At 62.5% G+C, this 57,671-nt stretch carries 55 protein-coding genes (1 of these 55 running past the window's edge); 37 read left to right on the top strand and 18 right to left on the bottom strand.

What is annotated here, in order from left to right:
- Positions 1-83, bottom strand: partial view of an META domain-containing protein gene (locus MTX36_RS08500; RefSeq protein ID WP_243619287.1) — the 5' end (the start) only. 739 nt of this gene lie to the left of the window's left edge; 83 of the gene's 822 nt are visible here — the first part of the coding sequence; the start codon lies at positions 81-83; its stop codon lies off the left edge, out of view.
- Between the two features lie 36 nt (positions 84-119).
- Positions 120-719, bottom strand: a complete 600-nt coding sequence (locus MTX36_RS08495) for a TetR/AcrR family transcriptional regulator (RefSeq protein ID WP_243619285.1) — start codon at positions 717-719, stop codon at positions 120-122.
- Positions 720-827: 108 nt separating this feature from the next.
- Between MTX36_RS08495 and MTX36_RS08490 the strand changes: the two genes are divergently transcribed.
- Positions 828-1,394: an NAD(P)H-dependent oxidoreductase gene (locus tag MTX36_RS08490; protein ID WP_243619284.1), complete on the top strand. Its 567-nt coding sequence runs from the start codon at positions 828-830 to the stop codon at positions 1,392-1,394.
- A gap of 61 nt (positions 1,395-1,455) precedes the next feature.
- Here MTX36_RS08490 and MTX36_RS08485 read toward each other — a convergent pair whose 3' ends face one another.
- A complete protein-coding gene (locus tag MTX36_RS08485; protein WP_243619283.1) occupies positions 1,456-2,295 on the bottom strand; it encodes a siderophore-interacting protein in 840 nt (279 codons plus the stop codon).
- 303 nt (positions 2,296-2,598) lie between these two features.
- Here MTX36_RS08485 and MTX36_RS08480 point away from each other — a divergent pair, with 303 nt between their 5' ends.
- From MTX36_RS08480 to MTX36_RS08460, 5 genes are all read left to right on the top strand, one after another.
- Entirely contained in the window at positions 2,599-2,829 is a 231-nt protein-coding gene (locus MTX36_RS08480) for a redoxin NrdH (RefSeq protein ID WP_094274915.1), read from the top strand.
- Between the two features lie 95 nt (positions 2,830-2,924).
- The gene (gene nrdI / locus MTX36_RS08475; protein WP_169632852.1) at positions 2,925-3,404 is read left to right on the top strand and encodes a class Ib ribonucleoside-diphosphate reductase assembly flavoprotein NrdI; all 480 of its coding nucleotides are present in this window, start codon (positions 2,925-2,927) and stop codon (positions 3,402-3,404) included.
- Positions 3,362-5,545 carry a class 1b ribonucleoside-diphosphate reductase subunit alpha gene (gene nrdE, locus MTX36_RS08470; RefSeq protein WP_374230451.1) on the top strand — a complete coding sequence of 728 codons (2,184 nt, stop codon included), beginning with the start codon at positions 3,362-3,364 and terminating at the stop codon, positions 5,543-5,545. The genes nrdI and nrdE overlap by 43 nt, the downstream gene beginning before the upstream one ends.
- Positions 5,546-5,581: 36 nt before the next feature.
- Positions 5,582-6,547 carry a class 1b ribonucleoside-diphosphate reductase subunit beta gene (gene nrdF / locus MTX36_RS08465; protein ID WP_169632853.1) on the top strand — a complete coding sequence of 322 codons (966 nt, stop codon included), beginning with the start codon at positions 5,582-5,584 and terminating at the stop codon, positions 6,545-6,547.
- A gap of 529 nt (positions 6,548-7,076) precedes the next feature.
- Positions 7,077-7,691 carry a hypothetical protein gene (locus MTX36_RS08460; protein ID WP_243619282.1) on the top strand — a complete coding sequence of 205 codons (615 nt, stop codon included), beginning with the start codon at positions 7,077-7,079 and terminating at the stop codon, positions 7,689-7,691.
- A gap of 74 nt (positions 7,692-7,765) precedes the next feature.
- Here the strand turns inward: MTX36_RS08460 and MTX36_RS08455 are convergent, their stop codons facing one another.
- From MTX36_RS08455 to MTX36_RS08445, 3 genes are read right to left on the bottom strand one after another with little or no spacing between them, the layout of a single operon-like run.
- The gene (locus tag MTX36_RS08455) at positions 7,766-8,239 is read right to left on the bottom strand and encodes an NUDIX domain-containing protein (RefSeq protein WP_243619281.1); all 474 of its coding nucleotides are present in this window, start codon (positions 8,237-8,239) and stop codon (positions 7,766-7,768) included.
- A gap of 4 nt (positions 8,240-8,243) precedes the next feature.
- Positions 8,244-9,350 carry an iron-siderophore ABC transporter substrate-binding protein gene (locus MTX36_RS08450; protein ID WP_243619280.1) on the bottom strand — a complete coding sequence of 369 codons (1,107 nt, stop codon included), beginning with the start codon at positions 9,348-9,350 and terminating at the stop codon, positions 8,244-8,246.
- A gap of 37 nt (positions 9,351-9,387) precedes the next feature.
- The gene (locus MTX36_RS08445; protein ID WP_243619278.1) at positions 9,388-10,383 is read right to left on the bottom strand and encodes an ABC transporter substrate-binding protein; all 996 of its coding nucleotides are present in this window, start codon (positions 10,381-10,383) and stop codon (positions 9,388-9,390) included.
- 34 nt (positions 10,384-10,417) lie between these two features.
- Between MTX36_RS08445 and MTX36_RS08440 the strand changes: the two genes are divergently transcribed.
- The 6 genes from MTX36_RS08440 to MTX36_RS08415 all read left to right on the top strand — a co-directional run bounded on the left by MTX36_RS08440 (position 10,418) and on the right by MTX36_RS08415 (position 18,054).
- Positions 10,418-10,693, top strand: coding sequence for a hypothetical protein (locus MTX36_RS08440; protein ID WP_243619277.1), 276 nt, complete (start codon positions 10,418-10,420; stop codon positions 10,691-10,693).
- Between the two features lie 41 nt (positions 10,694-10,734).
- Entirely contained in the window at positions 10,735-12,468 is a 1,734-nt protein-coding gene (ctaD, locus tag MTX36_RS08435; RefSeq protein WP_243619275.1) for a cytochrome c oxidase subunit I, read from the top strand.
- Positions 12,469-12,594: 126 nt separating this feature from the next.
- Entirely contained in the window at positions 12,595-13,815 is a 1,221-nt protein-coding gene (gene serB, locus MTX36_RS08430) for a phosphoserine phosphatase SerB (RefSeq protein WP_094272203.1), read from the top strand.
- The gene (locus MTX36_RS08425; RefSeq protein ID WP_374230450.1) at positions 13,812-14,600 is read left to right on the top strand and encodes an aminoacyl-tRNA hydrolase; all 789 of its coding nucleotides are present in this window, start codon (positions 13,812-13,814) and stop codon (positions 14,598-14,600) included. The genes serB and MTX36_RS08425 overlap by 4 nt, the downstream gene beginning before the upstream one ends.
- Positions 14,601-14,752: 152 nt before the next feature.
- Entirely contained in the window at positions 14,753-15,349 is a 597-nt protein-coding gene (locus MTX36_RS08420) for a YitT family protein (protein WP_243619450.1), read from the top strand.
- A gap of 86 nt (positions 15,350-15,435) precedes the next feature.
- Positions 15,436-18,054, top strand: a complete 2,619-nt coding sequence (locus MTX36_RS08415) for a helix-turn-helix transcriptional regulator (RefSeq protein WP_243619274.1) — start codon at positions 15,436-15,438, stop codon at positions 18,052-18,054.
- Between the two features lie 78 nt (positions 18,055-18,132).
- Here the strand turns inward: MTX36_RS08415 and MTX36_RS08410 are convergent, their stop codons facing one another.
- Positions 18,133-19,530 (bottom strand): NAD(P)/FAD-dependent oxidoreductase, encoded by a 1,398-nt coding sequence (locus MTX36_RS08410; protein WP_243619273.1) that lies wholly within the window; start codon positions 19,528-19,530, stop codon positions 18,133-18,135.
- A gap of 131 nt (positions 19,531-19,661) precedes the next feature.
- Positions 19,662-21,782: a glycogen debranching protein GlgX gene (glgX, locus tag MTX36_RS08405; protein WP_243619272.1), complete on the bottom strand. Its 2,121-nt coding sequence runs from the start codon at positions 21,780-21,782 to the stop codon at positions 19,662-19,664.
- Positions 21,783-21,833: 51 nt separating this feature from the next.
- Here glgX and MTX36_RS08400 point away from each other — a divergent pair, with 51 nt between their 5' ends.
- Genes MTX36_RS08400 through MTX36_RS08380 form a run of 5 tightly spaced genes read left to right on the top strand, consistent with a single transcriptional unit; the run spans position 21,834 to position 26,558 of the window.
- On the top strand, positions 21,834-22,655 hold the full coding sequence (locus MTX36_RS08400) for an ABC transporter ATP-binding protein (protein ID WP_243619271.1): 822 nt from the start codon (positions 21,834-21,836) through the stop codon (positions 22,653-22,655).
- Between the two features lie 54 nt (positions 22,656-22,709).
- On the top strand, positions 22,710-23,528 hold the full coding sequence (locus MTX36_RS08395; RefSeq protein WP_243619270.1) for an NUDIX domain-containing protein: 819 nt from the start codon (positions 22,710-22,712) through the stop codon (positions 23,526-23,528).
- Between the two features lie 22 nt (positions 23,529-23,550).
- Positions 23,551-24,330 carry an enoyl-CoA hydratase/isomerase family protein gene (locus MTX36_RS08390; RefSeq protein WP_094272210.1) on the top strand — a complete coding sequence of 260 codons (780 nt, stop codon included), beginning with the start codon at positions 23,551-23,553 and terminating at the stop codon, positions 24,328-24,330.
- Positions 24,331-24,382: 52 nt separating this feature from the next.
- Complete coding sequence (locus MTX36_RS08385; RefSeq protein WP_094272211.1) at positions 24,383-25,399, top strand: class I SAM-dependent methyltransferase; 1,017 nt, start codon at positions 24,383-24,385, stop codon at positions 25,397-25,399.
- Between the two features lies 1 nt (position 25,400).
- Positions 25,401-26,558, top strand: coding sequence for a class I SAM-dependent methyltransferase (locus MTX36_RS08380; protein WP_243619269.1), 1,158 nt, complete (start codon positions 25,401-25,403; stop codon positions 26,556-26,558).
- 1 nt (position 26,559) lies between these two features.
- On the opposite strand, the gene MTX36_RS08375 is transcribed toward MTX36_RS08380, so the two are convergent.
- Positions 26,560-27,864, bottom strand: a complete 1,305-nt coding sequence (locus MTX36_RS08375; protein ID WP_243619268.1) for a PQQ-binding-like beta-propeller repeat protein — start codon at positions 27,862-27,864, stop codon at positions 26,560-26,562.
- A 116-nt stretch (positions 27,865-27,980) separates the two neighbouring features.
- Between MTX36_RS08375 and MTX36_RS08370 the strand changes: the two genes are divergently transcribed.
- Together MTX36_RS08370 and MTX36_RS08365 are read left to right on the top strand one after the other, a co-directional pair.
- Positions 27,981-28,730, top strand: coding sequence for an acyltransferase (locus tag MTX36_RS08370; protein ID WP_094272214.1), 750 nt, complete (start codon positions 27,981-27,983; stop codon positions 28,728-28,730).
- A gap of 9 nt (positions 28,731-28,739) precedes the next feature.
- A complete protein-coding gene (locus MTX36_RS08365) occupies positions 28,740-29,375 on the top strand; it encodes a maleylpyruvate isomerase family mycothiol-dependent enzyme (RefSeq protein WP_243619267.1) in 636 nt (211 codons plus the stop codon).
- 102 nt (positions 29,376-29,477) lie between these two features.
- On the opposite strand, the gene MTX36_RS08360 is transcribed toward MTX36_RS08365, so the two are convergent.
- From MTX36_RS08360 to MTX36_RS08350, 3 genes are read right to left on the bottom strand one after another with little or no spacing between them, the layout of a single operon-like run.
- The gene (locus MTX36_RS08360; RefSeq protein WP_243619266.1) at positions 29,478-30,722 is read right to left on the bottom strand and encodes a glycosyltransferase family 4 protein; all 1,245 of its coding nucleotides are present in this window, start codon (positions 30,720-30,722) and stop codon (positions 29,478-29,480) included.
- The gene (locus tag MTX36_RS08355; RefSeq protein ID WP_243619449.1) at positions 30,719-32,278 is read right to left on the bottom strand and encodes a glycoside hydrolase family 57 protein; all 1,560 of its coding nucleotides are present in this window, start codon (positions 32,276-32,278) and stop codon (positions 30,719-30,721) included. The genes MTX36_RS08360 and MTX36_RS08355 overlap by 4 nt, the downstream gene beginning before the upstream one ends.
- A gap of 29 nt (positions 32,279-32,307) precedes the next feature.
- Positions 32,308-33,102: a bifunctional 2-polyprenyl-6-hydroxyphenol methylase/3-demethylubiquinol 3-O-methyltransferase UbiG gene (locus MTX36_RS08350; protein ID WP_243619265.1), complete on the bottom strand. Its 795-nt coding sequence runs from the start codon at positions 33,100-33,102 to the stop codon at positions 32,308-32,310.
- A 250-nt stretch (positions 33,103-33,352) separates the two neighbouring features.
- Here MTX36_RS08350 and MTX36_RS08345 point away from each other — a divergent pair, with 250 nt between their 5' ends.
- The 9 genes from MTX36_RS08345 to MTX36_RS08305 all read left to right on the top strand — a co-directional run bounded on the left by MTX36_RS08345 (position 33,353) and on the right by MTX36_RS08305 (position 43,070).
- Positions 33,353-34,153: an electron transfer flavoprotein subunit beta/FixA family protein gene (locus MTX36_RS08345; RefSeq protein WP_094272218.1), complete on the top strand. Its 801-nt coding sequence runs from the start codon at positions 33,353-33,355 to the stop codon at positions 34,151-34,153.
- 48 nt (positions 34,154-34,201) lie between these two features.
- Positions 34,202-35,158 (top strand): electron transfer flavoprotein subunit alpha/FixB family protein, encoded by a 957-nt coding sequence (locus tag MTX36_RS08340; RefSeq protein ID WP_243619264.1) that lies wholly within the window; start codon positions 34,202-34,204, stop codon positions 35,156-35,158.
- A 134-nt stretch (positions 35,159-35,292) separates the two neighbouring features.
- The gene (locus MTX36_RS08335; RefSeq protein WP_243619263.1) at positions 35,293-36,123 is read left to right on the top strand and encodes a GNAT family N-acetyltransferase; all 831 of its coding nucleotides are present in this window, start codon (positions 35,293-35,295) and stop codon (positions 36,121-36,123) included.
- A 62-nt stretch (positions 36,124-36,185) separates the two neighbouring features.
- Positions 36,186-36,992, top strand: a complete 807-nt coding sequence (locus tag MTX36_RS08330) for a 1-acyl-sn-glycerol-3-phosphate acyltransferase (protein WP_243619262.1) — start codon at positions 36,186-36,188, stop codon at positions 36,990-36,992.
- Between the two features lie 49 nt (positions 36,993-37,041).
- The gene (locus MTX36_RS08325; RefSeq protein WP_243619261.1) at positions 37,042-38,271 is read left to right on the top strand and encodes a cysteine desulfurase family protein; all 1,230 of its coding nucleotides are present in this window, start codon (positions 37,042-37,044) and stop codon (positions 38,269-38,271) included.
- Positions 38,271-39,368: a tRNA 2-thiouridine(34) synthase MnmA gene (gene mnmA / locus MTX36_RS08320; RefSeq protein WP_243619260.1), complete on the top strand. Its 1,098-nt coding sequence runs from the start codon at positions 38,271-38,273 to the stop codon at positions 39,366-39,368. The genes MTX36_RS08325 and mnmA overlap by 1 nt, the downstream gene beginning before the upstream one ends.
- Positions 39,365-40,387, top strand: a complete 1,023-nt coding sequence (locus MTX36_RS08315; RefSeq protein WP_243619259.1) for a methionine synthase — start codon at positions 39,365-39,367, stop codon at positions 40,385-40,387. Before mnmA ends, MTX36_RS08315 begins: the two co-directional genes overlap by 4 nt.
- Before the next feature lie 41 nt (positions 40,388-40,428).
- Positions 40,429-42,528, top strand: coding sequence for an NAD-dependent DNA ligase LigA (ligA, locus tag MTX36_RS08310; RefSeq protein ID WP_243619257.1), 2,100 nt, complete (start codon positions 40,429-40,431; stop codon positions 42,526-42,528).
- A 53-nt stretch (positions 42,529-42,581) separates the two neighbouring features.
- Positions 42,582-43,070 carry a GNAT family N-acetyltransferase gene (locus tag MTX36_RS08305; RefSeq protein ID WP_243619256.1) on the top strand — a complete coding sequence of 163 codons (489 nt, stop codon included), beginning with the start codon at positions 42,582-42,584 and terminating at the stop codon, positions 43,068-43,070.
- A 14-nt stretch (positions 43,071-43,084) separates the two neighbouring features.
- Here MTX36_RS08305 and MTX36_RS08300 read toward each other — a convergent pair whose 3' ends face one another.
- Positions 43,085-43,735: an ACT domain-containing protein gene (locus MTX36_RS08300; RefSeq protein ID WP_243619254.1), complete on the bottom strand. Its 651-nt coding sequence runs from the start codon at positions 43,733-43,735 to the stop codon at positions 43,085-43,087.
- A gap of 255 nt (positions 43,736-43,990) precedes the next feature.
- Between MTX36_RS08300 and gatC the strand changes: the two genes are divergently transcribed.
- Positions 43,991-44,290: an Asp-tRNA(Asn)/Glu-tRNA(Gln) amidotransferase subunit GatC gene (gatC, locus tag MTX36_RS08295; protein ID WP_243619253.1), complete on the top strand. Its 300-nt coding sequence runs from the start codon at positions 43,991-43,993 to the stop codon at positions 44,288-44,290.
- The gene (gatA, locus tag MTX36_RS08290; RefSeq protein ID WP_243619252.1) at positions 44,287-45,765 is read left to right on the top strand and encodes an Asp-tRNA(Asn)/Glu-tRNA(Gln) amidotransferase subunit GatA; all 1,479 of its coding nucleotides are present in this window, start codon (positions 44,287-44,289) and stop codon (positions 45,763-45,765) included. Before gatC ends, gatA begins: the two co-directional genes overlap by 4 nt.
- A gap of 55 nt (positions 45,766-45,820) precedes the next feature.
- Here gatA and MTX36_RS08285 read toward each other — a convergent pair whose 3' ends face one another.
- Positions 45,821-47,128, bottom strand: coding sequence for an alpha/beta-hydrolase family protein (locus tag MTX36_RS08285; protein WP_243619250.1), 1,308 nt, complete (start codon positions 47,126-47,128; stop codon positions 45,821-45,823).
- The gene (locus MTX36_RS08280; RefSeq protein WP_243619249.1) at positions 47,125-47,754 is read right to left on the bottom strand and encodes a hypothetical protein; all 630 of its coding nucleotides are present in this window, start codon (positions 47,752-47,754) and stop codon (positions 47,125-47,127) included. The genes MTX36_RS08285 and MTX36_RS08280 overlap by 4 nt, the downstream gene beginning before the upstream one ends.
- A gap of 230 nt (positions 47,755-47,984) precedes the next feature.
- On the opposite strand from MTX36_RS08280, the gene MTX36_RS08275 reads away from it, so the two are divergent.
- The 4 genes from MTX36_RS08275 (at position 47,985) to gatB (ending at position 52,437) form a co-directional block, all read left to right on the top strand.
- Positions 47,985-49,118, top strand: a complete 1,134-nt coding sequence (locus tag MTX36_RS08275; protein WP_243619248.1) for a sensor histidine kinase — start codon at positions 47,985-47,987, stop codon at positions 49,116-49,118.
- Between the two features lie 9 nt (positions 49,119-49,127).
- Positions 49,128-49,790 carry a response regulator transcription factor gene (locus tag MTX36_RS08270; protein WP_243619247.1) on the top strand — a complete coding sequence of 221 codons (663 nt, stop codon included), beginning with the start codon at positions 49,128-49,130 and terminating at the stop codon, positions 49,788-49,790.
- A gap of 78 nt (positions 49,791-49,868) precedes the next feature.
- Entirely contained in the window at positions 49,869-50,900 is a 1,032-nt protein-coding gene (locus MTX36_RS08265) for an ATP-dependent 6-phosphofructokinase (RefSeq protein ID WP_094272231.1), read from the top strand.
- A 25-nt stretch (positions 50,901-50,925) separates the two neighbouring features.
- Positions 50,926-52,437 (top strand): Asp-tRNA(Asn)/Glu-tRNA(Gln) amidotransferase subunit GatB, encoded by a 1,512-nt coding sequence (gatB, locus tag MTX36_RS08260; RefSeq protein WP_243619246.1) that lies wholly within the window; start codon positions 50,926-50,928, stop codon positions 52,435-52,437.
- Positions 52,438-52,557: 120 nt separating this feature from the next.
- Here gatB and MTX36_RS08255 read toward each other — a convergent pair whose 3' ends face one another.
- The gene (locus MTX36_RS08255; RefSeq protein ID WP_243619245.1) at positions 52,558-53,691 is read right to left on the bottom strand and encodes a sorbosone dehydrogenase family protein; all 1,134 of its coding nucleotides are present in this window, start codon (positions 53,689-53,691) and stop codon (positions 52,558-52,560) included.
- Between the two features lie 89 nt (positions 53,692-53,780).
- On the opposite strand from MTX36_RS08255, the gene MTX36_RS08250 reads away from it, so the two are divergent.
- Positions 53,781-54,617, top strand: coding sequence for a DoxX family protein (locus MTX36_RS08250; protein ID WP_243619244.1), 837 nt, complete (start codon positions 53,781-53,783; stop codon positions 54,615-54,617).
- Positions 54,618-54,691: 74 nt separating this feature from the next.
- Here the strand turns inward: MTX36_RS08250 and MTX36_RS08245 are convergent, their stop codons facing one another.
- Entirely contained in the window at positions 54,692-56,227 is a 1,536-nt protein-coding gene (locus tag MTX36_RS08245; RefSeq protein ID WP_243619243.1) for an amino acid permease, read from the bottom strand.
- Between the two features lie 395 nt (positions 56,228-56,622).
- Here MTX36_RS08245 and MTX36_RS08240 point away from each other — a divergent pair, with 395 nt between their 5' ends.
- A complete protein-coding gene (locus MTX36_RS08240; RefSeq protein ID WP_243619242.1) occupies positions 56,623-57,096 on the top strand; it encodes a hypothetical protein in 474 nt (157 codons plus the stop codon).
- A gap of 35 nt (positions 57,097-57,131) precedes the next feature.
- The gene (locus MTX36_RS08235; protein ID WP_243619241.1) at positions 57,132-57,440 is read left to right on the top strand and encodes a hypothetical protein; all 309 of its coding nucleotides are present in this window, start codon (positions 57,132-57,134) and stop codon (positions 57,438-57,440) included.
- An 88-nt stretch (positions 57,441-57,528) separates the two neighbouring features.
- Here the strand turns inward: MTX36_RS08235 and MTX36_RS08230 are convergent, their stop codons facing one another.
- Complete coding sequence (locus tag MTX36_RS08230; RefSeq protein WP_374230455.1) at positions 57,529-57,648, bottom strand: IS3 family transposase; 120 nt, start codon at positions 57,646-57,648, stop codon at positions 57,529-57,531.
- Positions 57,649-57,671 lie beyond the last annotated feature (23 nt).

The following is a 57,671-nucleotide window of genomic DNA, read 5'->3' as shown; positions in this document are numbered from 1 at the left end:
CCACCAGGCGAGTCGGAATTGCTGGAACAGCCGCTCACGGCTGCGATGGCGAGGAGGCCGATGACGGCGGCTGCGATGCGCATTTGCTCAGACTAGGTGGTGAATTGGGCTCGATGGCATCAACATCGAGTAACGCGCCGGACAAGATGTTCCCAGCCTTCGGTAAGCCGTGCCGGTGTCATTCCGAGGTCCCGAACCTGGTGCAAGACGAGTGACGCTTCGAGTGGCGCGAGGAGCGCGGAGGCAAGTAGTTCCAGATCGCCGTCGACACCAGCTTCTCGAAGCAGGCTGATCACATGCATGATGCCGAGGCTGCGGGCCGGTCCGCCGAAGCGGAATTCCGGCGCATTCTCAGCGGCTCGAAGCACGTCGCCTTGTACTTCCATCATTGCGATCCGAGCGCGCCCGAAGGCGACCAGTCGGTCTATCGGCGGCGCTCCGGGGCCTAGCGGCGGTGGTCCGAACATGAACTGCTGCTGGAGTTCTCGTTCCGTATGGTCGAGGAGGGCCTGCATCAGTCCGGATCGACTGCCGAAGCGTCGAAATACTGTGCCCTTGCCCACACCCGCACGGCAGGCGACGGCGTCCATGGTGAGTGCGTCGACACCTCGTTCGGCAACAAGTGTGGCTGCGGCGTCGAGCAGAAGTGCCCGGTTACGTGCAGCGTCGCCGCGCTCGACCGGTTGCATGCCGATTCGAGGGAGAGGGGTTGGGGTCACTTGATGAAGGTTACAGGGCGCAGGAATACAAGTGGACCGTGGTCCGTTTAAGCTGATATAACTTTCAATCAGATTCACCCACCGCACCAATCTCGAAGGAAGCACCTCATGTCTCAGAGCAATGTTCTCGTTCTCGTCGGAAGCCTGCGCGCCGGATCCGTCAACCGCCAGCTCGCTGAAACGGCAGTAGCCGCTGCGCCCGAGGGTGCGGCCCTGAGGATTCTCGAAGGCCTTGCCGAGGTGCCGTTCTACAACGAAGACCTCGACGTCGAGGGTGCATCTATCCCGGCCGTCGACGCACTGCGTAACGCCGCCGGTGACGCGGACGGATTCCTTCTCGTCACGCCTGAGTACAACGGCACCATTCCCGCTGTCCTCAAGAACGCCATCGACTGGATCTCGCGTCCGTACGGTGTCGGCGCAGTCACGGGTAAGCCGGTTGCGGTCATCAGCGCATCCCCCAGCGGCAACGGTGCGAAGTGGGCGCACGACGACACGGTCAAGGCTGTCGGCGTTGCCGGCGGCAAGGTCATCGAAGACACCGCTCTGAGTATTGCCAGCACCTTCGACAAGTTCGGCACCGAGCACCCGCGTGAGAACGCCGAGGTTGTTGCTCAGGTCTCCAAGGTTGTCGCAGACCTGGTGGACGCCACCAAGGCGCGCGTCGACGCCTGATCTTTTTGTTCTCCACTCGGGGGCCGTGCCGGAAGGTACGGCCCCCGAGTGCTGTGCTGGATCACAAACCCTCGCGTTCCATGGCCGCGTCGACGGCATCTCTTACGGCCTCGAAGTCCTTGCCTGCCAACATCGCTTCGCCCATTGCCTCATCGATGCGATCCGACACTGCCGCGTACAGGCGTTCCCAATTCTCTTTGTCGCGGCGCCAGTAGCCCATGACATGCATGTCGGTCGCCGGGATTTTCAGAGTGTGCCGAAGGTAGTTGCGTAGGCGGCGCGCGTCAGCTGCCTCGACGGCGCACCAGATGTATCCGGTGCCGTCCGGTCGGGGATTTTCGGTCAGGGCGGCGGCCAGGGCCTCGAGGGTTGAGTCTGTGTCGCTGATCCATCGGTAGTCGACGACGGCGTCTGTTGTGATGGTCTGCTGTTCGCTCGCATCAGGTATCTGCGCGATGACGCGGACGGAGAGTCCGGCGGGCGCTGTCTCGAGAATTCGGCCGAGCGCGGGTAGTGCGGCGTGGTCGGCGACGAGTACGAGTCGCTCTGCGTTCTCGGGCGGACGGAACCATCCGCTGGCCGGCCCGAGTTCGACGGTGTCGCCGGGAGCGGCCGACTCGGCCCAGTGCGCTGCCCCACCGTGGCCGTGGAGAACGAAGTCGATATCGACTTCGCCCGACGAGTGTGTCCATCGACGCACTGTGTAACTACGGGCATGTGGTGGATCGAGGGGGAATCTGACGAGGACTCGTTCGTCGGGCAAACCGCTCGATTCGAAGGTCTTCAAGCCTGATCCGCCGAAGGTTATTCGGCGCATCAGTGGGGTTACCTGCAGCGTTCGTAGGACGGTCGCCTGGTGGTGCTGAGATTCGTCGATCGGGAGTGATTCCACCCCTCTCATGGTAGGGGTGAGACGGCGTTGTGAGGCGTGGTCGGACCCCGGGTATGAATGTGACGGGTGACACGCCGACGCGCGGGAAAAGTGCTTGGAAATATCGGCTCTGATCTGGGTCGACCTGGGAATTCCATCTTTGTGACTCACAACATGTCGCGTTATGTGTTTCTGTCGGCCACTAGGTGTAGTGTCTTGAGCACTGAGAGACCACAACGCGGAACGCTTGAAGCGAGACTCCGGCAATCGGTCTAATCGGTGCTGAACATCACTACATCGGCCTTTGTTGGCTACGCGAAAGAGGGACTCTCAATGAGCATCACCGTCTACACCAAGCCCGCTTGCGTTCAGTGCAATGCCACCTACCGTGCGCTCGACAAGGCCGGTATCGAATACGACATCATCGACATCACCGAGGATGCCGAAGCCCGTGACTACGTCATGGCGCTCGGATACCTCCAGGCACCCGTCGTGGTTGCCGGTGAAGATCACTGGTCGGGCTTCCGCCCTGATCGCATCAAGACCCTGGCCGTCGCTGCTTGAAGTGCATCCGCGCCAGCCGTCGACGAGACAGTCGAGACTGCCGGTGCGTCCGAGTAAGTCCTTCCAGGCACCGTAATGGGAAATGGTGACAACCGATGACTTCGCTGGTCTACTTTTCCAGCGTGTCGGAGAACACCCACCGATTCGTTCAACGTCTCGGACTGCCTGCGACACGTATACCTATCCATGACCGTGACGGCTCATTTCGTGTTGACGAGCCCTATGTACTGATCCTGCCCACCTACGGTGGCGGGGTTACAGTGACAGGCCGCGACACCAGTTATGTGCCCAAGCCGGTCATTCGTTTTTTGAACAATCCACACAACAGGTCGTTGATCAGAGCGGTGATCGCGGCGGGAAACACCAATTTCGGTGAATCCTTTTGCTATGCAGGAAACATCATTTCCCAGAAATGCCACGTTCCTTTTCTGTACCGGTTCGAACTCATGGGCACTGCCGAGGACGTCGAACGGGTACGAGAAGGATTGGGGGAGTTCTGGAATCATCTCGAAGCAGAGAAGGAGAACGGGCAGTGGCGCCAACCATCACTGACACGATCGCGGCTGGAAGCGTAGAGCGTGATGTACGCGGCGGTGATTCCACCAACGGTCTCGACTACCACGCACTCAACGCCATGCTCAACCTGTACGGCACGAACGGCGAGATCCAGTTCGAGATGGATGTCGCGGCAGCTCGTCAGTACTTCCTGCAGCACGTCAACCAGAACACCGTGTTCTTCCACAATCTCGACGAGAAGCTCGACTACCTCGTCGAGGAGAACTACTACGACGCCGAGGTTCTCGACCAGTACTCACGTACGTTCGTGAAGTTCCTGATCGACCACGCGTACTCCAAGAAGTTCCGTTTCCCGACGTTCCTGGGCGCGTTCAAGTACTACACGTCCTACACGCTCAAGACATTTGACGGTAAGCGTTACCTCGAGCGTTTCGAAGATCGTGTGTGCATGGTGGCACTGACGTTGGCTGCCGGTAACGAAGATCTGGCTGTCGAGCTCGTCAACGAGATCATCGCCGGACGCTTCCAGCCCGCCACCCCCACGTTCCTCAACTCCGGCAAGAAGCAGCGTGGCGAGCCCGTGTCCTGCTTCCTGCTGCGCATCGAAGACAACATGGAGTCCATCGGACGTTCCATCAACTCGGCCCTGCAGCTGTCCAAGCGCGGCGGCGGAGTTGCCTTGCTGCTCACCAACATTCGTGAGCACGGCGCCCCCATCAAGAAGATCGAGAACCAGAGCTCGGGTGTCATCCCGATCATGAAGCTCCTCGAAGACTCATTCTCCTACGCCAACCAGCTCGGAGCCCGTCAGGGTGCCGGTGCCGTGTACCTGCACGCGCACCACCCCGACATTTACCGTTTCCTCGACACCAAGCGTGAAAACGCCGACGAGAAGATCCGCATCAAGACGCTCTCCCTCGGCGTCGTCATCCCGGACATCACGTTCGAGCTGGCGAAGAAGAACGAAGACATGTACCTGTTCTCGCCGTACGACGTCGAGCGCATCTACGGTGTCCCGTTCTCCGACATCAACGTCTCCGAGAAGTACTACGAGATGGTCGACGACAAGCGAATTCGCAAGTCCAAGATCAAGGCTCGCGAATTCTTCCAGACCGTCGCCGAGCTGCAGTTCGAATCGGGTTACCCGTACATCATGTTCGAGGACACGGTGAACAAGGCCAACCCCATCGCCGGCAAGATCACGCACTCCAACCTGTGCTCCGAGATCCTGCAGGTCTCCACCCCGTCCGAGTTCAACGAGGATCTGACCTACAGCCACGTCGGCAAGGACATCTCCTGCAACCTGGGCTCGCTGAACATCGCGAAGACCATGGACTCACCGGACTTCGCCAAGACCATCGAGGTCGCGATCCGCGGTTTGACCGCCGTATCGGATCAGACGCACATCTACTCCGTGCCGTCGATCGAGCAGGGCAACAACGATTCCCATGCCATCGGCCTTGGCCAGATGAACCTGCACGGGTACCTCGCACGTGAGCGAATCTTCTACGGCAGCGAAGAAGGCATCGACTTCACGAACATCTACTTCTACACGGTGCTGTTCCACGCCCTGCAGGCATCCAACCGGATTGCCATCGAGCGCGGCTCCTACTTCAAGGGCTTCCCCGAATCGCAGTACGCGTCGGGCGAATTCTTCGACAAGTACACCGACCAGGTGTGGGAGCCGGCAACCGACAAGGTTCGCGGACTCTTCGCCGGCGCCGAACTTCACATCCCCACGCAGGACGACTGGCGCGAGCTGAAGGCGTCGGTGCAGAAGCACGGCATCTACAACCAGAACCTGCAGGCCGTACCGCCCACCGGCTCGATCTCGTACATCAACTACTCCACCAGCTCCATTCACCCGGTGGCGTCGAAGATCGAGATCCGCAAGGAAGGCAAGATCGGTCGCGTCTACTACCCGGCGCCCTACCTGACCAACGACAACCTGGAGTACTACCAGGATGCCTACGAAATCGGGTACGAGAAGATCATCGACACCTATGCTGCCGCAACGCAGCACGTCGACCAGGGCCTGTCCCTGACCCTGTTCTTCAAGGACACCGCCACCACCCGCGACATCAACAAGGCGCAGATCTACGCATGGCGTAAGGGCATCAAGACGCTCTACTACATCCGCCTGCGTCAGATGGCACTCGAAGGCACCGAGGTCGAGGGCTGCGTTTCCTGCATGCTGTAGGTCGCTCCGCCCCCAACCGAACGAAGTGAGGAACTAATGGTCAAGCTGGTCAGTCGCGTTTCCGCGATCAACTGGAATCGCGTCCAGGACGAGAAGGATGCCGAGGTGTGGGATCGCCTCGTCAGCAACTTCTGGCTGCCCGAAAAGGTGCCGGTCTCCAACGACATCCCGTCCTGGGGAACTCTGACCGCTCCCGAGAAGCAGCTCACGATGCGTGTTTTCACGGGTCTGACACTGCTCGACACCATTCAGGGAACCGTCGGCGCCGTCAGCCTCATCCCCGACGCCATCACCCCCCACGAAGAAGCGGTGTACACCAACATCGCCTTCATGGAATCGGTGCACGCCAAGAGCTACAGCTCGATCTTCTCGACGCTGTGCTCCACCCCGGACATCGACGACGCATTCCGCTGGTCGGAAGAGAACCCCAACCTGCAGCGCAAGGCGCAGATCGTTCTCGACTACTACAACGGTGAGTCGCCGCTCAAGCGCAAGGTCGCGTCGACGCTGCTCGAGAGCTTCCTCTTCTACTCCGGTTTCTACCTGCCGATGTACTGGTCCTCACGGGCCAAGCTCACCAACACGGCTGACCTCATTCGCCTCATCATCCGCGACGAGGCCGTGCACGGTTACTACATCGGCTACAAGTACCAGAAGGGTCTCGAGCAGCTCTCCGAGGCCGAGCGCGAAGAGCTCAAGAACTACACGTTCGAGCTGCTTTTCGAGCTGTACGAGAACGAGGTCGAGTACACCCAGGACCTCTACGACGAGGTGGGTCTGACCGAAGACGTCAAGAAGTTCCTGCGTTACAACGCCAACAAGGCCCTCAACAACCTCGGTTACGAAGGCCTCTTCCCGAAGGACGAGACGGACGTCAATCCGGCTATCCTCTCGGCACTTTCACCCAACGCCGACGAGAATCACGACTTCTTCTCCGGCTCGGGAAGCTCCTACGTCATCGGCAAGGCAATAAACACCGAAGACGACGACTGGGATTTCTAGAGCGAAATCCCTTAGAAAAGACTCTGGGGTGAGCACGCCAATGCTCACCCCAGCGAGGATCGCTTACGCAACCCGTGTAGCAACGCCAGCGTAACGGTCCTCTCAACCGCATCGCAACCTCAGATTCTGAGGTCGATGCAACATCCTGGGAAATCTTCCTTGGATGGGAGACCAGCCTCACCCGGATGGGTGCAGGCGATACCGTGAAAGGCTGGCCAAAGTGCCTTCCATCACCGATCACTACGGGATCTCTGGTCCCGTTCCGTTTGTAGATGTTGATGTATCCATCGACAACCGACTCTTTGTCGATCCCCGTGCAATCCGCCTGCAAGGAGACTCAAACCCGTTCGCGCGCGAAGCGAATCGGTGTACCGAGACGTTCTTTTCCCAGGTTTCTCGGTGTGTCTTATCGCCGAGCACTGCGGATCACAGTTTCGGCCGACGTCTGTTGCAACAGTTCGAGGAGCCCTGGGAGACTCGCCTCGGTCTTGCTGTGAGTAGCTTCAGTGGGCACGGCGGAGCTGATGACGTGGGAATGCGCATGTGGGACACACTTGCAAATAACGTGGAGGCGTTGCTACGCGTCGGGTTGCTCCGCGAGGTCGAAGATTTGCCGCTGTTCGTCGAAGGCATTGATCGAGATATTATGTCCGACATCACAACTCGTATCATCTTCGCTCCACTCGCGGCATTCACGGCGGATGTCGTGGCGTCATATCCGCACTTCAAAGCTCATGGGCATCAGACTAAGACGTATCTGCGTCAGGTCTGGGATCCGTCGCAAGCGGACTGGGCGAGGGAGTCACTTCACCTTCCAGTCGTGGACGGCAAGCCGCTACTTTTGGTACCGAAGGAATGGGTATCGACCCATCTGTTGATGTCTGCGGGTCGATACTACGAAACGAGTGTCCTGACATACGCCCAGCTTGAACAGGCCGTGTACTCCCGTAGCGGAAAACTGCTCACCACGCCGAAGCGGTTGCTGAAGAAGCAACCGGGGCTTGGTAGGGGGCGTATGACTAACTTGAGTGTGACTCGACGTGCAGTTGGCAACGATGATGACTTGTTGGCGTCATTCAAGTCATTCGTCGATTTGCGATGGTTGCAGAGGCGGCGAGAGTTCGCTAGTGCGGTTGTCGCCTAGCGGCGAGTCCAACGACGAAGCCCGATTCCTGCTCACGCGGGAATCGGGCTTCGGTCGTTGAAGGGGAGTGGGGGCTAGCGCGAGAACCAGGCTTCTGCGTTGTCCTGCAACGCTTTTTCGAGACGCAGGCGTGAGGTATCAGTCAGGTCCGACGGAAGGTCGTCCGGCGCAAACCAGGCGACCTCGAGGTTCTCGTCGTCCGCGACATGGGCGTCGCCGCCTGTCCATCGGGCGAGGAAACAGACGTCCAGGTACTGCGTCACGTCGCCGTTCGGATACGTAATGGGCTCTGTGACATCAACACTCGTGATGCGGATCAACTCCGCGTCGACACCCGTTTCTTCCTTGGCTTCGCGCACAGCGGCCGACGCCGGCTCCTCGCCCGGCTCCAGAACACCCGAGACGACGGCCCACTGGCCGTTGTCGGCCCGGCGGGTAAGCAGGACCCGTCCGGCATCGTCGCGAATCACGACGCTCACTCCGGACAGCCAGAGCGGCGCGTGACCGACCTTCTCGCGCAAGGCGACTATGAACTCCGGAACCGGCACGAAATCAGCTCGCGTATCCGTTGAGGGTGCGTTGCAGATCAGCGAGCATTGCGTACGCGGCAGTGATTCCGTTGCCACTCCAAATTGGGTCCTCGGCGACGAATACGCGGTTGCCGGAGGCCGCGCCGAGTTCTCGCCACTGATCACTCTTCATGACCTCGGTGCCATATTCGAGCCCGCTGGGACCGTGGAACATTACGTAGATCAGGTCACCGTCGGCTGAACTGAGATCATCGGTCGGAACCACGGCAGTTGTTGTGTCCGTGAGCCGTTGGGCCGGTGGGCGTTGGGCACCGATGTCGCTGAGAACCTGACCCGCAAATGTCGCCGGTCCTTCGATCTCGAGATCTCGAGCGCCGAAACGGACTACCGATGCCTGGGTTTGCGCCGCATTCAGTGCCTCACCCAGTTGCCGGGCGTCCTGTTGATACCGATCCAACTGCGCTGTCGCGGCGGCAGAGCGCCCGAGGGCTTGGCCGGACAAAGCAAATTGCGCTTTCCAATACACCGGATCGGACCCGGCAAAAACCGTCGGCGCAACCGCATTGAGCTGTGAATACAGATCGGCGGACGAGGGCGACGATCCGAGGATTACGTCCGGGGCGGCTGCCTTGATCGCATTGACGTCGGGAGCACTGACGGGGCCGACGCTCGGAATCTCGGAGATACCGAAACCGAGGTACGACGGCTGCGGAGAATCAACGCCGGTAGTGGCGCCCACCACACGTTCCCACAATCCCAATGCGCACACTGCGTCCATCGAGGCGCTGTCGAGCACCACGATCCGCTGCGGATCCGAAGGCACTTCGGCCACGCCGGCTGTATGAACGACGTGGCGTTTCACGGCCGGACCGGCGCCGGCGTCGGGCGCTGTCGCCGCGGGGCACGCCGTCGCGGTATCGCGCTCGATTCCCAGGACCGCTGCTCCGACGATCGACGTCGTCGTGCGGACGATGGTGCTGGCAGCGTCGTCGGTGGAATCCGAGGAACAACCAGCGAGAACGAGCAGTGCGGCTGCGATACCGAGAACCGATGTACGGCGGACGGCAGTACGGACGGCAGTGCGGGGGAGAGTCGTGCGGGAGAGGGACGTGCGGGAGAGAACAGACAAGTCGACGGCTTCCTGTGTGGGCGGGCGCCGCTTTAGGTTAGCTGTTCGACTTGTTCAGCTCGAACGTATCCGAGAGGTCGTCGAGGATGAGGTGTGCGCCTTGAATGCTGACCGGTGACATCCAGCGCGAATCGTCGACGTCGATTGTGCGGCCGCGCAGTGTCTGCCACAGCGGGCTGGTGAGGAACGGCTTCGCGGCTTCGGCGCTCTTGCCTTCCGGATCCTGCCAAGTACTGACGAAGATGATGTCGGCGTCGGCCTCGTTGATCAGCTCGGGGCTGATCTTCATCATGATGTTTCCGGGATCAGCGGGGTCGGCTCCCTGGTTGGTGGGACGCGTGAGGCCGGCGTCCTCGAGGACGATGCCACTGAACGAGGTGGTGCGGTAAAGGCGTGCTGTCGGTTCGCCGGCAAAGCGGACGACGGAGATGACGGGGTTGTTCGCCTTCTCGTTGATGCTCTTGCCGACAGTAGCCGCGCGGGTTTCGTATTCGGTAATTTTCTCTTCGGCCAGTGACTCCTTACCGAGTGCCTCGCCGACCAGCCGGATGTTCTCCTTCCACGTCGGTCCTGTTGTCTGAGTGAAGACGGTCGGTGCGATTGCGGAGAGCTTGTCGTAGTTCTTTCCGTCGCGAACTTCGGCCGAGATGATCAGGTCCGGTTGCAGGGCGGCGATCTTCTCGAGGCTGACACTGCCCACCGTGCCGACAGACACAGCGTCGGCCGCGAACTCGTCGCGAGTTGTTCCCAGGTAGTCGGGGAGTCCCGGCTCGCGGTAGTCGGTGTAGCCGACCAGGGGAGACTCGAGAAGGAGTACAGCGTCCGTGAAGCTGTTGTCGAGTGTGACGATGCGCTGGGGTGCCGACTGGATTTCGGTGCTTCCGCGGAAGTGTTCGACGCTGCGTGGGAACTCTCCGGACTCGGAGGACGGACTCGCGCTCGTCGTGGGTTCGTTGCTCGAGCACGCTGGAACAAGTACCGCGATGGTGGCCGCGATCGCCGCGACAGCGGCGCGGCGGGGGAGAAACTTCACTGAATTTCCACTCCTGACATTTACTTAGGTAAGCATGACCTTAACAAGAGGATTTGATGGAATTGCAACCCCGGTGGTCGTGGGCGTTCGGCGCGACACGCCGAAACTCGAGATCGCAGAAATCGCAGCGGGAACACAAACCGCAGGTCGATCGTTCTGCGGGCGGGAAAACGGTCCCTCGAGTACGACGCTGAGTAGGACCGGGTCGCGGGGCGTCCGAGTCAAGGTCTACGATTCGATGAGCGCAAGCCAGAAGCCGTTTCCCGCAGCCCGGGTGACGGACCCTGCGGCGCGGCCGAAGGCTTTGTAACGGAGCCCGAGGAGCGACCAAAGGCACATTCAGGAGGATCAGTGACTGCCGTAGCGCCCCAGCCAGTCCCCGCGATAGCTGCAGCTAGGCCTTACCCGCCGCGGCAGGGACCCAAGGGCTCATTCATTTTCAAGATGATTACGACCACCGACCCCAAGGTGCTCGGAATCATGTACTTGGCGACTTCCATCGCCTTCTTCCTCATCGGTGGCCTGATGGCCCTGATGATGCGTGCCGAGCTTGCTGTGCCCGGCATGCAGTTCCTTTCCAATGAACAGTTCAACCAGCTGTTCACCATGCACGGCACCATCATGCTGCTGCTGTACGCGACGCCGATCGTCTTCGGCTTCGCCAACTACATTCTTCCGCTGCAGATTGGCGCGCCCGACGTGGCGTTCCCGCGTCTGAACGCGTTCAGCTACTGGCTGTACCTGTTCGGCGCGATCATCGCGACAGCCGGATTCGTAACCCCCGGTGGTGCAGCCGACTTCGGTTGGACCGCCTACACCCCGCTCACGAATGCACTGCATTCGCCGGGCGTCGGCGCTGACCTGTGGATCATGGGTCTCGCTGTCGGTGGCCTCGGAACCATCCTCGGTGGCGTCAACATGATCACCACGGTGATCTGCCTGCGTGCACCCGGTATGACCATGTTCCGCATGCCGATCTTCACCTGGAACATCTTCATCACCAGCATTCTGATTCTGCTGGCGTTCCCGCTGCTGACCGCTGCACTGCTCGGCCTGTTCGTCGACCGACATCTGGGTGGTCACATCTTCGACCCGGCAACGGGCGGTGTGTTGCTGTGGCAGCACCTGTTCTGGTTCTTCGGTCACCCCGAGGTGTACATCATCGCGCTGCCGTTCTTCGGCATCGTCTCGGAGATCTTCCCGGTCTTCAGCCGTAAGCCGATCTTCGGCTACAGCGGCCTGGTGTACGCAACGCTGGCCATCGCAGCCCTGTCGATCGCAGTGTGGGCTCACCACATGTACGCAACCGGTGCTGTTCTGCTGCCGTACTTCTCGTTCATGACGTTCTTGATCGCAGTGCCGACAGGCGTGAAGATATTCAACTGGATCGGAACTATGTGGAAGGGGCAGTTGACCTTCGAGTCGCCGATGCTCTTCTCGATCGGCTTCCTGGTCACCTTCCTCTTCGGCGGCCTGTCGGGCGTCATCCTTGCAAGCCCGCCGCTCGACTTCCACGTCACGGACAGCTACTTCGTTGTCGCCCACTTCCACTACGTGGTCTTCGGCACCGTCGTGTTCGCTACCTACGCCGGTATCTACTTCTGGTTCCCGAAGATGACCGGCCGCATGATGGACGAGCGCCTCGGCAAGTGGCACTTCTGGACCACGTTCGTCGGATTCCACGGCACGTTCCTCGTGCAGCACTGGTTGGGTGCCGAAGGTATGCCGCGTCGTTACGCCGACTACCTACCCAGCGATGGTTTCACCGTGCTGAACTCGGTATCGACAATCTTCGCCTTCGTTCTCGGCGCCTCCACGTTGCCGTTCCTCTGGAATGTCTTCAAGAGCTACCGATATGGCGAAGTTGTCACGGTCGACGATCCGTGGGGCTACGGAAACTCGCTCGAATGGGCAACCAGTTGCCCGCCGCCGCGCCACAACTTCACCGAGTTGCCGCGCATCCGCAGCGAGCGTCCGGCATTCGAACTGCACTACCCGCACATGGTTGAGCGGATGCGCGCAGAAGCGCACGTCGGCGTCGGCCACAACAGTAAGAACGACGCCCTCGAAGGCAGTTCTCACTAGATTTACATAGGTCAACGAAAAGGCCCCGCCCGAGCAACGGGCGGGGCCTTTTCGCTTGTCCGGTACGCCCTTGGCACAATAGGTGTCGATCACGACGCGAGTTAAAAGAAACGATCGGAGTTCTCGGTGGGTGCCTCTGACACCACTGTTCTGGTGACTGTGACCGGGCCTGACCGGCCCGGCGTCACCTCGGTACTGTTCGCCGCACTGTCGCGGCACGATGTGAACCTGCTCGACGTCGAGCAGGTGGTGATCCGAGGCAGGCTGACGCTCGGCGTTCTCGTCGTGTGCCCGAATGATCCGGAAGCGCTGCAAGAAGAACTTGACCAAGCCATGGCGACGGTCGGTATGAACATCGACGTCGAAATCGGTGTCGAGCCCGGACGGCCTGCAGTTTCCACACACGCGGTTGTAGTTCTGGGCAGTCCGGTCAATGCCCGCGCCATGCGCGGCGTTTCTCGCGAGTTGGCCAAGCAGGGTGCCAACATCGACTCCATTCGAGGCGTCGCGGACTACCCGGTCACCGGCTTGGAATTGAGTGTCACCTCTGCGGGCGACGCAGATTCGGACGCTCGATTGCGTACCGGTCTCGCGGAAGTTGCTGCCCTCGAAAACGTGGATATTGCAGTTGAGCGTGCCGGCCTAGCGAGGCGTGCCAAGCGACTCATCGTGTTCGACGTCGACTCGACGCTCGTTCAGGGTGAGGTCATCGAGATGCTTGCCGCCAAGGCCGGTGTCGAAGAAGAGGTTCGGGCAGTCACGGAAGCTGCGATGCGCGGCGAAATCGACTTCACCGAATCGCTGCATCAGCGTGTGGCAACACTTGCCGGGTTGGACGCTTCGGTTATCGACGAGGTGGCCGCGAGCATCGAACTGACACCGGGGGCGCGCACCACGATCCGCACCCTGCGTCGACTCGGCTTCCATTGCGGTGTTGTGTCCGGCGGATTCCGTCAGGTCATCGAAGGCCTTGCACACGAACTCGAATTGGACTTCGTGCACGCGAACACCCTCGAGATCGTCGACGGCAAGTTGACGGGCCGCGTTATCGGCGAGATCGTCGACCGTGCAGCCAAAGCCGTTGCTCTGCGTAAGTTCGCCGACCAGGTCGGCGTTCCCATGGAACAGACAGTTGCTGTCGGTGACGGTGCCAACGACATCGACATGCTCAACGCTGCCGGCCTGGGCGTGGCATTCAACGCCAAGCCGGCGCTGCGTGAGGTCGCCGACGCGGCACTCTCGCATCCGTTCCTCGATGCGGTGCTCTTTATTCTCGGAGTGACTCGCGACGAGGTCGAAGCTGCCGACGCTGAAGACGGCGGAGTTCGGCGCGTACCGCTCCCATGAGCCTGATTGACCCGCTCGATGCTGACAACACGGTGATGGCGGGACCGGACGCGCTCTGGCGCGCCCGGCACGCCGTGTTGGCTGCAGGGTACGGCGGTCGCCCTGATCCGACTGATCCGGCCCGGGTGTTGGCTATGCCGATCGTTCTCCACATCCCGAAAGCTGATCCGCCGCCGCGTAGTTCGCTCCTGGAAGCGGCAGCATCGGCGGCAGTGGCATTGTGCCTCGACGATCGTGTGGGGATTTCCGAGGATGGCGAGCCGGGGCCGTGGCAGGAAGACTTCACGGCCTGGGTGAGCGGACGGATCCGGAAGGTGTCGAGACGGGCGCGGGGAGCGCAGTGGCTCGCGGCTCAGGAAGTGGCCGGAATCACCGTCGAGGTGGGCGGTGCGCAGGCGCGGGCATTGGTGCCCGGGCCGGTCGGTGATCTTGATCCGCGGATCAAGAAGATGCAGATCGGTGGGACGGATCTAGACCACGACAAGCCTGGTGCTCCGGAACCGGGGTTGCCGGTGTTGTGGATCGCTTCTGCGCTGGAGATGACCGTCGGCAAGGCAGCTGCTCAGGTCGGTCATGCGTCAATGTTGTTGGCAGCGAACATGACTGACGACGAAGCCTGGCGATGGGCCCAAACTGGCTTCCGATGCTCGGTGCGTGACGCAGATGCGACGCAATGGGCGCAGGCAGTTGCGCGCCTGGAGAAGTCCGAGGCCATTGCGGTTCGTGACGCGGGCTATACCGAAGTGGCACCCGGTTCGATGACCGTGATTGCGGTTCCCAACTAAGGCTTCTCGACCAGTCCAGTATCGGCAACTTGGCTATGGGTTAAGTGGCCAGTGTCGTTCAGGCTGGTCGAGTGTTGAAATCAGTGCGTGTACCAGCCTTGGCTCGGAGACTCTCCTCGCTCTTCTTCGGTCTCTGGTTGTACGGCTTCTCGATGGCCATGATGATTACCGCCGGCCTCGGGCTCGATCCCTGGGATGTGTTCCATCAGGGTGTGGCCGAACGTGTCTCGATGAGTTTTGGTGTGATTACGGCAATAACGGGAGTCGTTGTACTGCTGCTGTGGATCCCGCTCCGTCAACGGCCGGGTTTCGGAACTATCGCCAACGTGGTTGTCATCGCTATCGCAGTGGATACCTCACTGGCCTTCTTGCCGGAGTTCAATTCCATGCCAGTTCGCATCTTCATGCTGGTGGCCGGCGTTCTTCTCAACGGACTGGCCAGCGTTCTGTATATCGGTGCGGGGATGGGGCCCGGTCCGCGTGACGGGTTGATGACCGGATTTGTTGCGCGCACCGGACTGTCCGTGCGGCTCGTGCGAACCACCATTGAAATCGTCGTTCTGGCAACCGGTTGGCTCCTCGGTGGCACCGTCGGAGTGGGAACCGTGTTGTATGCCTTGGGGATCGGGCCCACTATTCAGCTATTGATCAAGGTACTTCCTCGCTCGATGACTGCAGCCGTGATGCATGGCGGTGTCACCGGTGACGGAGAACCGGCGCGCAAGGTCAACGCGGTGGGACTTGTCTGAAGTTCGCCGGCGTCGGTGGGAGGCATCGGTGGGAGACATCGACATGTTCCTCGATGCTTACGGTCGGACGTACATATAATTCTCCTATGGTGTGCGCTTGGCCGTTGACGGGACGCGCCGACGAGTTGCGCCTTGTCGAGGCGGCAGTTTCCGGGACCGGGGGCCATGGCGGAGTGGTGGTGGTCGGCCCGGCGGGCGTCGGCAAGAGTCGACTCGCACGGGAAGTGCTGGCGTCGGCCGCAGCCAAAGGATGCGTGGTGCGGTGGGCAGTAGCCACAGCGTCCGCGCGCTCGTTACCGCTGGGTGCGTTTACGGAGTGGACGGGTGCTCCCACCACAGATCCTCTGCAACTGGTCCGCGGAGTGATCGGTGCGCTGACCGACCGATCCAATGGAGCCGACGTCGTTGTCGGTGTCGATGATGCTCACTTGCTCGATGACCTGTCCGCGTTCGTGCTGCACCAGCTGGTGCTGCGTGGCGCAGCGAAGGTGATCGTGACCGTCCGCCGCGGCGAACCCGTACCGGACGCCGTGCAGGCGTTATGGAAGGACGAGCGTCTCGACCGGCTCGAACTGCATCCACTGTCGCAGTCCGAATCGACGGCCCTCGTGCGGGCAGCACTCGGCGGGACCCTCGATCCCAGCGACATGCGGCGGCTGTGGAAGCTCACCCGTGGCAATGTGCTCTACCTGCGCAACATAGTCGAGCAGGAGCTTGCCGGAGGTCGCCTCACCGAGTGCGGCGGGCTGTGGAGCTGGTCGGGTGAGCCAGTCTCCTCCCCAGGCCTGATCGAATTGATCGAGTCACGAATGGGGGTGCTTCCGCAGCCGATCGCGGAGGTCGTCGATGTGCTCGCGGTCGGGGAACCACTCGATACCGCAGTCCTTGCACGGATCACCGACCGGGATGCGGTCGAGGAGGCTGATGCGCGGGGGTTGATCGCCCTGGAGCGGTCCGGGACCGGGACGCAGCTGCAGGCGCGTGTGGCGCACCCGCTGTACGGAGAGGTGCGTCGAGCGCGGGCGGCACCGTCGCGGATGCGCAGACTGCGGGGCGAGGTTGCAACAGCATTGGCTGAGATCGGGGGCGACGACATGCGGGTCACCGTCCGCCGCGCGGCGCTGAGCCTGGACTCGGATCTCGCCGTCGATCCCGAGCTGTACACCAAGGCGGCTAATGGCGCGATCTGGCTGGCAGACCTGGTGCTCGCGGAAAGGCTGGCCGCTGCCGCGATGACGGTAGGTGGCGGCGTTGAAGCGAGTTATATTCGCGCCCATGCGCTTTCATGGCTCAGTCGCGGTGAAGAGGCGGACGCTGTGCTAGCCGGAATTCCGACGGCGGGATTCTCCGCTTCCGAGAAGTCACGGCTCGTATTTCTTCGGGCGATCAACCTGATCTGGGCTCTCGGGCGCCCCTCGGTAGCGAAGGCGCTCATCGACGACACTGTCTCGATTGCGTCACCGAATGGTCTGCCGGTTCTCGCAGCATTTCACACGGTCTACTGGGCGTCGGGGGGACGCCCGGTAGACGCGATCGAGCCGGTACGCAGGCTGAAGCTGACCGTCCTCCCCGATGTCGTGGCAGCGGTAACCCTGTGGGCGACTATTGTTGCGCTGGGCGATGCCGGCCGGGCGGACGACGCTGAGTCCACTGCCGAGAAGGGCTATGCCTTGGTCGCGCGGTCGTTCGAGGCAGCGCAGATGCGATTCGTCCTTGTAGACGCACACGTCGGTGCACTATTGCTGGCCGGGCGGATCGCAGCCGCACAAGACGCCGCCGATCGTCTGCAGCAATTGGCCATTGATCTGCCCGGGTCCGCGCACATCCTCGGCATTGCAATCGCTGGTCGAGCTGTGTTGGGGGCGGGCCAGATCGCCACTGCACTGCCGCTCCTCGACCTGGCGGTCCTGGCACTGCACGCTTCCGGCGAAACGAATGGGTTCGGCTATCGCTACCAGATTGGACGAACCCAAGCCCTCGCTCTGTCCGGGGATCGAATTGCCGCGGCACAGGCGCTGATCGAACTCGACGAGCTTCGGCACCCTGGCTGGGCCTATCTCGAGCCGGAGCGTCTCCTTGCAGTCGCGTGGGTGTCGGCCACCGACGGTGCAGTGAGCGAAGCGACCGCGATGTGCAGGAGCGCAGCCGAGAGTGCCCGCGCGAATGGCCAATTGGCGCGTGAGGTGCACTGTCTGCAGACGGCAACGCAGTTCGGGGACCGGACGACGGTGGCACGGTTGACGCATCTGGCAACTATGGTCGACGGTCCGCGCGCGCCCGCCGCCGCGGCGTTCGCCTCCGCTCTCGCCGCCGAAGACGGTGCCGCCCTGCATGCGGCTTCGGTCCAACTCGAGAAGATGGGGGACTTGTTGGCTGCCGCGGACGCCGCCGCCCTCGCCGCCGTCGCCTATCGACATCACGACCTACGCGGATCGGCCATCACGTCCACTTCTCGCGCGAACAGAATCGCTCGAGAGTGCGGCGGTCCCACCACTCCCGCAATGCAAGAAGCGCTGCAGCCGGTACCGCTTACCTCACGAGAACGTGAGATCGTCTCCCTCGTTAGTTTGGGTCTGTCGAACCGCGACATCGCCGAACGCCTCACACTCTCGGTCAGAACAGTCGAAGGCCATTTATACCGTGCGACAGCCAAAACCGGGGCCCGCAGTCGCGAAGAATTGGGCGCCACCCTGCACGGGGACTGAACAGACGGGCGACGAGGTGAATACACGGCATGCCACCGGCCGAGATGCCCTGAGGGCCAAGTTTTTCGGGAAGACTGTTCAGTGCGAGGGACGCACCGTCGACTTGGAATAGCCCGTTTCCACAGTGTGCGGGTTTGCCTGTCGCCGGCTGGCCCACAGCACACGTTCCAGGGTAGGCGGCTTCATGAGTGAATTCGGGTGGTCAAGGAGATTGATTACGCGCAAGAATGCGGCTCCGACTCGGGGATCTATTGCGGCAGCGCGGTGTACGCGGCCGACATACGCATTCGTCATCCGAATCTTGGCGGTTCGCTTGCCTTCGATGAACGGCATGCGCAGGTCCGTGTTGCAGGCCATCTCCCAGGCTTCATCGAGAATCGGAGTGGAATTCCGTAAGAACCTGTCGGTGACACGGTGGTTGTCTCTGATGTGGCGGATCTCTCGCTGGAGGCACTTGCGCAAGATGAGTGCCTCGAGTGCTGCGACGGTCATACCCTGCCCGTAGACCGGGTTGAAGCTGCACATGGTGTCGCCGAACGGAATGTAGCCGTCGGGCAGTGGAGCGCTTTCGAAATGCCGACGCACGGTACTGGGGACCCGATATCGAACACCCTCGTCGAGCGGATGCGCGTGGGAAAGCAACTCCCCGAACTCGGGTGCCGGAAGTGATCTGGCGTAATCGACGAAACCTTCGGCGTCCAATGGCGGTTCGTCGTCCCGGTATCCGGCGAGAGTGACTACCCAGTCGTCATTCTCCTGTGCCATCATCAATCCGCCGCGGGGAAGCTCCGGGGTGCCCATCACCCCGACCCCAAGGTCTCCGTCCAGGTGGGACGGTTCACGTCGATAATGACGAGTGCCGTAGGCGAGGTGGATCGGAAGTTTCTCCTCTCGCGGCCGGTTGAAGCCGAGCGATTCGAGCCACCCTTGGGTTTCGGAGCTACGCCCGGAGGCATCGACGACCAGGTCGGAAGCGATGACGGTATCCGTGATGTTCTTCGACGGGACGCTCACGGCAAGTCCGGTAACCCGCCGGTGTTGCGGGTCAGTCGTGATCCGGCGGGCGGTACACCGGTCGATGATTTCCACATTGGGGAGCGCTTGCACCAGGTTGCGCAGGTACCACTCGACGAGGGGTCGGCTCGCCATGAGCACCGGGATTCCGGATGCACCTTTGGCCCACCGATGGCCATCGGCAATCCAGCGGAAGTCGGCCTGCAAATCTCCGTTAGGCGCACCACAGCGGAGAAGATCCTCGGCGAGGCCGGGGAACAGGTCCTCCATCGCAGTTCTGCCCCGAGTGGCCAAGACGTGCGCGTGACGGGCTTGCGGCACGCAACGGCGTGCCACGGGGGCGTCTGGGAGTGCGTCTCGTTCAACGACGGTCACGTCGTCGAAGAACTCGCTCAGCACCCGGGCGGCCAAGAGTCCGCCCATTCCTGCCCCGATCACGACTGCATATGAGGTTGTTGTCATGTCAACCATCTGCTTTCGATCTGTGTTTGTATCAGACACTTAGGTCCCAGATCTCATCGTCCAAGCAATGAATGGGGTGGGTGTGAGTAGTCGACTACCTCATTTTCGCAGACTTCAGTGGCAGCCTCGACCTAGCTTCGGTCCGAACGCAAAGCCAACACGGTCGGGCCGGTGAGCCACAGTATGGCACCGGGTGGAAGGGGATTTGTCGATTCCGGTTCCCCCGTGGCCCTGGATGAATCGAAGGTGGGAGTCAGTGAACCGTCGAACGATTCCGGGGTTCCGACGGTGATCTGAATCGGCCCACCGGAATGCAGGATCAGAAGCCAACTGCTATCTGCGAGAGGACTTCCGGACGCCGTGTGTGAGCGGACATCGGCGCCGTCGATCCAAGCCTGCACTGTGCGGTTGCGCTCGTCGTACCAAGCGGCATCGTCGAACTCCGTACCTGATGCGTTGAACCACACCAGGTCGGGATGGTCGGTTCGGCGTCGGCCTTCGAAGAACTCGGGTTGCCGCAGGGCGGGCGCGGATCGGCGCAGAGCGAGTGCGCGAGAGACGAAACTGATCAATTCCTTGTCAGCGTTTCCCCAGTCAAGGGGCCACGACTGAGCTGAAGTAGCAAGAGCAGGAACACAATACGCATTATTGTTACCTCCGAGGCTGTGCCCGAACTCGTCGCCGGCAGTGAGCATCGGGGTGCCGGTGGAGAGGATCAACGTCGCCAGAAGTGCGCGGACATGTCGACGGCGGGCTTCGATGATCGCGGGATCGTCACTGTCACCCTCGATTCCGTGGTTGAACGAATCGTTGTGATCAGCACCGTCTCGATTGTCCTCACCGTTGGCGTCGTTGTGCTTGTTGTTGTACGACACCAGATCAGCGGCGGTGAAGCCGTCGTGGGCGGTGATGAAGTTGATCGACGCCCACGGTCGGCGTCCGTTGCCGGCGAAAATATCCTCTGAACCGGCCAGTCGTGACGCGACTTCCCGAACGCTGGAACCGCCGTTCCAAAATGTTCGAATATTGCTGCGGTACTTGTCATTCCACTCGGACCATTGCAAGCCGAAATTACCCACCTGGTAGCCGCCGGCTGTTGCGTCCCACGGTTCGGCGATCAGTTTGCACCGCGTCAGGATCGGGTCGGAAGAGATCGCGGACAGTACTGAGGCGCGAGGGTCGAAGGCGCCGCCGCGAGGCCGTCCCAGTGCGCTCGCAAGGTCGAAGCGGAAACCGTCGACGCCCATCTCGCCCGCCCAGTAGCGCAGGCTGTCGGTGATCATCCGAACTGAGATGGGGGAGGAGGCGTCGACGGTATTGCCGCATCCGGTGAGGTCGATATCGTGGCCTTCGTCGCCGAGGAGGTAGTAGCCGGGTGCATCCAATCCTCGCCAGCTGACACTGATTCCGCCGACACCCTGCTCGCAGGTGTGGTTGTAGACGACGTCGAGAATGACTTCGATACCCGCCCGATGCAGAGCGTCGACCATGATGCGAAACTCGGGAACCTCATTGCCCGGAGTGGCTGCGTAACCAGGGTGTGGCGCAAAGTACGATGCCGTCGAATAGCCCCAGTGGTTGTGCATTCCACGGTCACGCACGCTCTGCTCGGTCAGAAATGCCTGCACGGGAAGAAGTTCCACGGCTGTGACGCCGAGGAGAAGAAGGTGCTCGATTACTGCCGGGGCTGCTAGTCCGAGATACGTACCCCGATGCGCCGGCAGGACGTCGGGATGAGTTGCGGTGAAGGCGCCAACGTGAAGTTCGTAGATCACCGTCTCTTCCCACGGTGTTTCAAGTCGATCTGTCGACGCGACCAGGCCGGCAGTTACCACGGAGAGCGGCACCTGGCCGAGGGAATCAGATGCGGACGGTTCACCGAACGGATCGCCTTCGTAGGCCCGCAGTGCGTTGAAGTCGCCGAGTTCACCCTCGATGCGCCGCGCCCAGGGATCGATCAGGAGCTTGTTCGGATTGAACCGCAAGCCGGCGCGGGGGTTCCACGGCCCGTCGGCACGGATCCCGTAACGCTGCCCGGCTCCGACTCCGCCGATCACGCCGTGCCAGATTCCGTACGTCTGCTGTCGGAGGTCGACGCGCTTCTCGTTTCCGCCGTCGTCGATCAGGCAGATTTGCACCGCGGTGGCATCCGGAGAATGCGCGGAAAACTGGGTTCCACCACCGACGACTGTGGCTCCCAGCGGGTAGGGAGAACCGGGGAGCGGGGTGTGAGATTCATCGAGAGGCGACACGCGAGTAGATCCTGCCGTGGATGGCTGGAGAATGTGCGGGAAGATGTTCGGGTGCCACTACCTGATCCTGATCTGCTCATCGATTTCGACGACGTCCTCATCCGCCGCGGCGGGTCCACTCTGGTGGGTCCGGTGACCTGGAAGGTGGAGCTCGACGAGCGATGGGTGGTGCTCGGCCCCAATGGTGCGGGCAAGACGTCGCTGCTCCGTATCGCCGCCGGCGAGGTGTTTCCCACCAGCGGGACCGCGCATCTGCTGGGGAAGGTGCTCGGGCGAGTCGATATCAACGAGCTCAAGCCGCGCATCGGTTTGTCGTCGTCCGCTCTGGCAAGTCGTGTGCCCGCCGACGAGAAGGTCAGTGACCTGGTGGTCTCCGCGGGATACGCGGTCCTGGGTCGGTGGCGTGAGGAGTACGAGGCCCTGGACACCACGCGCGCCGTCGAGATGCTCGAAAGCCTTGGTGCCGAACACCTCGCCGACCGCACCTACGGAACACTGTCCGAGGGTGAGCGCAAGCGAGTGCTCATCGCGCGTGCCCTGATGACCGACCCCGAACTGCTGCTGCTCGACGAGCCGGCTGCCGGACTCGACCTGGGGGGACGCGAAGAACTGGTGGCACGACTCACCGAACTCGCCGCCGATCCCGACGCGCCCGCCATCGTCCTGATCACCCACCACGTCGAAGAAATCCCGCCGGGATTCACCCACGCCCTCCTGCTCAAGGAAGGTGGTGTCGTCGCGCAAGGACTGATCGAGGACGTCATCACGGCTGAGAACCTCAGCAACGCGTTCAGTCAGTTGATCAGTCTGGATTCGGTGGACGGCCGGTACTTCGCTCGTCGTGCGCGGCCGTCGGGTGCACACCGCGCCTGAGTGAGTGGGACCTGAGATGGGGCGTAGATCACATATCGCGTAAGTTCCGGAAACATGGCTAACGAGTTTGAGGACGCAGTCCCTACACCCAAAGATGCATCGACCGTGATTTTGGTTCGCGATGCCGCACCAGGGATCGAAATCTTCCTGCTCCAGCGGGTGCAGGGGATGGCGTTTGCCGGCGGAATGACGGTGTTCCCCGGCGGCGGCGTCGACAAGTCCGACGCTACAGCCGACGTTCAGTGGGCCGGCCCGCCGGTGGAGTGGTGGGCCGAGCGATTCAGCACGGACGTCGCCCGCGCCAAGGCCCTTGTCTGCGCCGCCGTGCGTGAGACGTTCGAAGAATGCGGTGTCCTGCTGGCCGGGCCCAGCGCCGACAGCGTCGTTGCTGATACGTCCGGTTACGCGGCCGCGCGGGTTGCGCTCGAAAACCACGAACTCTCGTTCAGTGATTTCCTGAAGCAGGAAAATCTGGTCCTGCGCACCGACCTTCTCCGGCCGTGGGCGAACTGGATCACCCCGATCGCCGAGCAGCGTCGCTACGACACCCGCTTCTTCGTGGCTGCGGCGCCCGAAGGACAGGTGGCTGACGGGGTCACCTCCGAAGCCGCCGCAGTGCGCTGGCAGAGTCCGCAGGACGCGCTGGAACACTGGCGCGCCGGTGGCAGCATCTTGTTGCCGCCCACCTGGACTCAGCTGACGGAGCTGTCGAAGTACGGGTCGGTCGCCGAGATTTTGGCAGCTGAACCTGAGATTCCGGTCATCTTGCCGACGCTGTTTCGGGACGAGACCACGTTCCGGATCGATTTTCCCAATATGGATGGTTACTACGCCGACGGACCGCATCCGTGGGCACCCAAGCCTTCCAAATAGCCACCCAAGTAGCCTCTCGATCATGGCTGAATTTGTAACTCTCGAGGTTTCCGAAGGTATTGGCACGATCCGTCTTGCACGGCCCCCGATGAACGCATTGAACCGTCAGGTTCAGGACGAACTGGTCGCTGCTGCTCATGCTGCAACCGTCGACAAAGCTGTCAAGGCTGTCATCGTCTACGGCGGCGAAAAGGTATTTGCCGCCGGTGCGGACGTCAAGGAAATGGCCGAGATGAGTTTCGGTCAGATGAGCGACGCCATTGCCGGAATCCAGGCCGGAATCGGCGCCGTCGCGGCAATCCCGAAGCCGACCGTCGCTGCCATCACCGGCTACGCGCTGGGCGGCGGACTCGAAGTAGCGCTTGCCGCGGACCGTCGTATCGCCGGCGACAACGTCAAGGTCGGCGTCCCGGAAATCTTGCTGGGAATCATCCCCGGCGGCGGTGGAACTCAGCGTCTCGCTCGTCTCATCGGACCGGCGAAGGCCAAGGACCTGGTGTTCAGCGGCCGTTTTGTCGGAGCTGACGAAGCCTTCGCGATGGGTCTGATCGACGAGGTCGTAGCGCCCGACGACGTGTACACCGCGGCGCGTACGTGGGCGTCGCAGTTTGTCGGAGCGGCTTCGCGGGCCCTGGCTGCAGCAAAGGCTGCAATCGACGAGGGCCTGAACACGGATCTGGAATCGGGCCTCAAGATCGAGCAGCATCTGTTCACCGGACTTTTTGCCACCGAGGATCAGACGATCGGGATGGCGTCGTTCATCGCGAACGGTCCCGGTAAGGCTGCGTTCACGGGGGAGTAGGCTCCCCTAAACTAGAACTTGTTCATCTCTTACCAGCGAGTAGGATAGCCGCATGACTGCCAGCCCAACTGACGACGCAACCGTCACGCCGCCCGCCCCTGCCGACACCTCGGTAGTGGATCCCGCGCCGCGGCCGCACGCAACGGCCGAAGAGGTCGAGGCCGCTCGTAAGGACACCAAGCTCGCACAGGTGCTTTACCACGACTGGGAAGCCGAAACCTACGACGACAAGTGGTCCATCTCGTACGACGAGCGCTGCATCGACTACGCCCGGGGTCGTTTCGACGCCGTTGCCGGCGATCTGCCCCTGCCGTACGAGCGGGCGCTCGAACTGGGCTGCGGCACAGGCTTTTTCCTCCTCAATCTGATGCAGGGTGGAGTTGCCAAGACGGGCTCGGTCACCGACCTGTCCCCGGGCATGGTCAAGGTTGCAATGCGCAATGCCGAGCACCTCGGCTTGCCCGTCGACGGCCGTGTCGCCGACGCGGAGACAATTCCCTACGAGGACAACACCTTCGACCTCGTAGTCGGCCATGCGGTGCTGCATCACATCCCTGATGTCGAGCAGTCGCTACGTGAGGTCCTTCGCGTCCTCAAGCCCGGTGGACGCTTCGTCTTCGCCGGTGAACCGTCCACGGTCGGCAACCTCTACGCTCGCTGGCTCGGCCGCGCGACGTGGGAAGTAACCACCACGATCACCAAGCTGCCGTTCCTCGCGGACTGGCGCCGTCCGCAGGAAGAACTCGACGAATCTTCCCGCGCAGCAGCACTCGAAGCCATCGTCGACCTGCACACGTTCGATCCCACGGACCTCGAGAACATGGCGAAGTCCGCCGGCGGTGCCGAAGTGCGTGCTGTCACCGAGGAATTCGCCGCGGCACTGCTCGGCTGGCCGGTACGTACTTTCGAGGCAGCAGTTCCGCCGGAGAAGCTCGGCTGGGGTTGGGCAAAGTTTGCATTCGGTGGATTCAAGACCCTCAGCTGGGTCGACGAGAAGGTTCTGCGCCACGTCGTTCCGCGCGGATTCTTCTACAACGTGATGATCACCGGCGTAAAGCCCGGCAACTGAATTGGGCTACGACTTCACCCTCTCTGATGTCGACTATCTCGGAAGCGATTCTGGCGTAGCGGCATTAGCTGAGGTGGATCAGCTCGAACTGTCCACGCGTACGCGTCTGGCCGACATCGGCCGGGCGCGTACGCGTTTCGGCGACCGCATGCCCGCGCTCGTCGACACGGTACTTCTGCGTCGTAAAGCTGCCCTGAAACTCCCGGCCAGTGCTGGTTGGTTGTTCACCGACGACGCTATGCAGCAAGCCACTCCGGCGGCGGTTGCGGTTCACCGGGCGCAGCGATTGATCGGTCGCGACGTCCACGACGTGACCTGTTCAATCGGAGCCGAACTGCACGCGCTCACCGGGGTCGCCTCACAGGTGATCGGCAGCGACATCGACGCCGTTCGATTGGCGATGGCTCGCCGCAACGTGCCCACGGCGGGTCTGTTGCGCGCTGATGCGTTGCGTCCGACCACGCGGGGCACAGTGGTCCTCGCCGACCCGGCACGTCGATCAGGCGGACGTCGAACCCACGATCCTGCAGCTCTGATGCCGCCCCTCCCGGATCTGCTCGACGCTTATCAGGGCCGTGATATTGCCGTGAAGTGCGCTCCCGGACTCGATTTCGACTCGCTCGGCTGGGACGGCGAAGTGGAGATCGTGTCACTCGACGGTGGCGTGAAGGAAGCCTGCCTGTGGTCGACTGGTTTGGCGCAGGCGGGAGTGTCTCGTCGAGCGTCGGTGCTCCGGTCCGACGGAAGTGGTTGGTCTGTGACCGACGCCGAGGACGATACGATCCCGGAACAGGAACCGGGCGAGTGGATCATCGACCCGGACGGCGCGGTAGTACGCGCCGGCCTGGTGCGTCACTACGCCGCCAGACACGGCCTGTGGCAGTTGGATCCGCGCATTGCCTATCTCACCGGTGACAGCGTCCCGGAGGGGGTTCGCGGATTCCGGATCCTCGAACAGATCAAGTACTCGGAGAAGCTGCTGAAACAGACTCTCTCGAAGCGTGATTGCGGCGTCGCCGAAATTCTGGTCCGTGGCGTCGACGTCGATCCCGCGATATTGCGTCCACGGCTCAAGCTGAAAGGCTCGGTGTCACTGAGCGTGGTGATCGTGCGGATCGGGCGTTCGGCGTCGGCGTTTATCTGTGAGGCGTCGCGCTAGCTCATTTGAAGACGAACAGCTCGCCGATTGCGCTGGGTGTCAACACTTCACCGTCGGGGCCGATGGAGGTTCCGACGGTGAAGCCCACAGCGCCGGGCAGCGTGTCCTGATCCAGGGTTTCGCCGGAACTAGTGTCGAACGTGATCAGGCTGAGCCCGTTCGTGCCTTCACGAACAACGGCATATCCGGTGTCGCCGGCACTCTGCGCCGGAACCCCCAGCTGGAGCAGGTCTTTGCGCTCCCAGGCCAGCTCGGCGTGATCTCCCTTGTCCTGAACGGCCAGAAGGTGCCCGTTGCCGCCGCCTGACGGAATGATCAGACCGTCGTCGGAGGTGGATGCGCTGCCTGCGGAATTGAAGCCGATATCGTAACTCCAGAGCGAGTCGCCGGTTTCGGCGTCGATCGCCCAGAGCTTCCCGTTGTTGTCGGTGACGTACACCTTCTTGGTGTCCTTCGACAGGTCCGGACTCGAGGCCGTTCCACCGGGCAGTGCGTCGGTGGACCACTCGGGCGTGATGGACGGGTGCTCGCCGCCCGTGTACTTCATTGCCACCAGTTCGGCGGCCTGTGCACCCGGCCGGAAGAAGGTGAAGAAGAACTTGCCGGTCGCCAAATCGATTGCAGGAGTATTGGCTACCGGGCACCCTGCCGTTCCGAGGAAGCACTCGCGCAGTCCGCGGTCATCGGGAATCAACGGGGAATTGGGTGCCTCGATGGAGGGCGGCGGAATCAGGTCGAATGACGAGACCACCTTGGCGCCGGTCTGCGGATTGAGAACATTGATCTGCCCGAGCTGCGTGATGAACAGCAGATTTCCGTCGCCGGTGAACTGAGCCGAGAGGGGAGTGCCGACAACAAGTGTTCGCCAACGCAATTGGCCGTTCTCGGTGAACGACAGCATGGCGCCGCTCTCGCCGACATAGACATTGGTAGAGGTGTCCACGATGGGTGTGGACGCGACGGCGCCGTCGTTCAGCCGGTTGCACCACTTCTTGCGACCCGAATCCATCTGGAACGAAAAGAGATTGCAGCCGTTCTCTGTCCGGGCAGTCACAAAACTCTGACCGTTGGCCGCCACCGAAGCATAGGCGGCAACCGGCCCGCCGAGCGGACGCGACCACGCGAAGTCGAGATCGCGAGACCCCGTGACCGCACTGGTGTCGCTGTTACGGGCATCGGCGTGCATCGCCGGCCAACCCGCCGACGAGTAGCGGTCGACAATGGAGCTCTCGCTCCCGCAGCCGGCAACCAACACCGCTGCGACCGCCGTCATCACCATCACGGACGACCGTAGGACCCGCCGCATTACACATCTCCCTGCCATTACCGAAAGTAGTTCGGAGCAGAGACTATCCCGCCGGAGGGTACGTGACGGGGCACACCCTCGGGTCGGTGAGTCGGCTGCCCGTAGTCTGATTACTCATGACGAGCATGTGGGGCGCACCGTTGCGCACTCGGTGGCGGGGATCGCGCCGCAACGACAGCGATCAGGCCAAGTTCCTGACCGTCGATTCCCTGAAATGGGTAATGGCGAACAAGGCCTACACACCCTGGTATCTGGTGCGGTACTACCGTCTCGCCAAGTTCAAGATGGCCAATCCGCACGTGATCCTGCGCGGCATGGTGTTCCTGGGTAAGAACGTCGAAATTCATTCGACCCCGGATCTTTCCCGCCTCGAAATCGGGCGCTGGGTCCACATCGGTGACGGCAACGCCATCCGCTGCCACGAAGGTTCCCTGCGCATCGGCGACAAGGTCGTCTTCGGTAAGGACAACGTCGTCAACACCTACCTCGACATCGAAATCGGTGCCTCGACGCTGGTAGCCGACTGGTGCTACATCTGCGACTTCGACCACCGCATGGACGACGTCAACACCCCGATCAAGGACCAGGGCATCGTGAAGGGTCCGGTCCGCATCGGCCCCGACACCTGGGTGGCCGCCAAGGTCACCGTCCTGCGCAACACCCGCGTCGGCCGCGGTTGCGTCCTCGGCGCTCACGCCGTAGTCAAGGGCGATATCCCGGACTTCAGCATCGCCGTCGGTTCACCGGCCAAGGCAGTCAAGAACCGCAAGGCCGAGTGGGAATCCGGAGCTGAAGCGCGCGCCGAATATATTGCAGCCCTCGAAGACATCGCACGCAAGAAGGCAGCAGCCGAAGCAGCGAAGTAGGAGTGCGGCATGAGTGAAAAGACACCCGACGCGGTGGTGGCGCAGCGAAGCGAACTGGTGACCTTCCTCGACGGACTGAGCGCCGAGCAATGGAACACCCCGTCCCTGTGCGAGGGGTGGCGAGTGCGTGAAGTTGTCGCTCACATCACCATGCCGTACCGATACCCGGCATCTCGATTCGTTCTCGAAATGGTGAAGGCACGCGGCAACTTCAACCGCATGTCCAACCGTCGAGCGTTGGCTGATGCCCGAGAGCTGACCGAGACGCAGTTGCTCGATTCTTTGCGCGAAAATGTTGCGTACCCGTGGAAACCGCCGGGCGGTGGGTTCGACGGGGCGCTGTCCCACGACGTCATCCACGGCCAGGACATTCGCGTCGCCCTCGGCGACAACTACGTGGTGCCGGAAGACCGCCTGAGCCGCGTCCTCGACGGGTTGTCGCCCGAGAACGCAAAGTACTTCGGCGCCGATCTCGAAGGGGTGCGACTGCGCGCCGACGATCGGGACTGGGAATTCGGCGCCGGCGCAGAAGTGCACGGCGCCGCGCAGGATCTGATGATGGTGTTGTGCGGCCGGATTCTGCCGCCGGGCCATTTGTTCGGCGATGCGAGGATGCGGTTTACGGCGCCGTCTCACTCCGACTGAGCGCCGTTTCACTCCCCACCGACCGCGTGAACGTATCGCTCCCCTTGTCTGACAGAGGTAGCGATACGTTCACGCGATGTGGAGGTGGGGGAATTGCCCCGTTCAGCGGCCCGGGAGCGGGCGCTCCGGGATTTCTGGGCGGGCCAGCGGATGGCGCACCCGCCGCTTTGCGCCCGCATAGACGTGCGCGGTTTCGTCTGCGACCTGGTGCCAGTCGAAGTCCGAGGTCAGCCGATCACGTGCCGCGACGGCTCGCTGCTGGGTTGCGGCCGGATCGTCGAGTACCTCACGCACTGCTGAGGTCAACCCGGCGACGTCACCCGGCTGGAAGGACATTCCCGTCACCCCGTCGACGACGGCTTCGCCCAGGCCACCGGCAGTGGAGGTGATCAGTGGAGTGCCGGCAGCAGCTGCTTCGAGTGCGATGATGCCGAAGGGTTCGTACCGCGACGGCAAGACGATGGCGTCGGCGCCGTGGAGCCAACTGAGCAGTTCGACGTGGTCGAGATTGCCGAGGAAATTGACGGCCCGTACGACGCGATGGGTGCGCGCCTGTTCGGAGAGCCAGTCGAATTGTGTGCCCTCGCCGGCGATGGAGAGTGTTGTGCCGGGGTGGCTACGACGGATCCGCGGGAGCGCCGCTATGGCGTCTTGCACACCCTTCTCGTATTCGAGGCGTCCGACGAACAGAAGTTTCGGCGGTCCTGACCGGGGTGCGCGTTCGCGAAAGTTCCACGTGGTCAAGTCGATTCCGTTGCGGATGACGTTGAGCGGTGGCAGCGTCGGGCCGTAGAGTTCGGTCACTTCTTCGGCCATGGATGCCGAACAGGTTATGAGAGCGTCGGATTCGTTTGCCAGCCACCATTCGACGGAGTGGACCTGGCGGTTGATGCGTCCGGAGATCCAGCCGCTGTGTCGTCCGGCTTCGGTTGCATGCAGCGTGGAAACCAGTGGTACGTCGTAGAATTCGGCGAGAGCGATCGCGGGATGCGCGACCAGCCAGTCGTGGGCATGGACGACGTCGGGCACCCAGCCGGCGCCGACGCCGGGCTTGTGCAGTGCCATGCCGGCGCGGACCATTGCGTGACCCATGGCGAGGGTCCAGGCCAGCATGTCCTCGCCGAATACGAAGTGCGCGGGGTCTTCGGCGACGGCGACTACGAGTACGCCTTCGGAGATGTGCGTGATGGTGGGGTGTGTCGACGCGTCGGTTCCGGACGGTCGACGTGAGAGAACTACAACCTCGTGCCCGGCCGCAGCCAGGGCGGTGGCGAGGTGGTGGACGTGCCTACCGAGCCCGCCGACCACGACGGGTGGGTATTCCCACGAGACGATGAGAATTTTCACGACGCACTCCCGGCCGACAGTTCGGTATCGGGCAGGCGGTCGAGTTCTGTCTGGGGCAGACGGCGCGCGTCGAGACCGGGGAACAGTCCGTCGGCACGGTTCCAACCGTCGGCAAGGCGCTCGGCTACCGCGTCCTTGCCCGAGACGACGGCCTGGGAGATTTCCCGGGTCGCGTGGGCATGCTTGTGGGCGCGTTCGCGGGCGTATCCCGCCGCTGAATCCTTGCTCACCATGAACGCCCAATCGCTTGACACCGTCATCAGTGTCTCGCGAAGTACCTGATCATTGACGCGGTTTCGCACTTCCGGGCGTCCGGGAGCGTTGTCGTGGCCGCGGGATTTGTCGACGGCGTTCAATGCGGTGTCGACAACTTCGGCGTTGAGTTGCACCAGGTCGGAGACTTGATCTCCGGCCCAGACGCGCCAGTCCTTGCCGGAGCCCCACGACGAATCTTCCAGTTGCACAGGCTCGCCCACGTATCCGGCGGCTTGGGCGTCGTTCAAGGTTCCGATGCGGATCCCCGCTTCGGGGAGTGCTCGCAGTACCTTCTCGAGCCACTGCGGACCCTCGTACCACCAGTGTCCGAACAGTTCGGTGTCGAACGCCGCAACTACCAGCGCATCGCGCCCGATTCGTGCCGATTCTGATCGCAGGCGGTCCCGGACTGCTTCGACGAAGTCCTCGACATGCTTGTCGACGGCGGCCGCGGCAAGGTCCGGATCGTAGGGAGCCTTGTCCGCGGAGTCGACGGTGCGGCCCGTGACCCGAGACGACTTGAGGCCCGTCTCGTGGTCGTAGGTGTGGAAATCGCGGTATGCAGCGTGGCCGGGGTATCCGGATTTGGGGGACCAGACGCGGTAGCTGACCTGCAGGTCACGGCCGAAGGCGACGACGTCGGAATCGCGGACGGGCCGGCCGAGTGTGGTGTCCCCGCGCAGTGCCGGTCCGTCGACCATGAAGTGGGTGACGCCGGCTTCGGCGTAGCCGCGCTCCATGCCGGGGGTGTATCCGCACTCGGGTCCCCAGATGCCGGTCGGGGTGTGGTTCCAGCGGGAGTGCGCGTCGGCGAGGCCCTCACGGAGCGAGAAGGCACGCAGGCGTGGGTCGAGCAGTGGCTGGAACGGATGCGCGAGCGGACCGCCGAGTAGTTCGAAGGCTTCGCGATCGATGAGATCCCGGAAAACCGGCGAAGCGCCGTGCTGCCAACGGGTTTCGAAGTCCTCCAAAGCCGCCGCCGAGGCGCGGTGTTCGCGTGCCCCGAGTTCCCGGTGAGCTGCGTCGGGCATGCCGGCGGCTTCGTGAGCCCGGATCTGCCAGTTGCCGAGCCAATGGTGCATCCCGGCAAGGCAGTGCGGATCGTCGAGCTGCGCCGCGAGAACCGGCGTGATGCCCAACGTCAGGAGGTGCGAACGACCCTCGTCGGCGAGGCGTCGGAGCGCCGCGGTGAGGGGCAGATACGACCCGGCCCACGACTGGTACAGCCATTCTTCGCCGACGGGCCAGCGCCCGTGGTTGGCGAGCCACGGGAGGTGGGAGTGCAGAACCAGGGCGAACATCCCCGGTTCGGTAACGGGTGTTGCAGTACTCACTCGTCGGAGTCCTTGGAAGCAGCGTCCTTCACTGCGATAGCAACGAGGTCGAGGCTGTCGTCGATATCGGGTTCGCTGATGCTGAAGTCGTCGACGGTGATGCCTTCGACGTCGCGGGTCAGATCCTCGGGCCACGGCTCGCCGGCGAGCGCACGGTCGATTTGTGCGTTGATGAACGAGCCGCCGTGCTTGGCGTCGAGGTCTTTGAGCTGCGGTCCGTGGTGGACGCCGGTCATGAGCTCCACCCGGAATCCGGCGCCCTCGAGAAGTTCGGTCATCTCGTCGGCATTGAGTTCACGGGTGTGGAACGGGTTGAGCGGCGTGTCGCGGCCGGGGGAAAAAGTAATCCGGTTGGGGGTGCTGATCAGAAGTTCACCGCCCGGAGTGAGAACACGGAAGCACTCGCGCAGGAACTGTCCCTGGTCCCACAGGTGCTCGATAACCTGGAAATTGACGACGACGTCGACGGAGTTGTCTTCGAGGGGCAACGCGGCGAGGTTGCCGTGAATCATCTCGACGCGGGGGTAGCGGGCACGGACGTGTTCGACGGCGGAGACGTCGTAGTCGAGTCCCGTCACGGATGTCGCGACGTCGGCAATCATGTTGGCGCCGTAGCCTTCTCCGGAACCTGCTTCGAGTACGCGACGGTCGGTGCAACGCTCGAGTAGCGCGCGGTAGACCACTTCGTGGCGCCGGAACCAGTAGTTCTCCTCGGGGATTCCGGGCACTGTCCGTTCGCCCGTCAGGGGCAGGGGTGCGTCCTCGTGGTTGCTGACACTTGTTTCACTCACCCGTGCGAGATTAGTGCCATCGGGGTAGAACGTGTTCACCGTGGTCCAGATCACAGCAATGAATCACTGTTCGTGAGGTTATGGTGGACGTGGTTCCACGCTAAGTTACCGGCGGGTAACTTAGCGTGAGGTAATCTAACGCACAGCCGACGTGAGGCGAGAAATCCGTAAGGGATGCCACTCGTATCTGCGTGCAGCAGCTCAGACGATTTATCAGGTGAAGTACACACAGGAGGTCGAGAAAAGACCCATGACGAATATCGTTGTTTTGATCAAGCAGGTCCCCGACACATGGTCCGAGCGCAAGCTGACCGACGGCGACTACACCCTTGACCGTGAAGCCGCAGACGCAGTGCTCGACGAGATCAACGAGCGCTCCGTCGAAGAAGCCCTCCTCATCAAGGAAGCTCAGGGGGGTGAGGTGACGGTGCTGTCCGCAGGCCCCGACCGCGCCACCGACGCTATCCGCAAGGCACTGTCGATGGGCGCCGACAAGGCTGTCCACATCAACGACCCCGCACTGCACGGCTCCGACGCCATCCAGACCGCGTGGACCCTTGCTGCTGCACTCGGACAGATCACGTTCGATAACGAAGAGCCTGCAGACCTGATCATCGCCGGAAACGAGGCCACTGACGGCCGCGTCGGTGCTGTTCCGGCCATCATCGCCGAGTACCTGGGCATCCCGCAGCTCACGCAGCTGCGCAAGCTCGTCGTCGCAGACGGCAAGGTCACCGGCGAGCGCGAGACCGACGAGGGCGTTTTCGGCCTCGAGGCTTCGCTGCCCGCAATCGTCTCGGTCACCGAGAAGATCAACGAGCCGCGCTTCCCCTCCTTCAAGGGCATCATGGCCGCGAAGAAGAAGCAGGTTCTCGTCTACACGCTGGCCGACCTCGGCGTCGACCCGGAGACCGTGGGTGTTGCCAACGCCGGCACCACCGTGACGGCCTCCACCCCGAAGCCCCCCCGTACCGCTGGTGAGCGCATCGCCGACGAGGGAGACGGTGGCACCAAGATCGCCGCTTACCTCGTCAGCAACAAGATCATCTGATCGCGCCTCGAGAAACAACCAGTAGAGACACTCAGGGAGAGTTAAGTCATGGCAGAAGTACTTGTGCTCGTAGAGCACGCAGAGGGTGCGCTCAAGAAGGTCAGCCTCGAACTCATCACCGCTGCACGCGCATTGGGTGAGCCGTCGGCAGTTGTCGCCGGTCCCGCGGGCACCACGGCCAAGCTGGCCGACGCACTGGCAGCAGCCGGCGCAGCAAAGATCTACGTCGCCGAGTCCGACGACATCGACGGCTACCTCGTCACCCCCAAGGTTGACGTTCTCGCCGCACTCGTCGAGTCCACCAGCCCCGCAGCAGTCATCACCGCTGCCGGCACCGAGGGCAAAGAGGTTGCCGGTCGTCTGGCCGCACGTCTGGGCTCCGGACTGCTGACCGACGTCATCGAGATCAAGGCTGACGGCACCGGCATCCACTCCATCTTCGGTGGCGCGTTCACCGTCGAGGCCAAGGCCAACGGAGAGGTCCCCGTCTACTCGGTTCGCCCGGGTGCAGTCGAGGCAGCTCCGCAGGCCGCAGCCGGCGAGCAGATCGTCGTCGAGGTTCCGGCTCAGGACGAAAGTGCCGTCAAGATCACCTCGCGTGATCCCATCGTCGGTGGCGACCGCCCCGAGCTCACCGAAGCCACCGTCGTGGTTTCCGGTGGACGCGGCGTCGGCAGTGCCGACAAGTTCTCCGTCGTCGAAGAGCTGGCCGATTCCCTCGGTGCTGCAGTCGGTGCTTCGCGCGCTGCTGTGGACTCGGGTTACTACCCCGGACAGTTCCAGGTCGGTCAGACCGGTAAGACGGTCTCCCCGCAGCTGTACATCGCGCTCGGCATTTCCGGTGCTATCCAGCACCGCGCCGGCATGCAGACGTCCAAGACCATCGTCGCGGTCAACAAGGACGAAGAGGCACCCATTTTCGAGATCGCCGATTACGGCATCGTGGGCGACCTGTTCAACGTCGCACCGCAGCTCACCGAAGCTGTGAAGGCTCGCAAGGGCTAAAAAGCACAACCTACTGTGCGCCTTTATTAACCCCCGCGGTTAATAAAGGCGCACAGTGCTTTATTCACCGGGCTTGCATCGCTACGTCACTTCGCTGATACCGCACGGACTTTCGCGCTCGATATACCTGGCGCATGACAATTACGTCAGTCCTTCGCCCCGCGAGTGACAATCTCGGCCGTGAGGTCACCGCGCCGAGATATTCCCTGATCGTCTCCTCCGACCGCGAGCATCGAGTGGCCGCGCAGCGCCTTCGATACCGAGTGTTTGCCGCCGAGCCCGGATTCTCGATTCCCGTTTCACCTTTCGAACTGGACGTCGACGCGTTCGACGAGTTCTGTGATCACCTTCTGGTCCGAGACAACATCACCGGTGCCTACGTCGGTTGCTACCGGATGCTCACGCCCGACGCCGCAGTCAAAGCGGGTGGGTATTACACCGCAACGGAATTCGACATCTCAGCTCTGGATCCGGTGGGCAACCGCGTGGTCGAGATGGGCCGCGCGTGTGTCGATCCGGAGCATCGCAACGGATCGGTTCTCGGGATCATGTGGTCCGGGATCTTGCAGTACCTCGAACTGACGGGCCACGAATGGGTGATGGGCTGCGTCTCCGTCCCGATCACACCGCAACCTGGTGCCGTGCCGGGTGCCGACGTTCGGGCTGTCCGTGACTACGTGCTGAGCAAACACCCCGGCCCAGTGGATCAGCGGGCAGTTCCTCGCAATCCCGTGGTGCTCGGTGGTCGCACTCTCGACGAGATCGCTGCGCCGGAGCGCCTGACAATGCCGCCCCTGCTCCGCGGATACCTACGGATGGGTGCTGTGATCTGCGGCGAACCGGCCTACGATCCCGCATTCGGGGTAGCGGATTTTGTTGCGCTGCAAGGATTGAAATCAGCGAACACGCGGTACCTCGAGAGGCTTCGATCCGCCGCCACAGTGCAGGAAGGTCTAGTGCGGTGACCCCGTACTGGGTTCCGTCGAGCCCGTGCGGCGACGGGTGTTTGCCGGCAGATCCTGACCGTGTGTCGAGTATCACGATGATGGGTCGCGCGATGTTGGTCGCTGCCGCGTTGATCACGGCGCCGGTGCTCTCGGCGGGCTGGTTGCTACCCAGACACTGGCGAACTCGGATGCAGCGCGCGTACTCGCGAATGCTGCTTCGGTGCCTCGGAATGAAACTGAGCGTCGACGACCAGCGGTTGGGCCGCCCTGAACCGGCCGGGGTGATGGTTGTTGCCGGCCACGTGTCGTGGACGGATGTTCTGGTGGCGAGCGCCGTGGCACCCGCGAATTTCGTGGCCCGAGCGGATTTGCTGGATTGGGCGGTCCTCGGATCGTTGGCGAGGCGGATGCGCGTCGTACCGATCGATCGGGCTCGCCTGCGTGAGCTGCCCGCGGTGGTGAACACCGTCCGTGAGCGTTTGGGCCGTGGTGTGCGCGTCATGGTGTTTCCAGAGGGAACCACGTGGTGCGGGCGGGCATACGGAGGCTTTCGTCCGGCAATGTTCCAGGCGGCGGTCGACTCGCAGTGTCCGGTACAACCCATGGCGATCCGGTACGCGAACGCCGACGGCACGCTGTGTACGGGACCGTCCTTTGTCGGAGCGGAGGCGATCGGTCAGTCCATCGGTCGAATTCTGCGACAGAAGGGCGTCGAGGTGACGGTCCGATTGGCGCCGCTGGAAGAGGCCGGGGAGTGCCGACGGGACCTCGCACAGCGGTGTGAGCGGGCGGTACGCGGCAATCGGGTTATCGACCTGGCCGCTCATGACATTTTTGATCCGGCAGAGACGCACATCACTCCGGCTTCGGCGATGACGGCTTGGTGAGGTAAGCGAGGCTGGGTGAGGCGCAGCGCTGGGCTATCCTGGTCAGGCCATGACTCTGCCGCCTCACAGTGCCCACACCGGATTTCCGGTGTACCTCGATCATGCCGCCACCACACCGATGACGGCAGCTGCTATCGAGGCGATGACCGATACCTTCAAAACCGTGGGCAATGCGTCCTCGCTGCACGGCTCGGGCCGCGCGGCCCGGCGACGCGTCGAGGAATCGCGCGAGTCCATCGCGGCCTGCCTGGGCGCTCGTCCGTCGGAGGTCATCTTCACCTCCGGTGGTACCGAGAGCGACAACCTCGCAGTCAAGGGCATCTTCTGGGCCCGCCGCGACGCAGATCCCAAGCGAAATCGAATCCTTGCGAGCTCAGTGGAACATCATGCTGTTCTCGACGCCGTGGAATGGCTCGAGCAGCACGAGGGCGCCCTTGTCACGTGGCTGCCAGTCGACGCGAATGGTGTCGTAGACCCGCAAACATTGCGCGACGAGCTGTCGGTGCATGCCGACGAGGTTGCGCTGGTGACAGTCATGTGGGCCAACAACGAGGTCGGTTCCATCATGCCGATCCTCGAATTGGCCGAGGTGTCAGCAGAATTCGAGATCCCGATGCACAGCGATGCGGTTCAGGCCGTTGCGCAGCTGCCGGTAGATTTTGCGGCGAGCAAGCTCTCGGCGCTGAGCATTGCCGCGCACAAGTTCGGTGGCCCGCACGGTGTTGGGGCCCTCCTGCTGGGGCGTCAGGTTCCGTGCGTGCCGCTCTTGCATGGTGGTGGACACGAGCGCGATATCCGTTCGGGAACCCCGGATACGGCCGGGGTAGTCGGTATGGCCGCGGCACTCCGCGAGAACACTGCGCACTTCGATTCCAGTGCAAGGGAACTGGCGGAACTGCGTGATCGCTTGATCGATGGCGTTCTGAGGATTCTGCCCGGTTCCATATTGAACGGCCCGACCGGTGCAGATCGCCTCCCCGGCAACGCACACTTCACTTTCCCCGGCTGCGAAGGAGACTCACTACTGATGCTTCTCGACGCCGCGGGCATCGAATGTTCTACCGGTTCGGCCTGCACCGCTGGTGTGGCCCGAGCCAGCCACGTCCTGATCGCTATGGGCGTCGAGTCCGCGACAGCGCGAGGCTCACTGAGATTTTCACTCGGACATACGTCGAGTGTCACCGATGTGGATGCGCTCCTCGCAGCGCTGCCACAAGTAGTAGAGCGCGCCCGTGCTGCCGGTCTTGCCGGCGCCGTGTCGCGTGGAGGGGATCGCTGATGCGAGTACTTGCAGCCATGAGCGGAGGCGTCGACTCCGCAGTTGCCGCCGCCCGCGCAGTTGCCGCAGGCCATGACGTCGTGGGAGTGCATTTGGCATTGTCCACTGCGCCCGGAGCATTGCGTACGGGTTCGCGCGGATGCTGTTCCAAGGAAGACGCCGGAGACGCACGACGCTCCGCCGACGTCCTCGGAATACCGTTCTACGTCTGGGATTTCGCAGATCGCTTCAAAGAAGACGTGATCGACGATTTTGTGGCGTCGTACGCTGCCGGCGAGACACCCAACCCGTGCCTACGATGCAACGAGAAGATCAAGTTCACCGCTCTCGCGGATCGTGCGATCGCCCTCGGATTCGACGCCGTGGCCACCGGCCATTACGCGCGCCTCGAAGACGGAGTCCTGCGCCGCGCGGTCGATCCCGACAAGGATCAGTCGTACGTTCTCGGAGTACTGACGGCCGAGCAGCTTTCGCGCGCGATGTTCCCCATCGGTGACACACCGAAGGAGCAGATCCGCGAAGAGGCTGCCGAGCGCGGACTCGCTGTCGCGAACAAGCCGGACAGCCACGACATCTGCTTCATCCCGACCGGTGACACACGAGCATTTCTCGGCGCCCGGATCGGTGTTCGTCCGGGAAGCGTTGTCGACGCAGACTCCGGTAAGGTCCTCGCCGCGCATGACGGCGTGCACGGATTCACCATCGGTCAGCGCAAGGGGTTGGGCGTCGAAGGCCCGGCAGTGGACGGACGTCCTCGGTACGTGACGTCGATCGAACCCGAAACCGGAACTGTCCGAGTCGGTTCGGCCAAGAATCTGGACGTGTGGGGGATTACCGCCCAGCGTGCGATCTGGACGTCGGGTCAGACGCCCGTCGGGCCGATCGAGTGTACGGTGCAGGTTCGTGCGCACGGCGGATTGGCAAAGGCGGTTGCCGAGGCCGTCGACGGTGGCATCACTATTTCACTGCGTGAACCGTTGACCGGAGTTGCCAAGGGTCAGGCCGTGGTTCTCTACCGCCCCGACAGTGAACTGGGCGACGAGGTTCTCGGCAGCGGCACCATCGCCGGAACCGAATCGGAACCGAACACACTGTGACGCAGCCGGTTTCCATCGGTGGCCTCGTCACCGGAATCGGATCCTGGCCGGGCACGGATGCCCGCGAAAGCGCTGCCACGATTCTCGGTGAGCTGGGCGGCTTTCCGCACCTGGTGGAACTACCGGCTCGCGGACTCGGCGCCGACATGGTCGGCCGGACCGGCGGGATTCTCGTCGACATCAACCTCGACGCGTCGACGCGGTCCTATCGCGTCGTGCCGCGTCGTGGAAACATTGCAAAGCGTTCCGAAGACTTTTTGAACCAGGATCTGGATGCCCTCGAGGAAGCCTGGGAAAACGCCAGGTTGGTCGGCGCTGATCACGTGATCAAGCTGCAAGCCGCGGGCCCGCTGACGCTCGGCGCCGAGCTCGAGGTTGCGAACGGCTCACGCGTATTGGTTGACCGTGGCGCACTGCGCGACATCGCCGAATCTCTCGGCGAGGGCCTGGCCCGTCACGCCGCCGAAGTGACCCGGCGGACCGGTGCCCGCGTGATCATTCAACTCGACGAACCACAGATGACCGCCGTTCTGGCCGGATCACTGCCCGGACGTACGAAGATGGAAAGCGTTCCGGCACTTCCGGAGCCGGAGGCTTTGGCGATTCTGGACTCGGCAATCGAAGGCTGTGGACTGCCGACCATGGTGCATAGCTGCAGCGCTGATCTTCCGTGGGATCTACTGCGACGTAGCAAGGCTTTTTCCGTCAGTTTCGACCTGTCTCTGATTTCGTCGAAGGACCTCGACGGCATCGGTCAATTGTTCGACGCGGGTAAGCAACTGGCGCTCGGACTGGTCCCCACCGCGGAGCCCGAGCGGCCGGTTACGTGGAAAGAATGCGCAATGCCGGCGGTGACGCTGATCGATCGCCTCGGATTTTCGCGGGAACTTCTCCAGACCCAGGTAGCTGTGACGCCGCGCTGTGGGCTGGCAGGGGCGGGCCTCGAGTGGTCGCGTTCCGCGCTGCGCCTGTGCAGCGATGCCGGCGCGGCGATGGCGGACGATCCGTCAGCTTTCTGACGCGTGTGCGCTGTGTCGGTGTGAACCGATAATCTTCTTCCGTGAGTGAAACCGCAGAAGGAACCTTGCAGCCTGCGCCCAACGAGGCGCGCGAGAAGTGGGCGCTACTGGCTGATGAAGTCCGTCAGAACCAGTTCCGCTACTACGTTCGTGATGCGCCGGTCATTTCGGACGGCGAGTTCGACGCTTTGCTCGGCGAGCTCAACGCTCTCGAAGAGCAGTATCCGGACCTGCGTACCCCTGATTCGCCGACGCAGTTGGTGGGCGGCGGTTTCACCACGGATTTCACGTCCGTCGATCACCTCGAGCGGATGCTCAGTCTCGACAACGTCTTCGACGAGTCCGAATTGCGCGGCTGGGTCGCCAAGGTCGAGCAGGAAACCGGACCGGATTTGCATTACCTCTGTGAGGTCAAGATCGACGGTGTGGCACTCAACCTTCTCTACGAGAACGGCAAGCTCGTACGTGCTGCCACTCGCGGCGACGGCCGTACCGGTGAACTGGTCACACTCAATGCACTCACGATCAACGACATCCCGGAGTACCTCACCGCCTCCGACGAGTACCCGATTCCCAGCCTCCTCGAAGTGCGCGGCGAGGTGTTCTTCCGCCTCGAAGACTTCGCGGCACTCAATGCGTCGCTGGTCGCGGAAGGCAAGCCGCCCTTCGCGAACCCCCGTAACTCCGCAGCCGGATCGCTACGGCAGAAGAACCCGGCGGTCACCGCGCGTCGACGCCTCGGCATGATCTGTCACGGTTTCGGTCGCCTGGAGGGCTTCGAGCCGGCTTCGCAGTACGACGCCTATGTAGCGCTCGCCGCGTGGGGTCTTCCGGTGTCCACACACACGACGCGTGTGGTCGGTGCGGACGCCGTGGTCGAGAAGATGAAGTACTGGGGTGAGCATCGTCACGACGTCGAGCATGAAATCGACGGTCTGGTGGTCAAGGTCGACGAGATGTCACTACATCGCAGGCTCGGCACCACTTCTCGGGCGCCGCGCTGGGCAATCGCGTTCAAGTATCCGCCCGAGGAGGTCACGACCAAGCTCCTCGATATTCGCGTCAGCGTCGGCCGCACCGGCCGTGTGACGCCCTTCGCGTACATGGAACCGGTCACGGTTGCCGGTTCCACTGTGTCGTTGGCCACGCTGCACAACGGTTCCGAGGTCAAGCGTAAAGGTGTGCTGATCGGTGACACCGTGGTGTTGCGTAAGGCCGGCGACGTCATTCCCGAGGTACTGGGTCCGGTCGTCGACGTTCGGGACGGGACCGAGCGTGAGTTCGTCATGCCGACACAGTGTCCCGAGTGTGGCACGGAGTTGGCGCCGGCCAAGGAAGGCGACGTCGACGTGCGTTGCCCCAATCAGCGGTATTGCCCCGCGCAGCTACGCGAGCGTGTTTTCCACGTTGCCGGCCGCGGTGCTTTCGACATCGAGGTGCTCGGATACGAGGCCGCAGCCGGGCTCCTCGAGGCAAAAGCCATCGAGGACGAAGGCGATCTCTTTTCGCTCGACGCAGACACACTGATCGACGTTCCGATCTTCCGGACCAATGCCGGAGCCTTGTCTGCCAACGGAAAACGCTTGCTGGCCAACCTGGACTCGGCGAAAGACAAGCCGTTGTGGAGAGTGCTTGTGGCACTGTCGATTCGGCACGTCGGTCCTACCGCTGCGCGAGCACTGGCGGGGGAATTCGGTTCGCTGCAACGCATTCGGGAAGCATCGATGGATCAGCTGGCAGCTGTCGACGGGGTCGGTTCCACGATCGCCGCCGCGGTTGTCGAGTGGTTCACCGTGGATTGGCATCAGCAGATCGTCGACAAGTGGGCGGCCGCCGGAGTTCGCATGGAAGACGAGCGCGACGATTCCATTCCGCGCAACCTCGAAGGACTCTCGATCGTGGTCACCGGTTCTCTCGACACGTTCTCGCGCGATCAGGCGAAGGAAGCAATTCTCGTGCGCGGCGGCAAAGCGGCCGGGTCGGTATCGAAGAAAACTGCATTCGTCGTTGTCGGTGAAGCGCCCGGTTCCAAGCATGACAAGGCAGTCGAATTGGGTGTGCCAGTACTCGACGAGGATGGTTTCCGGAGATTGCTCGAGGGCGGTCCCGACGCCGTCGCACCTACCGAATTGGATGAGTAGGACAGGCGTCCTGCGATTTCCGAGTTCGGCACGATGGGTGCGATAGTGACGCCATGATCGAGATTCGTGAAGTTTTCCCCAATGAGTTCGAGACCGTCGGGGAACTGACTGTGCAGGCGTACGTCGGTGGCGGATTTGTCGACGAAGGGTCACCGTACGTAGAGAGTCTGCGCGACACGGCAACTCGGGCCGAGCAGGGCCGGGTCCTGGTTGCGCTTCTCGGAGATCGTGTTGTCGGATCGCTCACACTGGCCGAACCCGGAACGCCGTTTGCGGACGTCGCGCAAACCGGCGAACTCGAATTCCGCATGCTGGCAGTCTCACCCGATGCCCGCGGCACGGGCGCGGGCACCGCGTTGGTGCGTGCCGTGATCGCCGAGGCCTACGACCGCGGAGATCAATCGGTGGTCATGTCGACCCAACCCGAAATGGTCGATGCGCGTCGTATCTACGATCGCAACGGCTTTGTCCCCGACCCGGAGCGGGACTGGGAACCGCTCAAGGGCATGGAACTGACTGTGCTGGTACGCGAACTGGTCTGAACGGCTGGAACGGTTCAGCCCAGGACGGTTGCGATGATCCCGGCGAGATAGCCCAGACGCGCAATTTCCGACGGCCGGAATTCCGGTCCGCCGGGGCGTCCGAGCATCAGAACTCGTCCGTCGCTGCCCAAAGGCGCAGCGGCGAGAGTGGTGTCCATAGTGCGCCAGACCTCGGGCACCCAGTCGGCTTGACCGTCGAGCGCGGTGGGCTTCTCCAAGGGCATCCACGGGATGTCGGTGGCATGGGTTTCGGGTGCACCCGAGCTCCCGACCACACGATAGGCGCCTTGCGGACCGAGATCGGCAATGACGCACCAGCCCACCCGAAGTACGCGCGGGGCGCCGTCCACCAGAACTTGAAGTCGGTCGTCCTTGGCGGTGGCCACGGAGTCGATCAGTTCGAGTTCGCGGTGTGTGTCGAGAATTCCGGCATACGGACGGATCGAATCGACCGTCACATCCGGCAGGTGCTCGGCCGCCGTGATCAGTGTGTCGGGGAGTGCCCCTGGTTCGACGTCGACAACAAGGTCGTCGATCGCAAAACCGTCGCCTCGCTCCACGACGTCGAGGGAGAGGATGTCGGCTCCGACGGAACCCAGCGCGACGGCGAGTGCGCCGAGGCTACCGGGACGGTCGGGCAGACTGACGCGGAGCAGGTACGACACGTTCGTCCCTTTCGCTTTCGGTTCACGCCCGAGCCGTGACGGCCCGCGCAGTAGTCATCTTTGCACTTGTCACACGCACTGTGGTGAGCGCCGTGGCGCTGTCACACCAGCAGTACACGGTTGTGACGCGGCCGAAACAATTCGCCTGATTCGCAGCGTGGCGCGGGACACCCTGGGCGCGACTACAGGTCTCCGGGCCCGAGGAACTAGGCTGGACCGGCAATGTTTACGTCCTCTTCCGAAAGGGGCCCCGCGGTGCCTGCCATCTCCCGTGACGAGGTCGCGCACCTCGCGCGGCTGTCCAGACTCGCCCTGTCCGACGCCGAACTCGACGAGTTCGCCGGCCAGTTGGATTCGATTCTCAACCACGTCAAGGTGGTCACCGAGGTTGTCGCCGACGATGTTCCGCCAATGGCGAACCCCAACGCCGTCACCAACGTCACTCGTCCGGACGTCATCGTGCCGGGCTTGACCCCCGAGCAGGCGTTGTCCGGTGCACCCGCAGTCGAACAGGATCGCTTCGCGGTTCCGCAGATCCTTGGAGAAGGCGAATGACCGACCTGACCACGCTGGACGCCTCAGTTCTGGCCGAGAAGATTCATTCGCGTGAGGTCTCCTCCGTAGAGGTCACCCAGGCGCATCTCGATCGCATCAGTGCCGTCGACTCCGAGTACCACGCCTTCCTGCACGTTGCGGGCGAGCAGGCACTCGAAGCTGCGGCAGCGGTCGACACCTCGTTGGCGGCCGGAAACGCACCCGCGTCGGCGCTCGCCGGTGTCCCGATCGCCCTCAAGGACATCTTCACCACGACGGATATGCCGACGACCTGTGCGTCCAAGATCCTCGAAGGCTGGGTAGCACCGTACGACGCAACCCTGACGACCAAGCTGCGTGCCGCCGGAATTCCGATCCTCGGCAAGACCAACCTCGACGAGTTCGCGATGGGTTCGTCCACCGAGAACTCCGCGTACGGTCCGACGCGTAACCCGTGGGACGTCACTCGTATCCCCGGCGGCTCGGGCGGCGGCAGTGCTGCAGCACTCGCATCGCGTCAGGCTCCGCTGGCCATCGGCACCGATACCGGCGGATCCATCCGTCAGCCGGCCGCCGTCACCGCAACCGTGGGCACCAAGCCGACGTACGGAACCGTTTCACGATTCGGCCTCATCGCCTGCGCGTCGTCGCTGGATCAGGGCGGCCCCTGTGGCCGTACGGTTCTCGATACTGCGCTGCTGCACGAGGTCATCGCCGGACACGATCCGCGCGACTCCACGTCCATCGACGCACCCGTGCGCCCGGTTGTCGCGGCTGCCCGTGAAGGCGCTCACGGCGACCTGCGCGGCGTGAAGGTCGGCGTCGTCAAGGAACTGCACTCCGACAGCTATCAGTCCGGCGTCATCGCATCCTTCGACGCCGCAGTGGAGCAGCTCAAGGCTCTCGGTGCTGAGGTTGTCGAGGTCTCGTGCCCCAGCTTCGAGTACGCGCTCGCGTCGTACTACCTGGTGCTGCCCAGTGAGGTTTCTTCCAACCTCGCTCGCTTCGATGCCATGCGTTACGGCATGCGCGTCGACGACGGCAACATGAGCGCCGACCAGGTCATGGCAGCCACCCGCGCCGCAGGCTTCGGTCCAGAGGTCAAGCGTCGCATCATGATCGGCACCTACGCACTGTCTTCGGGCTACTACGACGCCTACTACGGCTCGGCTCTGAAGGTTCGTACGTTGATTGCCCGCGATTTCGACAAGGCCTACGAGGACGTCGACGTTCTGGTCTCGCCGACCAGCCCGTTCACCCCGTGGAAGCTGGGGGAGAAGGTCAACGATCCGTTGGCGATGTACCTTTCCGACCTCTGCACCCTTCCGACCAACTTGGCCGGGCATTGCGCGATGTCGGTTCCTTCGGGACTCTCGGCTGACGACAACCTGCCGGTGGGCTTGCAGATCATGGCTCCGGCCATGGCTGACGAGCGTCTGTACCGCGTCGGTGCGGCATACGAAGCAGCTCGCGGCCTGATCGGTACCGCAGTCTGATTATTGTTGTGCGCCTTTATTGACCCCCCGCGGTTAATAAAGGCGCACAGCTGTTTCAGGAGCAGGACGCCAATTCGGTACCTTGCTGTGTTCCGTAGCGGTGGCCGTGTCCGGCCGGGACATCGAGCGAGACGAGCATGTCGATGCTTGTTTGCAGGAAGCTGACCACCGGAATCCATGGCGGGGTTGGAGCGTCCGCAGCTGCTCGACTGAGGTCGGGGCGCTGCGTGACAAGGTCAGGTGACCACCACACCACCGGGTCGGAAGTATTTGCGAGAACGGTCACACCATCCAATGCCGTTGCGCCGGCCGGTGGTCCGGCCCAGAGAACATCGCAGGGTTCAGTTGGATTCGCGGCCGCGAGAGCGGCACTGCCGCCCACTGCGCCGAGGCTCTGTCCGTAGAGAAAAAGATCTGGTCGCTCGGTCACCGGCATCGCGGCAATGTGTGTGCCGACAGCAGTGAACAGCGCCCGAGCAGATCCCTCGGCGTCGCTGCGCTGGAACAGAAATGCTGCCCAACTGGGTGCGGCGGAGTACTGCTGGCCGACTATCGCGACGTTGCCCCCGAACCGCTGCTCGATGCCGTCGACAGCGTGGGTGTCGATCCACCCGGAACCGGTGGGAATGGCCACCACTACTGCCTCGCGATGGAATCCGCCGACCCGATCGAGTTCGTCGACTGCGAGAGCCGCACGCGCCGAGGCGTCCGGTGCAGAATCCAAGTCGGCATACACACGTACCGAGTCAGTTCCGGACGCAAGAAACTTTTGCCCTTCGGACATCGGCGACTGAGATGCTGTGGTGTGGACGACTTCTGCAGGACTGATGCTCCCGACGGCAAGATGGAGTCCGAAGACAAACAGTGCCGCAGTTGTGACGGCTCTGGCAAAACCCAGACGGTGCAGGAGTTTTCGGCTTCCCGAGACCGCCAGGCCGAGAATCAATACGGTGAGTGCAGCGATACATCCGGCTTCGACCCAGTACAGGATTCCGATCGGCGGGACGCTCATCGCTGCCCGAAGTGAGTTCTGCCACCCGGCAGCGGCAAGGGTCGCGACGGCGGTTACGGCTGCCCCCACACCGAATGCACCTAGGCGCCAGGATCGTTCGTCGAATCGGGCTTTGGCGCGCTCCGGTGTCACCTTGCGGGTGATGCCCGAGAGCGCCCACATCACCAGGAGTCCCACCGCGACGAGCAGTCCACTGAACGCCCCTTGGAGCATTGCCGATCTCGGGAGTAGTCCGGGGGCAAGTGACACGACGGACATCGAAGCCGCCGCTAGTGAGGTAGAGATGCGTGGTACTGCCAGCGTGGAGATTCGGACGAGGACAGAAGACTGTGATGCATGCAGAACGCTCATGCTGCAACCGCTTTCGTCGGCCGGAAGACGTTGTTCGACGAATCGAGCCGCCGTGAACGCACGAAGCTGAAAGCGAGAACTGATGCGCCCAGAACGCCGGCAGTGCCGTACTCGAGCCCGGATTCCTTCACCGGTGTCAGATAGTTCTGACGCCACGAGTTCCCATTGACCGCAGTAGCGGCGATGTCGGCCATCGAAAAGCAATAGGACCGGGAGGCGGGAGAAACCCGACCGTAGCAGGCCTCGTGCATCCGTCGATCAAGTTGGCCGTCGAGAGCCTGACGCGCCCAGGGGCCGAGTTCGGCGCCGTGAGAATGTGCGTAACGCAAGAGGTCGTAGCCGAGATCGTGTGCTTTGCAGGCCGAATCGAACTCGCCGGGTAGCGGGATCGGTGACGAGCAATCGCCGTTCGGATTGGCGAGGTGCCCGTCGACGACGACGGGGGAGTAGCCGGAGAACTCGGCAAAGTCTGCCGGCAGGGTGGCCACACCATCCGTTGTCACTGTCGCAACGGCTTGCGCCGCAGCGTCGTTCTCTTGATGGGTAGCCCGCGCGATAGTCGATCCCGCCGTCAACATCATGGTTGCGGCTGCTGCTAGCGCCAGTGTTGCTCGTGTAATCCGCATGGTGACGACGCTATGAGCGGGCAGTCCGCGTCGACATCGCTCCGCAGTGTGGTTTGTCCGAAGGTGAAAGGGTGAGTTATTCGACCGCTCTGATACTTCGGAGGTAGGCGTATCTCACTCTGCAGTATGACGACTTTCGGCGCGACACTTCCTAGGCTTGACGGGTGATCACGGTCAGAAGGAACAGAGCGAGCCAGACCTCGAAGCGCGTCGCGGCGGCAACCAGAAGGATGACGCGCGATCAGTTCTGGAATCTGGGAATCATCGTGGTGACGCTCATTCTTTTCACCATCGCGTGGCCGACCCTGCACCTCACGCATGTGGTTGCGCCGCCGATTCAGCCGTTCATTGCTGCATTGGCCGCGTTTCCGTTTGTGTTGATCCGGTTGAATCCCGCTCTGGGGTGGGCAATCTCAGCAGTATCTGCGTTGGTCATTCCGCATGTGTTCGACCTGCAGATCGGCTATGAGTATCCGTGGCAGGTTGTGCACATCCTCGTCATTCTGGCGCTGCTCACGGCGGTGAGCCTGACCGCGCCGTTGCAGGTTGTCGGGGTGGCAGCAGTGTCGACTGCTCTACTGTTTTTGGCGGAGACACCCGGAAGCGACGGTGCCGGTTGGGCGGTCGGTCTGACCGCGCTCGTGGTCTTCTGCCTGCTGATTCGCCGACTCGTGGCATCGCGTCGACAGTTGGCCGAGCAGGAAGAGGTCAGTGAACTCGAACGCACACGCCGAACTGTGTTGGAGGAGAAGGCCCGCATCGCTCGGGATCTGCACGACATCGTCGCCCACCACATGTCGATGGTGGTGGTGCAAGCGCAAAGTGCGCCTTACCGTCTCGCCGACGTGACTCCGGAGATTCGGGCAGAGTTCGATTCGATCGGTGAGACCGGGCGAGCCGCACTCAACGAGATCCGCGGATTATTGGGCGTCCTCCGTAGTGACGGCGAAACCGCGCAGACGGCACCGCAACCGGGTGTCGATCAGCTCGACGAGCTTGTGGCGGGAAGCTCCCGCGCCGGTATTCCGTTGTCGTGGAACATCAACGGGGACCGCTCGAGAGTATCGGAGTCGACGGGTCTGGTGGTGTATCGAATTCTTCAGGAGTCGATCACCAACGCCGCGAGGCACGCACCGGGCGCGCCGATCGATGTGGCGGTGTCTTTCGGTCCTACCTCGGTGAGTATCCGGGTGGATAACGAGATCACGGCGGGGAGGGCTCCAGTAGTGCAGGAAACCACAGGCGGCAACGGAATCCGGGGAATGCGAGAGCGCGCTGCGGCAGTCGGCGGCACACTCTTGACACACGAGCGAGACGACGGAGGGTTCGAGGTCCGAGCCGAGTTGCCGGTGACCCCGGCCTAGGCTGTCGGAGTGCCCATCACAGTGTTCATTGCCGACGACCAAGCGATGGTTCGACAAGGGTTCGGAGCCCTCCTCTCCGCACAACCGGATATCAGCGTGATCGGTGACGCACCGAACGGCAAGGTAGCAGTCGCCGAAGTCGCGAGGTTGCGCCCGGATGTGGTGCTGATGGACGTTCGCATGCCGGAGATGAACGGACTCGATGCCGCGCGTCTCATCCTTGCCGCCGGTGGGGAACCGCCGGTTCGAGTTCTCATGCTCACCACGTTCGACATCGACGACTACGTCTACGAAGCCCTCAGCCTCGGTGCAAGCGGTTTCATGCTCAAGGACGCACCGGCCGAGGAACTCATCCGGGCGGTCCGGGTGGTTGCCGATGGCCAGGCCCTGTTGGCGCCGACGGTCACCCGCAGGCTCATTGCCGACGTGACCAGTCGTCGTGCGACCCCTCGAACCCGCCCGGCGGCACTCGACGCGTTGACGCCGCGCGAACGCGAAGTGCTCGAATTGATCGCTCGCGGATTGTCCAACACGGAGATCGCGGAAAAGTTGTTCGTTGCGGAACAGACGGTCAAAACGCATGTCGGCAAGGTCCTTTCGAAACTCGACCTGAGAGATCGCGCACAGGCTGTCGTGCTGGCATACGAAAGTGGCCTCGTTACGCCGCGATAGCCTGCAGCGACGTGGCCGCTGGGGGAAGATGGAACTGCACGGGTTTCACAATCAGTCAATGCGAGAGGTGCAGTCACAATGCGAATCGGAGTACTCACAGGTGGCGGTGACTGCCCGGGATTGAACGCAGTGATCAGGGCTGTCGTGCGGACGTCAGCGGGTCGGTACGGGAGTTCGGTTGTCGGATTCCGTGACGGTTGGCGGGGACTTCTCGAAGATCGCAAGGTTCCACTGGCCGCGGACGATCGCATCGACCGCATCCTGACGCGTGGTGGAACCATTCTCGGCACCGCACGCGTCAATCCCGATAAATTGCGCGCCGGGCTCGATCAGATCAAGCAGACCCTCGACGACAACGGGATCGACGTCCTGATCCCCATCGGCGGCGAGGGAACCCTGACGGCGGCAAGTTGGCTGTCGGACAGCGGCGTGCCAGTCATCGGTGTTCCCAAGACAATCGACAACGATATCGACTGCACCGACGTCACTTTCGGCTTCGACACTGCGCTTGCCGTTGCCACCGATGCCATCGACCGCCTCCACACGACGGCGGAATCGCATCAGCGCGTCATGCTCGTCGAGGTTATGGGCCGCCATGCCGGTTGGATCGCTCTGCAGGCCGGTTTGGCTTCCGGTGCACACCTGACCCTGGTTCCGGAGCAGCCGTTCGACGTCGACGAAGTGTGCGCGATGGTCAAGAAGCGATTCCAACGCGGCGATTCCCACTTCATCTGCGTCGTAGCGGAGGGTGCGATGCCCGATCCGGCGTCGATGACTCTGCGCGAAGGTGGCATCGACGAGTTCGGGCACAAGATTTTCACCGGCGTCGCTCAGCAGCTGGGCAACGAGATCGAGCGTCGGATCGGCAAGGAAGTTCGGACGACGGTTCTCGGTCATATTCAGCGCGGCGGCACCCCGACACCACACGATCGCATCCTCGCGACACGCTTCGGAGTCCACGCCACCGACGCTGCTCATCGTGGTGATTTCGGGAATATGGTGGCCCTGCACGGCACGTCGATCGACCTGGTTCCGCTCGAGGAGGCGACCCGTCGGCTCAAGACTGTGCCCAAGGAGCGATACGAGGAGGCAGCCGCATTCTTCGGCTGAGCGTCCGGCGCATAAACTAGTAGCCATGACTGCTGTCGATGCGCCCGACATCCTCGATTACGACGAAGTGCTGACCAAGTACGAGCCTGTGATGGGTATGGAGGTGCACGTAGAACTCGGCACCGCTACCAAGATGTTCTGCCCGTGCCCCACCGAGTTCGGTGCCGAACCCAACACCCAGGTATGCCCCGTCTGCCTGGGCCTGCCCGGATCCATGCCGGTGGTCAATGCCGCCGCCGTGGAGTCCGCCATCCGGATCGGCCTTGCGCTCAACTGCTCGATCACCCCGTGGGGTCGATTCGCGCGCAAGAACTACTTCTACCCGGATCAGCCGAAGAACTACCAGATCTCGCAGTACGACGAGCCGATTGCCACCGAGGGCTACCTCGACGTTCTGCTCGACGACGGCACCACCTGGCGAGTTGACATCGAGCGCGCCCACATGGAAGAGGACACCGGTAAGTCCCTCCATGTGGGTGGCGCAACCGGCCGAATCCACGGTGCCAGTCACTCTCTGCTCGACTACAACCGTGCCGGTGTTCCGTTGGTGGAAATCGTCACCAAGACCATCCATGGAGCCGGCGAGCGCGCCCCCGAAGTTGCCCGCGCGTACGTCACGGCACTGCGCGATCTGCTGAAGTCCCTCGACGTCTCCGACGTTCGCATGGACCAGGGTTCGATGCGTTGCGACGCCAACATTTCGCTGATGCCGATCGGCGCGACCGAATTGGGAACTCGCACCGAGACCAAGAACGTCAACTCGCTCAAGAGTGTTGAGGTCGCGGTTCGCTACGAGATGCGTCGTCAGGCGGCGGTACTCGACGCCGGCGGCGAGATCATCCAGGAAACCCGGCACTTCCAGGAAGCCGACGGCACAACCTCCGCTGGCCGCCGCAAGGAGACAGCAGAGGACTACCGCTACTTCCCGGAGCCGGACCTCGAACCTGTTGCACCCAGCCCAGAGTGGGTCGAAGAACTGCGCGGAACCCTTCCCGAGCTTCCGTGGATCCGCCGTGCGCGTATCCAGAAGGACTGGGGAATTTCCGACGAGGTCATGCGTGACCTCGTCAACGCCGGTGCAATTGATCTGGTGATCGCCACCACCGAAGCCGGCGCGTCGCCTGAAGCTGCACGCTCCTGGTGGCTGTCATACCTGTCCCAGCAGGCTAACGCTCGCGGCGTCGAACTCGGCGCACTGCCGATCACGCCGACGCAGGTCGCTCAGGTTGTGGCACTGATTGACAGTGGCAAGCTCAACAACAAGGTTGCCCGCCAGGTTGTCGATCATGTTCTCGACGGTGAGGGTGATCCGGAGCAGGTTGTTGCGGCGCATCCGGAGTTGGTTGTCGAGCGCGACGAAACCAAGCTCAAGGCAGCTGTCGACGAGGCCCTGGCCGCCAACCCCGATATCGCGGACAAGATCCGTAGCGGCAAGGTTCAGGCCGCCGGAAAGATCGTCGGCGACGTCATGAAGGCCACTCGTGGACAGGCCGACGCAGCACGCGTCAAGGAACTTGTCATCGAGGCTTGCAGCTAGTCCTCGCACACATAGTTTGATGCCCGGTCGATTCAATTCGACCGGGCATCAATGCTTTTCAGTCGATGCCGCCGCCTCCGCTCGGCCCGTCAGTCGATGCCGCCGCCTCCGCTCGGCCCGTCAGTCGATGCCGCCGCCTCCGCTCGGCATGGGAATCTTCACTACCCTGTCGTCGTTGGGGCCAGGTTCGCCCGCGGTCTTGTTGATGGTGCTCACCCACAGCAACCCGTCTGATCCGACGGCCAGGCCGCCGAGTTGACCGTACGTATCCTTGGCAACCGTCCCCGGGGCAGCGGTGATAGCTCCCGTTCCGGGATCGGACGCGAGCGACGAGACTGCTTTACCGGCGCCGAGTGCTACCGCCACGACTCCTCGGGCGGCTACACACCCACCCACTCCCGGACGGTCCGGCCATGTCCACGCCGGCGCCGTGACGATTCCGTCGGTGCCCACACGTTGGAGACGGTCTTCGAGTGCGGTGCGATCGGTGACCCACGTCGCGATCCCGGGATCGACACAGACGCCTCCGCCGTTCCCGATTCCCGACAACACGACCTCGGGGCGCGGCGGAGTCGGCGACGGACTCAACGACCGCACTCGAAGCAACTTTCCGGCCAGGGATCCGGGATCTGTTGCCGCAGCAGGATTTCCGGTATCTCCCGTCAATATCATCAATTGATCGGGTGCCGCAAATTCGAGTGATCCGCCGTTGCCGTTGGCGCCGCGCGGAATTCCGCCGAGAACTTCCTTGGCGGAGTCTCCCGGGGCGATTCGGACTACCCGATTGTCGGTGCCCGTCGTGACGTACGCGTAGATCAGATTGTCTTCGACGAAGGTGGGGGACAGTGCGATGTCGAGAAGCCCTCCGTCGCCACTGCCGTCGACGTCGATCTTGGCCACCTCGACGGGCGTCTGCCCCGGGGCGACCTGCATGATTCGGCCGGTCCGGCGTTCGGCAACCAGGCCTGAGTTTCCGTCGGGCAGGGTGAGGAGCCCACCGGTGGTGTCGAGACACGTCGCGATGACGGACGGGTCTGGGTCCTGGCACGGACCGAGGGGGCCGGATGGCGGCTTTGGCGTCTCGGTTGTCGCCGGCGGAGGATTTTGTGGTTGGACGTCGACAACGGATTGCTGGACAGGCTCTGGGGTGAACGGGGTGGTTGTCGACTCGTCGAATTGCGCACAACCACCCAGAAGGACGGTGGTCATTGTCACGGCACATGCAATCGACGTTCTGCGCCCACCCGTAGTCATGGGGAAGACGTTACGTAACAGATGGCATGTCTCGCCACGCCGGAGTAGCTTCCCCGACGAGTTCACGAAACGGACTTAGGCTCACCAACGTGACTGACGAGCGGAAAGACCCCAGCGAAGTTCCTGAAACGGACACAGCGTTGGGCAAAGTATCGAGTCCTTACGATCTCCCCACCGAAAAATTTCCGACGGTGAGCGCCAGGAATCCCTTGCCGCGTACCGACGACGAATTGGAGTTCGGGTCGGCGAATGCAAATTCCGTGACCGAACAGCTTCCGACCTATCGTGCTCCGGGTGCTGACAAGCAGACCGAGGTGCTCAGTCGTGATCCCGCCTACGAGATATCGGCTGATCAGGTTCCGGTCGCTGATCCGGTGCCGGTAGTCAGCGACTCGTCGGACTTGTCGACCGGACGTGGAACGCTCGATCTGGGCCTGCTGGTGCTCCGTCTGGCGGTCGGTGGGACGGCATTGGTGCACGGACTTCAGAAGCTGACCGGTATCTGGAACGGTCCGGGTCTGGGCGGCTTCGAAACGATGTTGGCCGACGCCGGGTTCGAGCAGGCAAAATTGCTCGCGATCCTCGGTGCGGTCGGCGAGGTGGCCGGCGGCGCGCTGCTCATCTTGGGCCTGCTGACTCCGGTAGCGGCCGCGTCGATTCTGGCCGTGATGATCAATGCCTGGGCCTTGCGTCAGGCGAGTGCGCCCGGACTCGAGTATTTTGCACCGGAAGGTACCGAGTACGAGATGCTGCTGGGTATCTGTGCTGGAGTCATCATCTTGACCGGTCCCGGCCTTCTGTCCTTGGACGGACGTCGTGGGTGGGCAAGGAGGCCGTACGTCGGGTCGCTGGTGGTCCTCGTTCTCGGCATTGCGGCGGGTGTGTGCACGTGGATCTTCCTGAACGGTGCCAATCCGCTGATCTGATCGTGTGACTGGTTCACAACAGAACCGCCGCCCTCCATCAAGGAAGGCGGCGGTTCTTTTGTCAGTGGGCAGTGTCAGTCTTTGACAAGCACTGGTGCGGCGTTCGCCGACGGGATGACTGTCCCGTCCTTGATCTTGCGGCCGAGTACCGACTTGCGGTGTCCGTACAAGAAGTAGACGACAACGCCGATCGCCATCCAGACGATGAATCGGATCCAGGTCTCGACCGAGAGGTTGAGCATCAGCCAACCGCAGGCGAGAACGGCAAGAATCGGAACGAACGGCACCCACGGCACGCGGAATCCACGCGGCAGATCGGGGCGGGTGCGGCGCAGGACGATGACGCCGATGCAGACGAGTACGAATGCGAACAGTGTGCCGATGTTCACCATTTCTTCGAGCGTTCCCATGGGGAAGAACGCTGCGAGCACGGCGACGACGCCGCCGACGATGAGAGTAATGCGAACCGGGACGCCCTTGTCGTTGGTCTTGGCCAGCTTGCGGGGCATGAGGCCGTCACGCGACATCGCGAACAACACTCGCGTTTGGCCGAGCATCATCACCATGACGACGGTGGTCAGGCCGGCCAGGCCGCCGAAGTTGATGGCAGTTTGGGCCCAACCGATCCCGTTGGCCTCGAAGGCAGTGGCCAGCGTGGCACTGGAATCGCCGACCAGCGGGCTGCCGTCCTTCAATTCCGTGTACTTGACCATTCCGGTGAGCACCAGGGTCACCGCGACGTACAGGACGGTCACAATCGCGAGGGATCCGAAGATTCCGCGGGGCAGGGCTTTCTGGGGATCCTTTGTCTCCTCGGCGGTGGTTGCGACGACGTCGAACCCGATGAAGGCAAAGAACACCAGGCTGGCTGCGGCCAGCAGGCCGTAGGCGCCGTAGCTACTGCCACCGGCACCGGTGAGCCAGGAGAACAGGGTCTGATGGATTCCACTTGCCGAGCTGTCAGCGCCTTCGGCCGGCGGGATGAAGGGAGAGTAGTTCTCCTTCTTGATGTAGAACGAGCCGACGATGATGACCAGGAGTACTACGGCAATCTTGATCGCGGTGATGACTGCGGAGACGCGGGAGGAAACCTTGGTTCCGATGGCGAGGATGGTTGTGATGGCCGCGATGATGAGCAGCGCGCCCCAGTCGAAACTGATCGGTCCGAGGTGTGCGGTGGTACTGCCACTTGCTCCGATGACATTGCCTAGATAGAGCGACCAACCCTTGCCGACAACGGCCGCGGCGAGCGCGAATTCGAGGATGAGGTCCCAGCCGATAATCCAGGCAGCGAACTCCCCGAAGGTTGCGTACGAAAATGTGTATGCACTACCGGCGACGGGAACAGTCGACGCGAACTCGGCGTAACAGAGGGCTGCGAGCGCGCAGGCGATGGCGGCGAGGACAAACGCGAGCGAGATGGACGGGCCGGCAACGTTGCCTGCAGTTCTGGCGGTGAGCGTGAAGATACCTGCGCCGATGACGACGGCGACACCGAAGACCGTCAGGTCTTTCGCAGTCAGTTCCTTTTTGAGCTTTGTCTCAGGCTCGTCGGTGTCCGCGATCGATTGCTCGACGGATTTGGTGCGCCATATGCCGACTCCGGGCATGTATTGCTCCTTGGTTGATTCCCGGCGACCTCGTGGGGGCCGGGAGGTGGCTGACTGTTGTCGAATGTGATGTGGGTCTCAACGACCTGCTGAGGGAACCATTGGTGAGCGCAGTGCGCAAGTCGAGACGACTGAACTGACTGAAATGATCACTTTTCGTTCTGCGGGACTCCAATAGGTATCTGATTTGCTCAGCTGCGTCGTGCACACTACGGCAGGGTGAGTCCACTCACCTATTTCACCTTTGGGGGTGTCTGAAATGTCTGGCGTGCCAGGTTGTTTCACTGATCCGAGCTGCGCCGGGGCGCTCAATTTTTCGTACCTGTCGGTCGGTCCTGCTATTGACTGGTAATCAAACGCGACGTCAGCGTCGGCTCGGCCAAAAGGAGATCTTGATGATGGTCACCCACCTCGACACACTGCACGGTCTTCCGGCATTTGATTTTCCCAACCCGTCAGCATCGGGCGGCGCGTTGCCTGACGCCGACGCCGTAGCCTGGCGAATCTCGGTGGAATCGTATGCCGATGACGCGGAGCATTTCACCGACGCCTGGGCGAGGTTCGTGGAGACGGTGGACCTGTCGGCGATCCAGGCGTTGATCATCGGTCAGTGGGGAAAATTGTACGAGGCCGACTCGTCGTCGATCGTGGAACTGATTGTCGGACAACAAGAACGGTTGACGTCATTGCGCGCGCTGTTTCTTGCCGACATCACGCAAGAGCAGCAGGAGATCTCTTGGATTCAGCAATCCGACGTCACTCCGATTCTCGCGGCGTTTCCGAGGTTGGTCGAATTGGGGATTCGCGGCGGGACCGAATTGCAGTTTCCCCCCGGCAGGACATGCTTGTCTGCGCCGTTTGACCATTGAATCGGCCGCGGCGTCGCCACCGTAAGCATCTCGGCTTGCGGAACAGTGAGATTCAGGACGCTGTTGTGCACGCTGTAGTGGCAGCCCCGCTCCTTGCCCGGTTGCGCACCCTGGATCTGTCGTTGGGCGTTCTCACCGACGACGGTGCTGCGGCGCTCCTCGCCAGCCGTCGGTTCGCCCATCTCGACTCACTTGATCTACACCACCACTTTCTTTCCGATGCCGTAGTCGCAGACCTGACGCAGCACTGCGCCGAATTAACGGTTCACGTCGACTTGTCGGAGCAGATGTCGCCGGACGCGTGCGACGGCGAGGTTTGGCGGTGTGTTGCCGTCACCGAGTAGATAATTCAGGTTTGTGGTGCGGAGACAAGAAGGTCCCCAGCCGCAGGCGTGAACTGGTCCCCGGAAGTTGGACTGGCCAAATAAGAGCCTAAGCCACCAGGGCTTGAACCCGGTATTGCACCGGGCTCAGGCCCTGGAGCTTTGTGGAGATGCGTTCATGGTTGTACCAGTGGATGTAATCGTGCAGCGCCGTAGCCAACGCATCGATGCTGAGGTATCGGACATGATGGA

The sequence above is a fragment of the Rhodococcus sp. ARC_M6 genome, assembly GCF_022810305.1.
In the GTDB taxonomy this organism is placed as follows: domain Bacteria; phylum Actinomycetota; class Actinomycetes; order Mycobacteriales; family Mycobacteriaceae; genus Rhodococcus_F.
This window is presented reverse-complemented; position numbering and strand designations above follow the sequence as displayed.

Excerpts from the sequence above, each read along its gene's own strand:
- nrdF (WP_169632853.1), top strand. The coding sequence starts at position 5,582 with ATGGTCAAGCTGGTCAGTCGCGTTTCCGCGATCAACTGGAATCGCGTC.
- MTX36_RS08395 (WP_243619270.1), top strand. The coding sequence starts at position 22,710 with ATGGCTAACGAGTTTGAGGACGCAGTCCCTACACCCAAAGATGCATCG.
- MTX36_RS08490 (WP_243619284.1), top strand. The coding sequence starts at position 828 with ATGTCTCAGAGCAATGTTCTCGTTCTCGTCGGAAGCCTGCGCGCCGGA.
- nrdI (WP_169632852.1), top strand. The coding sequence starts at position 2,925 with ATGACTTCGCTGGTCTACTTTTCCAGCGTGTCGGAGAACACCCACCGA.
- MTX36_RS08240 (WP_243619242.1), top strand. The coding sequence starts at position 56,623 with ATGATGGTCACCCACCTCGACACACTGCACGGTCTTCCGGCATTTGAT.
- MTX36_RS08425 (WP_374230450.1), top strand. The coding sequence starts at position 13,812 with ATGAGCCTGATTGACCCGCTCGATGCTGACAACACGGTGATGGCGGGA.
- MTX36_RS08375 (WP_243619268.1), bottom strand. The coding sequence starts at position 27,864 with ATGCGGCGGGTCCTACGGTCGTCCGTGATGGTGATGACGGCGGTCGCA.
- MTX36_RS08440 (WP_243619277.1), top strand. The coding sequence starts at position 10,418 with ATGACCTTAACAAGAGGATTTGATGGAATTGCAACCCCGGTGGTCGTG.
- MTX36_RS08480 (WP_094274915.1), top strand. The coding sequence starts at position 2,599 with ATGAGCATCACCGTCTACACCAAGCCCGCTTGCGTTCAGTGCAATGCC.
- MTX36_RS08340 (WP_243619264.1), top strand. The coding sequence starts at position 34,202 with ATGGCAGAAGTACTTGTGCTCGTAGAGCACGCAGAGGGTGCGCTCAAG.
- gatA (WP_243619252.1), top strand. The coding sequence starts at position 44,287 with ATGACCGACCTGACCACGCTGGACGCCTCAGTTCTGGCCGAGAAGATT.
- MTX36_RS08275 (WP_243619248.1), top strand. The coding sequence starts at position 47,985 with ATGACGCGCGATCAGTTCTGGAATCTGGGAATCATCGTGGTGACGCTC.
- MTX36_RS08245 (WP_243619243.1), bottom strand. The coding sequence starts at position 56,227 with ATGCCCGGAGTCGGCATATGGCGCACCAAATCCGTCGAGCAATCGATC.
- MTX36_RS08285 (WP_243619250.1), bottom strand. The coding sequence starts at position 47,128 with ATGAGCGTTCTGCATGCATCACAGTCTTCTGTCCTCGTCCGAATCTCC.
- MTX36_RS08345 (WP_094272218.1), top strand. The coding sequence starts at position 33,353 with ATGACGAATATCGTTGTTTTGATCAAGCAGGTCCCCGACACATGGTCC.
- MTX36_RS08390 (WP_094272210.1), top strand. The coding sequence starts at position 23,551 with ATGGCTGAATTTGTAACTCTCGAGGTTTCCGAAGGTATTGGCACGATC.
- MTX36_RS08335 (WP_243619263.1), top strand. The coding sequence starts at position 35,293 with ATGACAATTACGTCAGTCCTTCGCCCCGCGAGTGACAATCTCGGCCGT.
- MTX36_RS08385 (WP_094272211.1), top strand. The coding sequence starts at position 24,383 with ATGACTGCCAGCCCAACTGACGACGCAACCGTCACGCCGCCCGCCCCT.
- MTX36_RS08415 (WP_243619274.1), top strand. The coding sequence starts at position 15,436 with ATGGTGTGCGCTTGGCCGTTGACGGGACGCGCCGACGAGTTGCGCCTT.
- MTX36_RS08305 (WP_243619256.1), top strand. The coding sequence starts at position 42,582 with ATGATCGAGATTCGTGAAGTTTTCCCCAATGAGTTCGAGACCGTCGGG.
- MTX36_RS08420 (WP_243619450.1), top strand. The coding sequence starts at position 14,753 with ATGGCCATGATGATTACCGCCGGCCTCGGGCTCGATCCCTGGGATGTG.
- gatB (WP_243619246.1), top strand. The coding sequence starts at position 50,926 with ATGACTGCTGTCGATGCGCCCGACATCCTCGATTACGACGAAGTGCTG.
- MTX36_RS08255 (WP_243619245.1), bottom strand. The coding sequence starts at position 53,691 with ATGACTACGGGTGGGCGCAGAACGTCGATTGCATGTGCCGTGACAATG.
- MTX36_RS08365 (WP_243619267.1), top strand. The coding sequence starts at position 28,740 with ATGAGTGAAAAGACACCCGACGCGGTGGTGGCGCAGCGAAGCGAACTG.
- MTX36_RS08325 (WP_243619261.1), top strand. The coding sequence starts at position 37,042 with ATGACTCTGCCGCCTCACAGTGCCCACACCGGATTTCCGGTGTACCTC.
- mnmA (WP_243619260.1), top strand. The coding sequence starts at position 38,271 with ATGCGAGTACTTGCAGCCATGAGCGGAGGCGTCGACTCCGCAGTTGCC.
- MTX36_RS08485 (WP_243619283.1), bottom strand. The coding sequence starts at position 2,295 with ATGAGAGGGGTGGAATCACTCCCGATCGACGAATCTCAGCACCACCAG.
- MTX36_RS08370 (WP_094272214.1), top strand. The coding sequence starts at position 27,981 with ATGACGAGCATGTGGGGCGCACCGTTGCGCACTCGGTGGCGGGGATCG.
- MTX36_RS08355 (WP_243619449.1), bottom strand. The coding sequence starts at position 32,278 with ATGTTCGCCCTGGTTCTGCACTCCCACCTCCCGTGGCTCGCCAACCAC.
- MTX36_RS08265 (WP_094272231.1), top strand. The coding sequence starts at position 49,869 with ATGCGAATCGGAGTACTCACAGGTGGCGGTGACTGCCCGGGATTGAAC.
- MTX36_RS08280 (WP_243619249.1), bottom strand. The coding sequence starts at position 47,754 with ATGCGGATTACACGAGCAACACTGGCGCTAGCAGCAGCCGCAACCATG.
- MTX36_RS08410 (WP_243619273.1), bottom strand. The coding sequence starts at position 19,530 with ATGACAACAACCTCATATGCAGTCGTGATCGGGGCAGGAATGGGCGGA.